This window comes from Bacillus sp. SIMBA_026 (assembly GCF_046535335.1).
GTDB lineage: Bacteria > Bacillota > Bacilli > Bacillales > Bacillaceae > Bacillus > Bacillus velezensis.
On sequence record NZ_JAWRWX010000006.1, the window covers coordinates 1 to 57,671 of the forward strand.

A 57,671-nucleotide genomic window follows, 5' to 3' on the forward strand; every position below is an offset into this window, starting at 1 on the left:
GCTCATTTGCAAGCTGGGAACGGATTTCTTTGACGGATTCAGCTGCCGGGCTCTCAAGAACAACGTACGCACAAAGATACGCCTGATGATCCTTGTCTTCCCGCGAGATGACAACAGCTTCTCTTACCATCGGCAGCTTCAGCAGCCGGTTCTCAATTTCACCGAGCTCAATGCGGTAGCCGCGAATTTTCACCTGATGGTCAATCCGGCCAAGGAACTCGATATTCCCGTCAGGAAGCAATCGTGCAAGATCGCCTGTCCGGTACATCCGTTCCCCTGGAAGAAATGGATTTGGAACGAATTTTTCTGCCGTAAGCTCCGGTCTGTTTAAGTATCCCCGCGCAAGACCAGCCCCGCTCACGCAAAGCTCTCCCGGCACTCCCACTGGCACAAGGCAGTTATTTTGATCTAAAATATATACTTTGTTATTTGAGATAGGCTTTCCAATCGGAATGTTATTAAAATGATCATTTACTATATAGCTCGTCGTAACTACGGTATTTTCCGTGGGACCGTAATTATTGATAATTTGATAGTTTTGATGATTAAATTGATTAAGTTTATCTCCGCCTGTAAGCAGCCTTCTTAAAGAAGTATTCTTTAGTCTCATAAACTGTTCACACATTTGTGTAGGCAAAAAGCTAATGGAAATATGATGATCGTTAAAATATTGATTTAGTTTACCGGCATCGAGTTTTAAATCATCACTTATGATATGAATAGAAGCACCCGAAATTATATAAGGGAAAACCTCCCAAATGAAAGCATCAAAACTCATGCTTGCATAAACTGCACTGTTATCATTTTCACTTACCGTATTGTATGAGTTATGCCAATGGCATAAGTTCACCAGGGATTGATGCTCTATCATTACCCCCTTAGGATTTCCAGTAGAGCCTGAGGTATAAATGACATACACTAAATCCTTGCCTGTGTTCTCAATAAGTAAATTTTCAGTTTGATATTCTGATAATGAGTTTGCATGCATGTCAATTGCTTCGATATCAAACATGTCTTCTAAACCCGTTTCTTCAATCAGTTTAGAGTTAGTTAAAAGCAGTTTTGTTTGACTGTCTTTGAGGATATATTTGATTCGTTCTGCCGGGTATGCAGGATCAATCGGCAAATAGGCTCCTCCTGCCTTTAAGATCCCTAACATTCCGACTATTACATCTAAAGAGCGTTCAACCATTAAACTTACTAAGCTATTTGGCTCAACTCCCTTTTCTCTTAATAAGACTGCTAATTGATTTGATTTTTCATTTAGCTCACGATATGTGAGTTTTATACCTTCAAAAACAACTGCCACATTGTCTGGAGTCTGCTTCACTTGCTCTTCAAACAAACGATGAATCGGTTTATTTTGAGGAAACTCCATTAACTGAGTATTAGAATGATGCAGCAATATCATTTTGTCTTCTTCGGAAAAGATATCGATATCATTTAATACAGTATCAATGTTTTTCGTAGTTCCTTTTAATATATTGATATAAGTTTCTGAAATTCTTTCTATTGTATTAGCTTTAAATAATCCAGTCCTATATTCAATATTAAGTATAATGTCTTCTTCAAAGTCTAATACATTAAAAGTTAAATCAAATTTTGCGTTATCCAGGTCAAAGGTAATAGGGCTAATCATTAGATTTTCGGATTCTTTTGTGAACAATTTAGCATCCTCTAATACGAACATCGTATCGAATAGAGGGTTTTTATTAGAGTCTCTTTTGTAATCTATGCTGCGGACCAGCTCATCAAACTGATATTCTGAGTTTTCAAAAGCAGCAATTGTATTCTCTTTGACCTGCTCTAAGAAGTCTTTAAAACTTTTCACACTGTCGACATTATTCCTTAATGCGATAGTATTAACAAAAACTCCAAAAACATCTTGTAAATCTTTATGGATTCTTCCTGATGAAGCTGTTCCGACAACAATATCCGATTCACCGGTATATTTGTTTAACAGAATGTAATAAGCACTTAACATAAGCATGTATAAAGTAGTTCCGGTTTCCTTAGCAATGAACCTTACTTTTTTAGCTAGGCTGTTATCAAGGCGGATATACATAGAAGCGCCCTCAGTAGTATCCACAATAGCTCTTTTGTAATCATAAGGTAATTCCAATTTGGGAGGTAAATCCCGATAAACATCCAACCAATACTCTTTTTGTTTTTTGATTTCTTTAGATTGTTTATATTTATTTTCCCACTCGACAAAGTCCTTATATTGAACGTTCAACTCAAACAGATTCTTATTATGATACAAATCCCAAATCTCATTCACGAGAATACCCTGAGATGCACCATCTGAAATAATATGATGGAAATTCACCACTACTATATGTTTATTCTTGCCAATCATAATTATTTTCGCTCTCATTAGAGGGGGTTTACTCAGGTCGAAAGGAGCAATTGATTGCTTACAATAATGACTGGTTAAATCCTTTATTGAGTCATTTTCTGTTAATGTTGGTTTTTCAAATTCCAATTTAAAATCAACATGGTTATAAACCTTTTGAATCAACTCATTGCTTTTTAATTCAAATCCTGTTCTGAGGATCTCGTGCCTATCAATAAACTGTTTAAAAGCATTCTCCAGTCTGTATAAATCAATTTCACCTTTCACTAGCAATGCCATAGGAATATGATACGCTCCTCTTTCGTCTTCCATCATAGAAAGCATATACATTCTTTTTTGCATAGGTGAAGTAGCGTAAAACTCTTTTTTTGGTGCCCTTTCAATTGTATTTTGATGAGTTAAATATTGATTGGCCGTCAAATAGTGATCTAACGCTATTACAGAATCATTTTTAAAGATTTCACCAATTGGCACCTCAATATTCATTCTCTTTTTTATTTCTGTTATTATGGCAATCGCTTTTAATGAATCTCCACCTATTTCGTAAAAGTTAGTATCTATTCCTATCTGCTTCATTCCAAAAATATCTTTCCAAATTTCGAGCAATTCTTCTTGAGTTCCACTTTCTGCCTGAAGGCTGGCAGCAGCAACTTCATTTATTTCTTGGTTTTCCAGGTATTCCTTCAAAATACTTCTATTCACTTTCCCGTTAACTGTTAAAGGGATTTTGTCTATTCGAAAGAAATTTGCTGGAATCATATAATCCGGCAGCATGTTTTGCAAATAAAGTTTTAGCTCGCTTGCATTAAAATTATTTCGTGAAATGACAAACGCATAAATATTTTTCATGCCTTGTTCATTCTTAAAATCCATCACAACCGTCTTTATTACATCCTTGTGTGTAATTAGACAGTTTTCAATTTCACCTAATTCTACTCTATACCCCCTGATCTTTACTTGACTGTCTTTTCTGCCCAAAAAGTCTATATAACCTTCCTCATTTAAGATGCCATGGTCTCCGGTTTTATAAATGTAACCAAGCTCATCATGCATAATGAATGAAGAGTTGGTTTTTTCCATATCATTAATATACCCACTTGCTACTCCTAAGCCGCCTATATATAATTCTCCCTCTACTCCAGCCGGGCATAATTGGCGATTCTGATTCAATACGTAGATTTTCTGATTTGCCAACGGTCTGCCATAAGGTATGCTTTTCCAAGTTTTCTTTACCTCTTCTATAGGGAAATAAATAGACCAGATAGAACCTTCTGTTGCTCCGCCTAAACTAATAGCTTTTGCATTCTCAAATGTTTTTTGGATTTTCTCTGGAAGATCCAACGGAATCCAGTCTCCGCTAAGCATTACTATTCTTAAATCCCGGTTTTTTTCAATGGAATCATAAAGCTCAACTGTCAGCTCCATAATGGCAGGCACTGAATTCCATACCGTAATTCGCTCTTTTTCTAAAGCATGTTTTAATTGATTAACGTCTCTTTGATCATCTATAAGAACAAGAGATGCCCCTGCACTTAGTGAACCAAAAACATCATAGACAGACAGATCAAAACAAAAAGAGGAAATTCCCAAAATTCGATCTTCTTCAGAAACTTTGAATTTTTCATTGATATCTATAATGGTATTTGCGGCAGCTCCATGTGTGATTTGAACACCTTTAGGCTTGCCTGTACTGCCAGATGTAAAAATGACATAGGCCATATCTGATTCAGTGGTATTCAAGTCTGGCTTATTAATGGAGAAATTATTAATACATTCATCTCTATAAATACTAGGTGTTAAAAAGAAACTGCATTTGCTTTTTTCTTTGATGTATTCTTTTCGATCTTCAGGATAATCCGGATCAAGCGGTATATAGGCAGCACCGGATTTTAAAACTCCCAGGAGATTGACGACAGTGTCTATGCACCGTTCTCCTAAAACACCTATATATTCTCCTTTTTGCACACCTTTATCGATCAGGTATCTTGCAATTTGATTTGATTTTTCATCTAGTTCTTTATAGGTTATGGATTCATTGTGATGAACCACAGCTATATTTTGGGGCACAAGTTTTGCCCGCTTCATAAACATTTCATGAAGCGTACAAGTGTCCAGCTTTTTGTTAGTGTCATTGTAATTTTCAATAAGGCTTAGACTGATTTGGTCGATTTCAATTTCCTTTACTCGATCATCTGATATGACTTGATGCAATATACCGATAAACTGTTCAAACATAGACTCCATTATTTTGGCATCAAATAACTGCTCTACATAATCCCAGGTTATATACAAGCCGCCGTTTAATTCATAAACTTGATTATCAATGTAGACTTGAGACGTTCTGGTACTAAAGAATTTAATGCTTTCAAAATCAACCAGCTGATCAAAAGAATCTTCAGCGTTTTCACTTAATACACTAGTAAAAACGATAGGCATAATAGCTTGTTTATTCGTTTGGTGCTTCTTACCGATTGATCTAATGAAGTCTACTCCGTCAAAGTGTCTGTGTTCAAGAGCTTCCAAGAGAGTGTCTTGTACAGCAGCAGCAAAATCCCAGAAAGAATCCATCGCACTATCAGAATTAATATCCAGCAGCATTAAGGTAGTAAAGTCACCGACCATCTTTTTAACATCTTCGTGGAACGGCAGTCTATTAAAGACCGTTAAGTTCACAGCAAAATGACTTTGGTTACTCCAATATGCTAAAACATATGCATAAGCTGCGCATAGCACAGATGTAGGTGTAAGATCTCTATTTCTTGCCTGCAATTTTAATTTGCTCCATTTTTCTTTCTCAAGAAATTCTGAGTACTTATTAAACCTTGGCTTTATAATTTCCGATGGTTTGCATTTTAAAGGCAATGCAGGGGCGCTTGGAAACTCGTCCAATTTACTCATCCAATACTTTTCATCCTTTTTATATAAAGAAGAACGCTTAAATTTATTGGATGCTAAAACATAATCTCTGAAATTGTAGGATAACTCCGATAAATCCAGAAGAGGATTATCGTAAAATTGTTTAAATTCTTTTATCAAAATTTTCATGCTGCTGTCATCACAAATTAAAGGGTCTATATTTAAACAGAAATACTTTTTCTTGTTAGGCAAAATAAATGCTTTCAGCTCAAATAACGGCCACTGAGCAGGATCAATAATTTTAGAAATCATGTGATTCCGTACAGACAATATGCTCTCTTCTATTTGTTGCTCATTGGCTTCTGACAGGTCAACAGGTTCAACAGAATAAAAAACTTCGTCTTGAAGTATTCGTTGAGTCCCATTCTCAAAAATAATGGTCCTCAAAATAGAATGTCTGTCAATCAGCTTCTGCAAAGCTAGATTGAATCTGTCTATTTCGACATCCATCTCAAATTCGACCGTTAGATTTGTTGCAGATCCTCCGATTTCAAAAGTTGCATCTCTGCCTATTAAATAGGCCAGCTGAATTCCTGTAAGAGGAAATGGCTTGTGTATATTAGTTAGATCCGTCTTATCGCTAAAGTATTTTTGTTCTATTTGAACACCTTTGTTTTCTTCTACATACTTGCTTATCTCTTTTATTGTTGAAAGTCTAAAAAGATCCTTTAAGGAAAGATTTACATTCATTTTTTCGTGGATAGCAGATAGAAATTCCATTGCATGTAATGAATGACCTCCAAGCAAAGCAAAACGATCATTTACACCAATTCTTTTTATTTTTAATATTTGCTGCCAAAACTCAACTAATTGCTTTTCTGTGTCTGTTTGCGGTGCTTCGTACTCAGCAGATGTGCTACCAGTATCAGGCTCAGGCAGTGCCTTTTTGTCTATTTTCCCATTAGCGGTTAGGGGAAAGTGATCTAAATGAGTGAAATAAGCAGGAATCATATATTCTGGTAGATTTTCTGACAAAAAAAGTCTTAAGTCGTCAACCGAAACCTCTTTATTGGTAGTGATGTAAGCAGCCAAATAACTAGGATGTCCTTCTTCTTCTTTAACAATTACAATTGAATCCTTTACACTTTCATGTTGAATCAGCTGATTTTGTATTTCCCCAAGTTCAATTCGAAAACCGCGGATCTTTACTTGATGGTCCTTCCTTCCAATAAATTCAATATTACCATCAGGTAACCATTTGGCTAAATCCCCTGTAAGATATAATGTTTCACCTTGTTCAAGAGGGTTTGAAACAAATTTTTCCAAATTTAGTTTCTCATTATTCAAATATCCTTTGCTTAAACCATCTCCAGAAATACATAGCTCCCCAACTTCACCCGCTGGAAGAAGGTTCCTCTCTTCATCTAGTATATAAACAGATGTATTTGACAAAGGTTTTCCGATCGGAATGGTTTTATCTTCATTACAAATCTCATTAATGAAGTAATATGTGGTAAACACTGTGCTTTCTGTCGGGCCATAAACGTGGATAATTTTATCTCTCCCTAAAAAATCCAAAGCCTTTTTAGCATGGGAAATTGACACTCTTTCCCCGCCGAATAATATTTTTCTAATATTCTTAAGACAGCTGATGTCTAAATCGACTAGTACGTTAAACAGAGCCGTAGTAACAAACATAATACTTATATTTTCGTGTTTTATCAGAGCGCCAAGCTTTTTTATGTTCACAACAGTATCTTTATCTACAAGTACCAGTTTTGCACCATTTAACAAAGCACCGAATATATCAAAAACTGAGCCATCAAAAGAAAAATTTGAAAGTTGGAGGATAATATCATTTTCGTTGATTGTAATATAATTTGTATTTCTTACCACCCGTATTGCATTATAATGCGAAATAACTACTCCTTTGGGAACGCCTGTTGAACCGGAAGTATAAATTATATAAGCAGTGTCGTTGGAGCCATTTATTTTTTCAACATCAGCATTGTCTTCCTCAGAATAATCATCATTTAAATTAATAATTTCTATATCATTTTGAATTGAAGCAAGGTACTTTCCCTGGGTCAATAATAGTTTGGCATTTGTATCGTTCAGCATATGATTAATCCTTTGTTGCGGTGACTCAGGATCTATTGGCAAGTATGCTCCGCCGGACTTTAAAATACCAATCATTCCGATAATCATTTCAAGTGAACGGTCAGTCATCAAACCAACAATTTCTGAACGGCTAACACCCTTACGTCTCAATATTTTTGCAATTTGGTTTGATTGTTCATTAAGCTCTTTGTATGTAATCTGCTGACTTCCGTAAACGATAGCTATATGATCTGGATTCATTCTCGCCTGCTCTTCAAACAATTGATTGATAGTCACAGTTTTGGGATAATCGGTTTTCGTATCGTTGTATCCATAGGGCAGAACTGAATCAGTTTCACTCTTACTATTTCCAATTAACATATACATTTCCCCGCCTTTTTTATTTAAAGGAATTTTAGTCATCAATCAGAACTATTGAATAGAGTTTCTACATTGGGATGATCTCATTTCATTTTTGTCAATATTGTGAATTTTTTATTCAATTTTAAATAGAAGTATACGCTCATAACATTATGCTCATAACATTATTCAGAATGATTATGTGAATAACATTTGACCTTCGTTTTCCTTTCCTAAGACCAAAGTTTGGTTAATGAGAGCAGCAATTTTCTCAGCATTGTGATGAATAAAAAAGTGATTTCCCTCAAAATGATACAATCGAAACGATTTGTCAGTGTGATTTTTCCAACTCGTAAGATTTTCAAGCGCTATTGTATCGTTTACCCCATTTAATATAGATATGTTACAAGATATTTTTTCTTTCTTTTCCTTGTATTCATAAGTTTCCACCATTTTCAAATCGCTTTTTAATACTGGAATAAATACATCAAACAATTCATCATTATTTAACAGTTCTTCCGGAGTTCCTCCCAGTTCAATAATTTTCTTTTTAAATTGTTTATTAGGTAATTTGTATATAATCTCTTTTTTCTTCATGTCAGGAGATCTGTGCCCAGATAAAAAAATATGCTTTGGCTGACGGAAACCCATTCTCTTAATTTTATAATAAAGCTCATAAGCCAATAAACTGCCCATGCTGTGTCCGAAGATGGCATATTCGTTCTCTTTCAACTTGCCCTTAATACTTTCAAAAATATCTTCGATTGCTTCTTCTAAACACTCATAAAATGGCTCGTTGAATCTCTTCCCTCTCCCTTTTAAGGCTACTGGACACAATTTAATAGATTGGTTTAAATATTGACTCCATTTATAATAAATGGCTTCCGATCCTCCAGCATAAGGCAGACAAAATAATAACATTAAGCTCCTCCTTAGATTTAGTTATTAAGAATAAAATTGTTTAACCAATATAGCGAATAACAAGCTGTCATCTGATTTATCTGTTGGGATATGGCTTTATCAATATCTCTTCAGGAAGACCGCTGTATATGATGTTTCTTACCAGGGATTTTTTAACAAGGGGTTGAAATTGTTTAACTATTAACGTTTTGCTTGGCGGTGTTATTAACTGAGCTGGCGCTGAATCTTGGCAGCACTAGCATATAAAAGAAACCAACAAGTACTAAACATCCTCCTACCAGCCAAAATAGTGACTCAACTGTTAAAACAACCGGATAAAGTGAAGCAATGAAAAGAAGTGTTAAGGACTGGGAAAACATCATTAATGGGTTAATACATCCTTGGACCCTTCCCATCATCTTTGGATCAATAATTTTTGGGATCCATCCTCCTATAGCTACATTAATCATAGGTATTGCCAATGCCACTCCGGCTGTACATATCATATAAAGCCACACACTATTTACAAAAGAACTTATAATAGTTGCTCCCCCTGCAGTCAGCAGAGCTAAAATCAGCATGGTTTGAAGCTTTAATTTATGTGAAAGACTTGACGCGAGAAAGCTTCCAGCCAGAACTCCTGATCCAAATACAATCCCCAATATGATAGATATTTCTTCATAATTTACTGGGGTAAGCTTATACTTTAAGATAAAGACCTGCATGACGGATAATCCCCCATTTAAAATTCCAAATACAATAAACCCTGAAACAAGACAAAGAAGCAATTTGTGTGTTTTTATATAAATTAAGCCTTTTTTAAAATCACTCAAAACAAGCAGGATTTTTAAGTCCTTGAATGAGTGCTTTCCATTCGGCAACCTAATGTCTTCAGATATATTGCAAAAGTGTATAAGCAATCCGCTTATAAAGAAACTGAATGCATCAATTAGAATCGCACCTTCGATACCAATTGCCCAATAACTGAATATCCCGATCCCGCTGCCAAAGAGTACAAATAAGCTGGCAACCATTTGATTCAATCCAGCTGCCGTGGGATACTCTTTTTCGTTTAATATCCCTTGTATAATTGAGGATTGGGCTGGGTAAAAAAAGCTTTTTACAGCTCCTCTTAAAAAGAGCAGCATAAAGACTATTGGCATCACATCTATAACTAAAGCAAAGAATAACAAAACGGATAACACAGCACAGATCCAATCACAATTCTTGGCGATTAGTTGTCTGTCAAGGCGGTCTGCAAATACACCTACAAGAAAAAATACAGCCAAAGCGGGCAAGGATAACATGAGTTCAGTCATAGTGGCATAAGATGGCTGTTTAGAATACTGATGAAGAAGGTAAAACATAAGGGCGGTTATACCTATGGTCCCTCCCATTTGCGAGGTGAAGGAGGCAAGGAATAGTTTTAAATAATTCCTATTTTTAAGAAGAGATATCATGATTTTCATCTACATTCCTCGTTTCATAAGATCCAAAGTATTTAAAATAAAGGAAAAAGTAACCAATAAATTTCCGCATGGTCTTGAAACAAAGTGATCAGATAGGATGTAGCTATATTATTGCAAAAATGTTATTTAATTACTAGACAGAAAAGACAATTGATAATTAAGTCTTATCAACTACAATGTACAGAGTCAAACTACCCATTTCATTTTTGGTTTTTGAACAAATAAAAACACCTGGTTCATACAGGTGTTTTTATTCTGCCTAAAAATCTTTGGACCTCTCTTTTCGAGGTAAAATATACCCTTCGCCCTTTTCATAAATAGTTAGAACTTTTTTAGTCAATGCAAGCCTTGGTACAATCCAATACGATAACACAGCTGATATAATTCCAAAAAGAGCTCCTGCAGCAACATCGAAAGGATAGTGTACACCTACCCATATGCGTGAAACAGCTACACTAAGCGCAAATATGATCCAGATCCAGCCTGTTTTTTTATATACAAGCCAAAAAGAAAATGAGATAGAAAAGAATAGGATGGTGTGATCGCTTGGAAATGAATTATCCACCGCATGATCTACCAGTTTGTTAACATTTGAAAGAACTGCAAATGGTTGATGATTGGAATAGAGTTGACCGGCAATTTTCCCGATCATCTCTGCTATAATGAATGCCACTCCCGCCTGTATGACCATCATTCTGTTTCTATCATTTCGGGTAAACCAGAAAACAAGCATAACGAGTGCTAAAATAAACACTGCATATTCAGCAAGTATGACCATTGCTGAGTTTAGAAATGGAAATTCTTTACCCAAATCGTTTACAGCACGAAAAGCGGCAATATTCTGCTCTGATAAAGACATTTATATCATCCTCCTATTTAAAAATCTCATTTATACATGTAAGTGATTTGTGCGAACCGCAAACAATCTGCTTTTCACTTGAAAGCATTTATAAAAACTAATGTATATCCACCTTGTTAAAATAGATTATTAAGGAAACAAATCCTACTATTGAGACTAAAGCAATTCCCAAATAGGAGTATTCCGGAGGATAAGTAGAGAGAAGCGTATTCATTGAAATATCTCCGGCCGCTGCCCATGGGAACAATCCTCTGTGTTCTGAGTTAGCTGTCATAATATTTATCAAAGTAATTAGGATTGTAAAAATAATGGTGGGTACGTAATTCTTTAGAACAACTGTGATCAGAACAATAGGTGTTGATAAAACAAATAGTAAAACTCCCCCAATTGCAAAGTGCAAAAATGATTTGAGTACGAGTGATTGGCTGAGACCCGGGAATTGCAAGATCACACCCAGTAATAAAGTAAGCCCCCACGCAACTAAAGTTAAAAAGAATATCCAGATAAATAGCAGCAATAGTTTACTAAGTATCAGATTGATTCTGGAAACGGGTATGGTTAAAAGGTTTTTCAGTGTATCATCCATGTATTCCCTGTTAAAAATATAAGCGGCAACAACTCCATACAACGGAACCCCCACTACCAAGACTGTATATAAGTTAGCGTTGCTGAAAAGTTCATGAAATTTTATGACAGGAGCGGGATTCTCAGTCTTTATCTGTACATAGGATGCAACGACAACCATAAATGGAACGACCGAAGCTCCTATCGTACTTATTAGAAGCATCGCAGACCTTCTGAGTTTTAGTAACTCTGCATATAACAGATTAACCAATGGTTCCACCCCCAACCAATTTTGTGAAATAATCCTCCAGACGGTCTTCACTCATCAAAATTTTAAACACCTCAATATCGTTCTGAACAAGTAATTTATTAATCGCTCCCTGTTGTCCAATATGCGAGAAAATGCGGAGAATTCCGTCACCATGTACTTCGTAGTCAAAGATCTGAAAATGTTTCTCTAAAAGCATCGCAGCTTTATTATCATTCGAAACTTGAAACTCAAGAAACTTTCGATTTCTCTTCCGGAGAGTATCAAATTCGGTTTCCTCTAACAGTTTTCCCTCGTGAATAATGCCCAAATGATCAACTAATTGTTCAATCTCAGACAGGATATGGCTCGATATCAGCAGAGTAATTTTTCTTTCTTCAGCTAATGTTTTAATGAGCCTTCTCATCTCTTTAATCCCAATCGGATCTAAACCATTCGTCGGTTCATCTAATATTAGTAATTCCGGATAATGAAGAAGAGATCGGGCGATGCCAAGTCTTTGCTTCATTCCTAAAGAGTATTTGCCTACAAGCTTTTTGGTTTCATTCTCTAATCCCACAATTTCTAATGCTTCTTCAATTGCATTTTTTTTGTGAATTCCAACGATCCTGGCATTTATTTCAAGGTTTTCTTTAGCAGTGAGGTTTCCATAGAATCCAGGTACTTCTACAATTGAACCAATTCTTTTTAGAATGTCTTTCTTATTCGTATGTAAATCCTCACCGAATATCTCAATCTTTCCATGAGTAGGCTTTATCAGCCCCAGCAGCATTCTTATAGTCGTTGTTTTACCTGCCCCGTTTCTCCCAAGAAACCCGTAAATATCTCCTTCATTAACTGTTATGTTGAGGTTATCAACTGACTTTTGTTTTCCATAAACTTTTGTTAAATTTGTCGTTTTAATTATTTCCTGCATTGATCCAGACCTACTTTCCTAATGCTTATGTACAATAGTATAGGAATGCGTTTTTAACTGGAGATTAACTATTTCTTAACTATCTCTTAATTAGAGGGGCAAAAAAAACCTGCCCCCTTTAACTGGGAGCAGGTTTCATCTCAGTGATGTTTATGGCGTAAGGGTTTTGACGCCTGCATCAAGATAAGACTATATGATGAGGCGCTTCCCGTTACAAAGACGGCAGCTTCATTTCTTTCTCAAACATCAGGTCATCAATGCTTTTAAACGTGTAGCCTTCTTTTTTCAAATCGGTAATGGCATCGTCCAGAGCTTCTGAATTGTCCTTTGAAACGGTGTGAAGAAGGTAGATCGCGCCGGGATGCGCCTGCTTTATCATGTGATCATAGGCGTATTGTTTCCCTTTTTGCTCGTTAACCTTCCAGTCGACAAATGCGACGGACCAGAAAACGGTTTGGTAGCCGAGGCGCTTCGTTTCTTTCAGGACATATTCGCTGAATACGCCGCGCGGCGGACGGAGATACAGGTTGTCCCGCTTTCCGGTAATGTTGTACACAGCTTCCGTGACGGAATCGAGTTCGTCTTGAATCTGATCGCCCGTTTTTGTCGTCAGATCAGGATGATGAAAAGAATGATTGCCGATGATATGGCCTTCCTTTGACATCCGTTTAATCAAATCAGGCTGCTCTTTCACAAAATGACCCGTGACAAAAAAAGTGCCCGTGACATGATGTTTTTTTAACACATCAAGCACTTTCGGGGTGTACCCATTTTCATATCCGTTATCAAACGTTAAATAGATGGTCTTTTCTTTCGTATTGCCCAAATAAAAGGCATCATATTTTTTGACCAGATTGTCCAGCTGTCTGCCGGCATCCGGCGGCTGATGATTGACACTGCGTTTAAAGCCCCAGTTTATCCGTTCATTCGGAACGGCCTCTGCGCTGTTGATGCCTCCCGCAAGTAAAACGGCCATGCAGCAAATTGAACAAAACCATTTCATGACCAGCACTCCTTCTGCATTTTTCCTTATTTTGCAGTAGGCCCTGTCCTTTTATACAGCCGCATTATGGAAAAAGAAAAACCCCGGCATCCGCCGGGGTTTATTCCCAATCCTTTTTAAAGCGTTCGTATTTTGCTTCCAGATCATCAAGCATGCCGATGAGCCGGTCTATATCTTCAACATCCGTTGATTCAGGGTCTAATGAATCAATGACATTCATAAACATATCGAGTCTGTTCTTTAAGTAATCGAGCTGCTGATCTTTGCTGTTTACTGCATTCCCCATACTTCCACTCCATTCATTTTTTATAATGGTAGCGTATTTTTTGGCGTTTTTCAATGGTTCCGCTACTTGCGATCTTGGCAGATCAGGTCTAAAATTAACAGTTGGCAGACGTTAGTATGCCCCATTTATAAAGGAGTTAGATAGTCATGACACAAAACACAGCACTGCGTCCGATCACACCGGAGTACGATCCTTGGGAAGCGTACATGGATGTCGACCAGTATGGAGATATGAAACTGACGAACGTTGAATTCACAACGACGACTTTGTGCAATATGAGATGCGAGCACTGCGCCGTCGGGTACACGCTCCAGCCGAAAGACCCGAATGCGCTGCCGATTGACCTTTTATTAAAGCGGCTTGATGAAATTCCACTGTTACGCTCTATCAGCATTACGGGCGGCGAACCGATGCTTTCGCTGAAATCGGTAAAGGAATACGTCGTCCCGCTTTTAAAATATGCGCATGAACGCGGCGTCCGTACACAGATCAATTCAAACCTGACGCTTGATATCGGGCGCTACGAACGGATTATTCCTTATTTGGACGTTCTTCACATTTCACACAACTGGGGAACGGTCGAGGACTTTGCCGACATCGGATTTGCGATGATGGAGAAGAAACCGACATTTGAACAGCGGGCGCGCTATTTTGACAAAATGATTGAAAACAGCCGCACGCTTGTCGAAGCAGGCGTAATGGTTTCAGCGGAAACGATGCTGAACAAACGGACGCTGCCGCATATTGAACATATTCACCGGCAGATTACGGAAGAAATGAAATGCCAGCGGCACGAAGTCCATCCGATGTATCCGAGTGATTTCGCCAGCGCGCTTGAATCACTCAGCCTGACGGACATGAGACAGGCCATTCATCATCTGCTCGACATTCGCGATGAAGAGACATGGATGCTGTTCGGTACGCTCCCGTTTTACGCATGCAGCCCTGATGAAGAAGACCAGAAGCTCCTCCGCCGCCTGCGGGAAGCGAAAAACGTTACGGTGCGAAACGACCCTGACGGCCGCTCCCGCCTGAATGTCAACATTTTTGACGGAAATATCATTGTCACGGATTTCGGCGATACACCGCCGCTCGGCAATATTAAAACAGACAGCCTTCCTGAAGCATATGACAAGTGGAGACAGACGAAGCTGAGCAAAGAGCTGAACTGCCGCTGCACAAACGTCCGGTGCCTCGGACCGAACGTCCTTGTCAAAAACAGTTATTATCAGGACACGGATTTTTCATTACGAAAAGCCAGAGGTTAACAGAAGATGGAAACAACAATTACGGACATTTTGAAAAGCAAAGTGGTTGAGATCATCATCGTCGCTCTCGTGCTTTACGCCGGTGTTTTTCTGATCAACCGCTTTGTCCAGGTGTTATTTAAACGCACGGATTTCTTAGAGGAACGGAAAGGGAAAACGATTGAAAGCCTCGTCCGGTCCATCACCCAGTATACGGCGACGATCGGTTTTATCTTTTACGTCATTTCTTTATTCGTTCATGATTTCGGCCGAATTTTAGCCGGGGCGGGTGTTGCCGGTATCGTCATCGGTTTCGGCGCCCAGTCATTAATCAAAGACATATTGGCCGGTGTCTTTTTAATATACGAACGCCAGCTTCATAAAGGCGATTACGTGACGATTAACAACCTGTTCAACGGCACAGTCGAAGAAATCGGACTCCGTTCCCTCCAGATCCGTGAGTGGACCGGCAAGCTGCTTACCATTTCAAACGGTGAGGTCAGACAGCTTCAAAACTATAACATTGATTTTATGCGGATTACCGAATCCGTCGTGATCAGTTACAAGGAAGATCCCGAGCGGGTATATGCCGTCTTAGAAAAAGCCTGCGACATGCTCAATGATGAGCTTCGCGATTCACTGAAGCGGGATGAATTTCTCAATGCGACGGAGCCGTTTCAAGTGCATGGAATCATGAGCCTGAACAAATTAACCAGAGGCATTGAATTTACCGTCAAAGGCATGGTTCAAGACACAGAATACTTCTCGGCGAGCCTTGCGGTGAGACGCGTTCTTGCCCGGGAGCTGTACAACAACAATGTGCAATTGCTTGAGGAAATGTATCACACACAAAAAAGCTGATTCCCGAACCGGAATCAGCTTTTTTTATTTATCTCGGCTGCGCTGTCATTTGAAAACCGAATGTGACGTGATCCTGCACCGGAATCCAAGCCCCGATTCCTTGCGAAGTCACATTTTTGACGACAAGTTTCCGCTTGCTGCCTTTCAGCACCAAATACACTTCACCGTATGTTACTTTTCCTTTTTCATTAACGGCCGGAGCGTAGGCGTGCAGGTAGCCGAGCCGCTGCGGAGAAATTTTGTAGGTTTGATCGCGTTTTGTGCCTGCGCCGATAACCGTTTCAAACGCGAGCGGCAGTTTTGTTTTCTTCATCGCTTTTTGCATCATCATGCTTTTTACGTCTTCTGCGTTCGGCACCTTCGCTGTGAGCCCGCCTTTGATTTTGTATTGCTGTTCTTGGGCGTATGAGATAACCGCGGTTTGCTGCCCGCCCCGGTTATCCGCTCTGTTCGTGTTGATTTTTTTATATTCCCAGTTGGCGACCGTTTCGTTCGATTGATAGCCGAGCGCCCATTTCCCGAGAAATATTGTCGCCCGGTATCCGATGGCAAGCGGTGAACCGGAAACCGAGGATTCATTCAGCATCTTTATCAGATGCGGATTTTCGATGTTGATCTCGGATGTATCTAACAATTCCTTCGCCAGTTTGCTCGGCTGAAGCATCGGCTGATCCTGTGAAGCATTCGGATACGTATTTTCCTTTGAAATGCTTACGACAGAGTTGGGAACTTTAAACGGTTTTTTTGCATCGGCAGACGGCGTTGCGAAAAAACTAAAGGATAACAGCAGAATCAGTGTGGCATGAAACAGCTTTCTCATCATATCACTCTTTCTATAGCATTTTCCTTTAGTCTTTTCCTCCGCAATCGTTGTTATCCGCATTTTTTACAGGTTAAAGCAGGAAAAAACCGATCGCCATGATGACATAAGCGGCAAGGAGCGTAGCCCCCTCAAACCAGTTCGAATCACCGTCATTTGAAATCATCGTCATCAAAAGGACGGATGATATCATCGCGACAAGCTCGGGCAATGTGAATACAAGCGGCATATTGACCGGAAAAAAGATGGAACAGATCACAAGAACCGGAGCCACAAACATGGCGATCTGCAAAGTCGAGCCTACCGCGATTTCAACGGCGACATCCATCTTGTCTTTGTACGCCATAATAATCGCCGACGCATGCTCTGCGGCATTTCCGACGATTGCGACGATAATCACTCCGATAAACAGCTCGCTCCAGCCGAACTGTTCAGCCACCGCATGAAACGTATGGACAAGGTTTTCAGATATGTAGGCGACGATAATGGTTGAAATAAATAAGACGGCTGTCGCTCTTTTCCCCGACCATTCAGGCTGCTCCTCTTCTTCCTTTGCCTCCGGCTGGTTCGGCTGATAAACACCGCGGTGGGTGACGAGCTTGAAATAAAGAGCCGCCACGTACAAAAGGATCATGATGATGCTGATGCCGACACTCAAATCAAGCTTGTTTTTTTCCCCCATATCCATGGAAAACACTTCGGGAATGACAAAAGCAACGATAATGGCAAAAATCAGCAGGCCGGAATTATGCCGGGCATCATGAATATTGAATTCCTGCCGCTTGTATTTCAAACCGCCGATAAAAAACGACAATCCCGCGACGAGCAGAAGATTGCCGAGCACCGAACCGGTCAGTGAAGCAAGCACGATGCCCGTCAGCCCTTCTTTTAAGGCAAAAAGCGATATAATCAGCTCTACCGCATTGCCGAACGTGGCATTCAGTAGACCGCCGATCCGCGGTCCCGCGATAATGGCAAGAGATTCAGTCGCTCTCCCCATATAACTTGCAAGCGCAATAATCGTCAAGCAATAAATAATAAACAAAACCGCTGACGGCCAGTGCATCAGGCCGCCGATGACTGAAAGCGGCACTCCCGCCGCAGCCGTAAAGAAAAAAATCCGATTCATATCTGCCTGGCTCCTTTTTTCGAATGAGTCTTTTATATCCTTCTCAAAAACTCCCTCAATTACACTTCCGCGGCAGCCCGAATTGGCATTTTCAGGTTGCCGGACGCGACAAATCCGTGTACGATCAAGAAAGAGACTGAAGAAGGAGATTTACGCGATGTCACGACTGTACTTCTTTATTTTGGTTCTGCTTGTTTCCATCTCCGGATTTTCCCAAGGCATGCTTCTGCCGGTGATCTCCGTCATTTTTGAAACGAACGGGGAATCAGCCGCTATAAACGGACTTCACGCAACCGGCCTTTATATCGGTGTGCTCCTGGCGTCGCCGTTTATGGAGGCCCCGCTGCGCAAGCTCGGATTCAAACCTCTGATGGTCATGGGCGGATTTCTTGTTATCATCAGCTTATTCAGTTTTATTTGGCTTCAATCCATATGGTTATGGTTTTTTCTTCGGCTCTTTATCGGAATCGGGGATCATATGCTGCATTTTTCAACCCAAACGTGGGTGACGTCAAAGTCAACGCCCCGAAACAGAGGAAGAAACATTTCGCTGTACGGACTGTCCTTCGGGCTTGGATTCGCTGTCGGCCCGTTCATGGTCCCTCTTGTGAAAACAAGTCCGTCCCTTCCGTTTATCGTATCCGGCTGTATCAGTCTTGCCGCCTGGCTGTTTGTATTTGTCTTACGTAATGAGTACCCGGCGCAAGGTCCTGATGAAACATCCGGGGACAACAGCGCAAAACGGTTTTACCGCGCCCTTCTTTTCGGCTGGGTCGCTTTTCTCCCGGCTTTCGGGTACGGTTTTTTAGAAACGGCGCTGAACGGAAGCTTTCCCGTGTACGCCCTGCGTTTAGGCATATCCGTCGATGCCGTCGCGCTGATATTGCCCGCTTTTGCCATCGGAAGTATTGTATTCCAGTTCCCTCTCGGTTTATTAAGCGATCGATTCGGGAGAAAACGTGTCCTGCTCGTCATCTTATTAACGGGTGCCCTTTGCTTTTTGACGGCCGGACTGTTTCCGTCGCCTTCTGTCATCGGCTGCTGCTTTTTCACGGCGGGAATGGCGGTCGGCAGTATGTTTTCTCTCGGCATCAGCTATATGAGCGACCTGCTGCCGTCCCATCTGCTGCCGGCGGGCAATCTGCTCTGCGGCATTTCCTTCAGCCTCGGCAGCATGATCGGCCCGGTGGCGGGCGGCTGGTATATGCAGCGGTTTGAAAGCGCCAATTTGTTTTACTTTATTACGGTGATTCTGGTCTGTATTTGGCTTGCGCTCGTCTTCGGGAAAACAAAGCACAGTCCCGCATCCGAATCTCATTCTTTTCCGGCCTCATAAAAAAGCCGCCTGATCTAAGTCAGGCGGCTTCTTTCTAGTGATATCCGTTCTGCCCGTTAGCGCTTCCGCTTGTTTTATTCTTCGGGCCGTTTTTTGAGTTTTGTTTATTATGGCTTCCGCCTTTTTTCGTATGCTTGGTCATAGCCGATTCCCTCCGTTTTTCAGCTTGAACGTCATCCGTTCCTCTATAGCTTGCTCCCGCGGTACGGATTTTCATCAGGAAGCTTTTTACGTTTATGTAAAAGCGCGTTGATTTCTCCTCCTAAAATCAGCAGTGTTCCCGTAAGATAAAACCAGATCATAAGGACGATAATTCCCCCGATGCTCCCGTATGTGGCGCTGTAGTTGGCAAAGGTGCCGACGTAAAATGAGAACAGCATACTGACGATAATCCACCCGGCTGCCGCAAATACGGCTCCCGGCAGGACAAAACGGAGGGAAAGCCTTTTATTCGGCGCGAAAATGTAAAGCGCGGTAAACACGATTAACAGGATAAGCGGACTGATACCCCAGCGGACAACCGACCACACCTGCAAAAACAGGCCGGAAGCGCCGATGAAATCTGCGGCCAGCATTCCGATTTCTCTGCCGAACACCGGCAGAAGCAGTGCGATTAAAATCGTAACCACCATCGCGATGGTTAAAAAAATTGAGGTCAGGCGAATGATGATAAATGAGCGGTTTTCCTCGACTTCGTAGGCATGGTTAAATGCTCTGACAATCGCGTTCATACCATTCGAAGCCGACCAGATGACGGCGATAATCCCGAATGACAAAAGCCCGCCGCTGCGCTTGTTCAGCGTTTGCTCCGTTATGGATTTCACCATGGACATGGCGCTGTCGGGCGCGTATTGATCGACCGCCCCGAGCACGTCTTCTGCCGATATGGGAAGATAGGCGGTGAGCGTCAGCATGAAAATCATCAACGGAAACAATGACAGCAGGAAAAAATACGCCAGCTCCGCCGATTTACTTTGTCCTTCATGCAGAGAAAACCTTGCAAACAGCTCTTTTATAAAACCCATGACATCCCACCTCAATGATCGTTTTTCGAAAAATGCTCCTTCGTTTCTTTTAACAGGTCAATGACCTGCGGCGTCGTCTGCTTCAGCTTGGTGATCTGCCCGTTTAAAAAACTCAGATCTTCCGATACGTTATTGGCGATGATTTTCACTTGAACCAGTTTTGCAGAAGCCTGCTGTTTCAGGGCTTCAGGATGTTTTCGGTAAAATGCCGCACGGCGCCTGCAGGCGTCCATGTTCCGGAAACATCCCTCTCTCGTCGGCTTATGTAATAAGGACAGTGCTCCGCCGGCGGCAGCGCCGATCAGAATCGCTTTTGCCATGATACGTGTCTGCTTCATCGGTCAATCCCCCTTATAAATGATGGTCTTTCTTTATTGTCTCCAGCAAATGACGGCACCCGGATTCGACCAAAGCGTACACCTCGCTGAAGTTCCCGGTATAATACGGATCGGGCACGTCCGCAAGGTCCGACTCCGGTACATAATCAAGCAGCCTTGCAATACGCGGCGCCGCTTTTTTATAACCGGCCATGCTGCGCAGATGTCCGATATTTTCTGCATCCATCGCGATGACGTAATCAAAATCGGTCAGATCAGACTCACGGACCTGCCTCGCCGTGATGCCGCTTGCGCTGATCCCTTTCTTCTTTAGGATCTCCTTTGTCCCTTCATGCGGCGGATTTCCCGCATGCCAGGCGCCGATTCCCGCTGAATCAATGTTAATCTGCCCGTTCAGCCCGTTTTTCTTCACCATATCAGAAAATACCGCCTCTGCCATAGGCGACCGGCAAATATTTCCCAGACAGACAAACAGCACATGTATCATATCAATAACCTCCCTATTCTTTCCCCGCATTTTGAGGATCAAAAACCTTATCATCATATTAGCAACTTTTCTGCGGCTGTGGAAATAAGCTTTTATTCTAAATGAATTCTGTTAGAATAAAGGATACGAAAACGGTCATGAAAGGATGCATGAATTTGCCGAGCCAACAAACAGAAACGTTAAACAAAATGATTGAAGACATTTCGCAAAAGCTCAACATGCTCAATGTCGGTGTCATCAGAGCGGAAGATTTCAGTGATGAAAAAATAGAAGATCTTACATACCTCCATCAAATGGTCATGAAAAAAGCATCATTCAGCCCGAGTGAAATGCAGGCCATTGCCGAGGAGCTCGCCTCTCTCAGAAAATAAACCCATGTCCGACCTGCCGAAAAACGGCGGGTCTTTTTTGATTTAAAAAAGTAAAAAATAAAAATTCATCGGTTTGACACATTTAAAAAGAAGGAGTATAGTAACTGAGAACTTGGTAGAACGATATACTAAATGAGCGGGCCGCTTATCTTTTTTTATTTAGTAGAACGATGTACTCGTTGTGATATCAGCGTTATTCAAGTTTGTCTCTGCAGCCGTTTTATCAAACCAGTTTTCAAAGAAAGGCAGTGGTTCAATAAAGGGGAATGGTGCTGCGCTTTTATCAATTTAAAAAATAATTTAATTCTTTATTAACCGCATTAGGGGATGTCATCATGAAAAACATATACACCAAAATGGCAGCGGGTCTTTATATTAACTATTTCCTGCTGGGCATGATCAATATTATTATCGCATCCAATATGGAGGCATTATCAAAACAGCTTCATACATCCGCAGCCGGGGTCAGCTATTTGGTCTCCGCCATCGGGATCGGGAAGCTGATTTCGCTTCTGTTTGCCGGGAAGCTTTCGGATACATTCGGGAGACGGCCGTTTATCGTGTCGGGCGCCTTTCTGTATCTGATTTTCCTAATCGGAATTCCGCTTTCGACAAACTATATGGCCGCGTTTATCTTCGCCATTTTCGCCGGGATCGCCAATTCCTTTTTGGATTCCGGGACATATCCGGCGCTTATTGAAGGATTTCCGAAAAACGCAAGCTCTGCAACCGTGTTAATCAAAGCGTTTGTATCCATCGGCGCGACGGTGCTTCCGTTTTTTATCGCGTTTATTGCGGACAGGCATTTGTTTTACGGCTGGACGTTTTTCGTACCGGGCATTATTTTCTTCCTGAACGGCTTTTTCCTGTTAAAAGTTCCGTTTCCGAATCATAAGCAAAAAGAAGACGGCGGCCGGACGGAAGCCTCCCCGTCTGATGACGCGTTCACATCACAGCCGTCGATATGGCGCGAAGGCCTTGCGATCATTCTGTTAGGCTTTTCATCAACGGCGCTGTTTATGCTCGTTCAAGTATGGCTTCCTAAGTTCGGGCAAACCGTTTTGGGCATGCCTGAGGTGCAGGCCGTCAAATTGTTGAGCTATTACAGCATCGGTGCGCTTGTGTCCGTATTATTGCTGGCCGTGCTGTTAAACAGAGTGATTCAGCCGATTACGGTAATGGTGCTGTACCCTGTGATCGCGGCAATTGCGCTGCTTGCTCTGATTTTCATTCATCAGCCGGCCGTATCAGTCATCAGCTCCTTTGTCATCGGACTTTCAACTGCGGGCATTCTGCAATTGGCGATGACGGTTATGGCTGTTTTATTCCCTAAAAATAAAGGTACGATCACATCTTTTGTTAATATAGCATCAAGCTTATCTTTTATTGTCATTCCGCTTGTAACGGGAGCGATATCCAAAGCGGCCGGCCTGACGCCTGTTTTTCTGCTTGATATCGGAATTGCGGCCGTCAGCGCCCTTCTCGCATTGTTTATCGGAATCCGCTTTAAGCAAGTGATGAAAGCCTGACTATTTTTTAAGGGAGAGGATTTATCATGCAATCTATCACGATCAGAAACACGGTCATCGGCGAAGGGCTTCCGAAGATCATTGTGCCGCTGATGGCGGCCGGAGAGAAAGAACTGCTCGAAGAAATTGAAGCCGTCAACACGCTTCGCCCGGATATCATTGAGTGGCGGGCGGATGTGTACGAGCATGTTGACAGCCTGGACGCCGTAAAAGGCATGCTTGAAAAGCTGCGGAAGGCCGCAGGCGCAACACCGCTGCTTTTCACATTCAGAACTCATAAAGAAGGCGGAAATAAAGTTATTGATGACCGCTTTTACATTGAATTGCTTAAAGCCGCCATCGAAACAAAACAAATTGACCTTGTGGACGTTGAGTTGTTTACGGGAGAAGCGGAAGTCAAATCAATTGTGAAAACCGCTGAAGACAACGGCGTATATGTCGTCATGTCCAATCATGATTTTCATCAGACACCGAAAAAAGAAGAAATCATTTCCCGGCTGCGGAACATGCAGGCGTACGGCGCGCACATTCCGAAAATCGCGGTGATGCCGCAAAGCACTGAAGATGTTTTCGTCTTATTGGATGCCACTCACACGATGAAAACACAATACGCAGACCGGCCGATCATCACAATGTCAATGGCGGGGACAGGCCTGATCAGCCGCCTGGCCGGCGAAGTCTTCGGCTCAGCGTGCACGTTCGGAGCGGGCAAAGAAGCATCAGCGCCCGGACAGATTCCCGTTGAGGAATTGCGCAGCGTACTCAGCATTTTAAATAAACATATGTAATCAGCGTTTTTCTGCCCTCAAAGCGGGATGAAAAACAATTGAATGGACTAACGGAGGAATACATCATGAAGAAAGAATTAGGACGGATTAACGGAAAAACTCAGCTTATCGGATTATTCGCGACACCGATCGGACACTCTTTATCTCCGGCGATGCACAACCTGGCGTTTAAAAAATTAGGATTGAACTACGCTTACCTCGCGTTTGAAGTCGGCAATGAACAGCTGGAAGATGTGGTAACGGGAATGCGCGCCTTAAACGTCAGAGGATTCAATGTCTCGATGCCGAACAAGATGAACATTCTCCCTTACCTCGATGAACTCGCGGATTCAGCGAAATTCACCGGCGCGGTGAATACAGTCGTTAATGAAAATGGCAAACTGATCGGACACTCCACTGACGGTATGGGATACGTCCGCAACTTAAAAGAACACGGCATCAATATCACAGGCAAAAAAATGACGCTGGTCGGTTCCGGCGGGGCCGCCACTCCGATAGCGATTCAATCCGCATTGGAAGGCCTCGGAGAAATCTCTATTTTCGCCCGCAATGACGCGTTTTTCGAAAAAGCGGAAGAAAACGTCCGCATCATCAATGAAGAAATGAAGGGATCTTCTTGCAAAGCGAAAGTCTTCCCGCTCGAAGATCAAGATGCGCTGCGTGCTGAAATCGCTTCAAGCGATATTTTCACAAACGGAACGGGTGTCGGTATGAAACCGCTTGAAGGCTTGAGCGTCATTGAAGATACATCCATGCTCCGTCCTGATTTGATTGTGACAGACGTCGTTTACAACCCCGTGACGTCGAAATTGCTTGAACAAGCTCAAGCGGCCGGCTGCAACACCATTAACGGCCTCGGCATGATGCTTTGGCAGGGCGCCATGGCCTTTGAATATTGGACAGGCCGTGAAATGCCGGTTCAGTATATTAAAGAGCAAATGTTTGAATAACCTATTGTGACAGAAGCGCCGAAGGACAATCCGTCTTCCGGCGCTTTATCATTTTCTCCCCCTCTCTCTTTCTTCTCAGCCGCCAAAACGCTTATAATGGATGTAACGAATAAAAACCAAGTGAGGAATGCGACGTATGAAACAGCAAAAAAAACGCCGGGTGACATTGCAGCAGGTCGCTGAGCATGCCGGCGTCTCAACATCCACCGCTTCATTAATCGTTCGCAATAATCCGCGAATTTCCGAAGCGACCCGTGAGAAAGTGCTGCAATCCATGCGGGAGCTGGGGTACGTATATGATCGGGTTGCCGCGAATTTACGATCACAGACGTCTACAACGGTAGGTTTGATTATTACTGACATTTCCAATACGTTTTTCTCAGAGTTTCTGATCGGCGTTCAGAATACGCTTGAGGAAGTCGGATTAACGGTGCTGTTAGGCACGACATTTGATTCCGTCGCGAAGCAGGAGCAGCTGATCTCGACCATGCTGGAGCACAGGGTCGGCGGATTGATTTTGTGTCCGGTTTCAGGTACGGCTGAGGAAACCCTTTCCCGCCTTGAGCAGCTTGACATTCCGGTCGTGCTCGCCGTCAGGGAGATTGCCGATGCCGACTGTGATTTTGTCGGAGCCGATTATGAGGAAGGCACCTATAAGGCAGTGCGTCATTTCATTGAGAAAGGCCATCAGGAGATTGCGTTTCTGGGCGGCGTGAAGCACTCATCAACATGGACGAAACGTATGAAAGGGTTTAAAAAAGCGCTCCGTGAAGCGGATCTGGAAGTAAGAAATGACTATGTCATTGACAGCGCGCCGACCCGCGAAGCAGGCTGTGAAGCCGTGACGGAGCTCCTCCGCCGGTCTGAGCGCCCGACCGCGATTTTCTGCTTCAGTGATTTGGTCGCGTTCGGCGTCATGCAAGGGATCAGAAAAGCCGGGCTCATTCCGGGCGAAGATATTGACATTGTCGGCTTTGATAACGTGCCGGAAGCTGAAATTTCTTATCCCCCGCTTACAACCGTTTCTTCCTTTCCGCGGCAGTCGGGAAAAGAAGCGGCTCAATTGCTGCATCATAAAATCACCAATTCCCAGCACAAAAAACAACGCATTATTCTGGCGCCTGAGCTGGTCATCCGGGAATCTTCACAAAAAAAGCGGAACGCCTGATACGGCGCTCCGCTTTTATATTACGCAAGCAGTTTTAATGATTCGCGGTTGAATGCCGGAATGTCATCCGGTGTGCGGCTTGTGACCAGCTGGTTCTGACAGACGACAACTTCTTCATCCACAACATTCGCGCCCGCGTTTTCCATGTCGATTCGGATTGAAGTAAACCCTGTCGCTTTGCGCCCGTCCAATGCTTTCGCGTTGATGAGAAGCTGAGGTCCGTGGCAGATGGCGAACACCGGTTTTTTATCATCCATAAACGCTTTGGCAAATTGGACGAAACGGTCATCCGCACGCAGCATGTCAGGAGAGAATCCGCCCGGGATCAGCAATGCGTCAAAGTCTTTCGGATTCACATCATCGATGGACGCGTCCACTTTCACTTCCGCTTCCCCTTGTTTGCCTTTGACTGTTTTTCCTTTTTCCTGTTCAATTACGGTTAATTCATGACCTGCATCTTTAAAAGCTTTCGCAGGTTCAGTATACTCGACATCCTCAAAATAATCCGTTAATACAACTGCAATTTTTTTACCCATAGTTACTACCTCCTGCTTGATGAAGTCTACATAAATCTATGTACCCCAGCCACACTAACATCAAACATAGGTAACGCGTTTGCGGCTCATCCGTTTTACATAGGTCATTATCCTCATTTTTCATCTTTTTACAAGAATCATCATGAAATCTATATGAACTTTCACAAAATATTCTTACAATGGTACTGCATGACAAAATTTGTTGAAAGGTGGAGAACAGGTGAGAATACAGAAAAGACGATGCAGCGTCAATATGACACTCCGTATTCTGCTGCCCCTAGTTATGATACTTAGTCTAATCCTCCCAACATCACCCATTAAAGCAGAAGAAAACAAATCCTCCAGTGTGAATCTCAGCATTTTAGCCACAACTGACGTTCACGCTAACATGATGGACTACGATTACTACAGCGACAAACCGACAACGGAATTCGGGCTGGCCAGAACGGCTCAGCTTATTGAGAAGCACAGGCGCGAAAACCCGAATACACTGCTTGTCGATAACGGAGACCTGATTCAGGGGAATCCCCTCGGAGAATACGCCGTAAAATATGAGAAAAATGATATCATTTCAGGCGCAAAGACCCATCCGATCATTGAAGTGATGAACAGTCTGCATTATGACGCAGGAACACTCGGCAATCATGAATTTAATTACGGGCTTGAATTTCTGGACGGGACAATCAAAGGCGCTGATTATCCGATCGTTAATGCCAATGTGAAAACATTAAGCGGCGAAAACCGTTATACGCCTTATGTCATAAAAGACAAAACCGTCATGGATGAAAACGGCAGCAAGCATCAGATAAAAGTCGGCTACATCGGCTTTGTTCCTCCCCAAATCATGACGTGGGATAAGAAAAATCTCGAAGGCCGCGTTCAGGTCGAAGACATTGTGGAATCCGCAAAGAAAACCGTTCCGAAAATGAAAGCTGAAGGAGCCGATATCGTCATCGCCCTCGCCCACAGCGGCATCGAAAAAAAAGCGCAGTCTTCCGGAGCGGAAAATGCCGTTTTTGACCTGGCAACGAAAGTCAGCGGAATTGACGCGATCGTATCCGGCCATCAGCACGGGCTTTTCCCTGATGCCGAATACAAAGGCGCTGATCAATTCGACGTCGATAAAGGCACGATTAACGGCATCCCCGTTGTCATGTCAGGCAGCTGGGGCAAATATGCGGGCGTCATCGACCTCCGGCTTGAAAAAACAGACAGCGCGTGGCATGTGGAAGATGCAAAAGGCAGCATCGAGCCGATTGCCGGCAATGTGACGTCGGAAAACGAAACCGTCGTCAATACCGTCAAAAAAGCGCACGAAGGCACTTTGAAATACATCAGAGAACCCGTCGGCCAGACAAAAGCCGATATCAACAGTTTCTTCGCCCAAGTCAAAGATGATCCGTCCATTCAAATCGTAACGGATGCGCAAAAATGGTACGCCGAAAATAAGATGAAGGATACGGAATACAAAGATCTGCCTATCCTCTCGGCGGGCGCCCCGTTTAAAGCCGGCGGGCGGAACGGCTCAAATTACTATACAAACATTTCCGCTGGCGACCTCGCCATCAAAAACATCGGCGATTTGTACCTGTATGACAACACGGTTCAGATTGTCAAGCTGAACGGAAGCGAAGTGAAGGACTGGCTCGAAATGTCCGCGGGGCAATTTAATCAGATCGATCAGGCTAAAGGCGGCAGCCAAGCGCTTTTAAATGACGCCTACCGCTCATACAATTTTGATGTCATTGACGGTGTCACCTATCAGGTCGATGTCACAAAACCGGCGAAATACAACGCAAACGGAACAGTCATTCATCCCGATGCAAGCCGGATCGTCAACCTTTCTTATCAAGGAAAGCCCGTCAGCGCCAAGCAGGAATTTCTGATCGTCACAAATAATTACCGCGCTTCAGGCGGCGGAGGATTCCCTCACTTAAGCAATGATAAAATCGTATACTCTTCTGCCGATGAGAACAGGCAGGTCTTAATGGATTACATCATCCAGCAGAAAACGATTAATCCGCAGGCTGATCATAACTGGTCCATCCTTCCGGTCAAAGGGACAAACCTGACATTTGAATCTTCCTTGGCCGCAAAGCCGTTTGCCGACCGCGCAGATGACGTCGCCTATATCGGTGAATCACAAAACGCGGGCTACGGACAGTACAAGCTCCAATTCAAAGATGATGAACCGGGCACAGATCCGCCGAAAGATGATGCATGGAAACTCACCGTTATGCATACAAACGACACGCACGCCCATCTTGATAACGCGGCGAGGCGGATGACGAAAATCAAAGAAATCAGAAGCGAAACCGACCGCAGCATTTTACTGGATGCGGGAGACGTTTTCTCAGGCGATCTCTATTTCACAAAGTGGCAGGGGCTGGCTGATTTAAAATTGATGAACAGCATGGGCTACGACGCAATGACCTTCGGAAATCATGAGTTTGATAAAGGTCCGGGTGCTCTCGCCAGCTTCTTGAGCGGTAACGGGAGCGCGTCTGACCCGTCCGGGAAATACAATTTTCAAGCACCTGACTTTCCGCTCGTCAGCTCAAATGTCGATGTTTCCAAAGAGTCAAAACTCAGACCATTCATGAAAAAAGCAGACACATTTACGGCAGGGAAAAAGAAAAAAGCAGGCATCTATCCATACATTCTGCTTGATGTAAACGGAGAAAAAGTCGCCGTATTCGGCTTAACGACAGAAGATACGTCCGTCACATCAAGCCCGGGAAAAAGCATTGTCTTTCATGATGCCTTCCAATCCGCACAAGATACGGTAAAAGAAATACAGAACAAGGAACATGTCAATAAAATTATCGCCCTGACCCATATCGGGCATCAGCGTGATCTCGATCTTGCCAAAAAAGTAAAAGGCATCGACTTAATCGTCGGCGGACATACGCATACGCTTGTAGATAAAATGGAAATTGTTAAAGACGAAGAGCCGACCATCGTCGCCCAAGCGAAAGAATACGGCGAATATTTAGGCCGTGTCGATGTCGCATTTGACAAGAACGGCGTCGTTCTGCCGGAACAATCCTCTCTTCAAGCGCTGCCGGTGAACGAGCAGACGAAAGAAGACCCGGATCTGAAAAAAGAGCTTGATCCGTTTAAAAAAGAGCTCGTCTCAGTCAAAAATGAAAAAGTCGGCTCAACGAAGGTCGCACTTGACGGCCAGCGCGAGCATGTCCGCTCCAAAGAAACCAATCTCGGAAACTTCATCGCGGACGGCATGCTGCAAAAAGCGAAGGAAGCAGCCGGCGCCCAAATCGCGATCACAAACGGGGGCGGCATCCGCGCGGGCATTGATAAAGGAGATATCACACTCGGCGATGTGCTGAATGTGATGCCGTTCGGCAACACGCTTTACGTCGCGGATTTAACCGGCAAACAGATCAAACAAGCCTTGGAACAAGGGTTAAGCGGAATTGAGGCTCAAGGCGGCGCCTTCCCTCAAGTTGCCGGTTTAACATACACGTTTACACTGAATAAAAAGCCGGGACACCGCGTTCTTCAAGCTGCGGCCGTACAGGATGACGGCAGCGTAAAGCCGATTTCTGATAAGAAGACATACAGAGTCGCCACCAGTAACTTTGTCGGTGAAGGCGGAGACGGATATTCCGTCTTTAACAAAGCGTCCCATAAAGAAGACCTTGGCTTTGTCGACTATGAGGTCTTCACCGAGCAGCTTGAAAAAGCGGGAAAAGCGGTGGAACCGAAAGTTGACGGCCGCGCGCAGGAAGTGTACCTGCCGACGAAACAAAAAAACGGTTCGTGGACGCTTGAAGATGACAGCGCATTTGCCGTCTATGCCAAAAACGCCAACACGCCGATCGTGTATTACGATAAGAATGACGGCGCCAAAAAGCCGATTGATCTCAGCGTGACCAAAAAACAAATCGGCCTGTTAAAGGACAGAACATCGGATTCTTCCCTTACGATCCTGCATGACAAGTTCAGCATGAAAATGCCGATGGCAAACGCTGCTTCAGCTGATACACGATTCGGCGTGACGCCGAAAGGAAAAGTAAGCGGGGCGCTTTCAAATGTATACGACTTTACAATGAAGCAGAAAAACAAAGACATCAAAACATTCAAAGCGCCGGTAAAGCTCACCCTGCGCATTGAGAATACGAAAAAGGCGAAACAGCCGGGCATTTACCATGTAGACCGGAAAAAGAACGCCTATACAAAAACAGACAACGGTTCGGTTTCACACGATCTCGTCACGGGTTATACAAATCATTTCAGTGAATACACCATATTAAACGCAAACACGAAGAGCGCGCCGCCGACAAGCGGAGACCACGGCTCCGGAAAGCAGCCAAGCGGACAAAAACCGTCATCCGGCCCTGCACAGGACGGAGTATCGCCGGGCGGCCTGCTTCCTGATACGGCCACGACGATGTATTCCATCCTTCTTGCCGGGTTTCTCATCAGCGCGCTCGGAACGGCACTGTATCTGCATCAAAGAAGAAAAGCAAAAAAAGTGAACGAAGCATAAAAAGACCGCTTTTATCGGGCGGTTCATCCCAAGAGCTCTCCTGATCTGATTTCAGGGGAGCTTTTTCTCTCGGTCCCCCTCTGAGTCGACAGCCGTACGGCCGAGTGATAAAATATGACCGTTATTCGCGAAAGACTGCATCCGCATCGTTTAACACTTCACGGCAGGGCCTCTCTTTCATACGGCGCCGCCTGTTTGGAGGACTTTTTTTGAAGATTACAGGAAACAAACGAAACCGCATGTCTTACAAGAAAAAGCTGTTTTACGTGATAACAGCGCTCTGTTTTATCAGCTCGCTCATTTTCGTCACTCACAACGCTTCTTTTTATGAGCGGCCGATTGCCAAAGTGACGAAAACAACATTGGAACATCAGTCTGACGTACAGGACATGCATAAAAACAAAGATAAGATTTTCAATCAGACGATCACTGCCAGACTTGAAAACGGCAGTCAGAAAGGACAGCTCATTCATTTGTCCAATCAGTATTCATCATCCGGAGCGAATGATCAGAAATATTCGATTGGCGATGAAGTATTCGTTTCTATTGATAAAGGGAAATCATCAAACAAGGATATATCGGGAAGCATTATAGATAAAAAACGGGATAAACAGCTTTTGCTGATCGCTTGGGTTTTCATCTTCACCTTGCTTATCGTCGGCAAAAAACAAGGCTTCTTTTCGATCGTCAGCCTGGTGTTTAACGCCGTTTTACTGTCGTTTGCATTAGATTTGTACAGGAAGCATCCTAATATAGGGTTAATTTTCATCTGCGGTATCTGTATTCTCATTTTTACTGTCATCTCATTGCTGCTTGTCAGCGGTTTTCACGCGAAAACATACGCCGCCATTGCCGCGACGCTCGCAGGCACTTTCGTTTCCCTGCTGATTACGTATCTGGTGATGCTGGCAACCGGAGAGAAAGGCCTCAGATATGAGGAAATGCAGTATTTAACCCGCCCTTATCACACGGTGTTTATGGCCGGGGTATTTATCGGCTCACTGGGAGCGGTCATGGATGTAGCCATTACCATGACGTCATCTGTCTTCGGATTATATGAAGAAAACAAGGGTATCTCATTACAAGCTCTCAGACGTTCCGGGATGGAGATCGGAAAAGACATCATGGGGGCGATGACCAATATTCTGTTTTTTGCTTATATAAGCGGCTCTATTCCGATGATGCTTTTGTATTTGAAAAATGATTCCCCGATAGGATTCACTCTTTCTATGAACATTTCCTTGGAAATAGCCAGAGCATTGGCCGGAGGGATCGGAATCGTATTAGCCATACCCGCCAGTCTGTATGCTTCTATCTTTTTTATTAAACGAAAGAAGGCAAGCTCATGAATGTCATCGTAATTCTCGCGGCGATTTTATTTCTATTGATGGTCATCATCGGCGGAAAAAAAGGAGCGAGGTCTTTTATTGCGTTATTCTTAAATTTCGGCGTTCTCTTTCTCACCATCATTTTCATGACAGACCCGCATATCAATCCGATTGTTTTAACATTGCTCTCTTCCGCCGTGATCTGCAGCATTACTCTTTTTTATATTAATGGAGGAAACGTCAAAACCGTAACGGCCTTTATTTCTGCAATGCTGACGATTGCATTGCTGCTGTTTTTTATTATGTCTGTAACAAAACATACTTCGATTCAGGGATTCGGTGAAGAAGAATTGGGTGATATCGGCATATTCACACTGTTTGTCGGGGTGGATTTTGTGAAGGTTACCGCAGCCATGATCATCATGGGTACGATAGGGGCGATTACAGATGTCGCGATTTCCATTACTTCACCCATGCGGGAAATTTACAGTCATAATCCGTCCATGAGCAGAAAAGATCTGTACACATTCGGATTAAGCATCGGGAGAGATATTTTAGGAACGAATACGAATACGTTATTCTTTGCTTTTTTCGGCAGCTATTTGGCTTTAATTATCTGGTTTAAAGACTTATCATACTCAGCTGAAAAAATAGTGAACTCAAAAGTATTCAGTGCGGAAGCCGTCACCATTCTTTGTGCCGGAATCGGGATCGGCATCATCATTCCCGTTACGTCCTGGATCACCGCCTGTTTTTTAGCAAAACCAAATAAACGTTAAAAGCTGCCGGGACACGCCCGGCAGCTTTTTTTATCTTATACCCACTTTACAACGTCTTTTGAGGCAGATCTTGTTTTGGGGCGCGGATCTCTGACACGGTAGCCGAATGCGGCCATGACAGAGATGTCGAAACTTCCGTTTTCCAGAAGCCCTTCTTCTTCAAGAATCCGGTGAATTTCTTTGTAGTTGAAGCCTTCTACAGGGCAGGAATCGATTCCGATCTGCGCAGCGGCTGTCATCATATTGCCGAGGGCGATGTAAGTCTGTTTGGATGCCCAGTCAAACAGTGCGCGATCTGATTCAAGCAGATTGAAATCATTTTTCTGGAAGTCTTCCGTTTTGCTGATATAGCCTTCATACATATCTTCCGGCATTTTTTTGACTTCCCGCAGGTGGTTTTTGACATAGTCGGCGTCAAAACGGATATCCTTTGCCGTCCGGGCAAGCAGAAGTACGAAATGGCTTGCGGTCGGCAGCTGCTTTTGCGCGCCCCATGTGAACTCGCGGAGTTTTTCACGAAGCTCCGGATTTTGAACGACGACAAATTTCCAAGGCTCCAAACCGAGTGAGCTTGGCGATAATCTTCCCGTTTCTAAAATGAATTCAAAATCGCTTTCTGAAATTTTTTTCTCAGGATCAAATTCCTTTGTGGCGTGTCTGAATTGATACGCTTCGATGATCTGCTGTTTTTTATCTGACATTCATGATCTCTCCTTTTCAATCGTTATGTACTATTGTAGCCATTATTTTTGAAAGTACCAGTACGCACATTTTTGTTGGATAGTATTCATTTTGATACTGACAAAAAAAACGGGCTGCCGCGGCAGTCCGTTTTTATTTTTCTCTTCTCGCAAAGTCGACGAAACGGAATTTATCGAGCCTGTGCCGGCTTTCCGTGTACTGAAAGAGGCTGGTATCCTCCAAAAAGACGCGGTTTTTCACGACCGCCATATGGCTGAATCCGCCGAGATCCAAATACTTCCGGTCCTCTTCCCCCGCCGGCTCCACGACAATTTCCTTTTGCGCGTAGCTGATGGACAAGCCGAGCTCTCCTTCGAGATACTCATAGATCGAATCTTCACAAATCGCCTTCGTCAATAGAGGCACGTGTTTTTTCACAAAGTAATCCTTGTCCAAAATAATATGTTCTCCGTCAATCCGTCTTGATCTGATGACTTCCCACACCTTTTCATCCGCTTCTGTACCAAGCTCTTTTGCAGCTTCTGAGGGAGGCAGGATCAGCCCGAGACGGTGAACCGTCGTTCTCGTCTCTTTTCCAAGCGTTTCCGAAAGCTCTTTGAAGCTGATCAGGCCTGAGACGGGAAAACGCATTTTTTCTCTGTCTAATATGACGGAGCCTTTGCCTTTGATTTTCTGGATGTAGCCGTTTTGCGCCAGCATATTGAGCGCTTTGCGGACGGTTTCTCGTGATGTGCCGTATTGATCGCACAAATCATTTTCAGACGGAAGAACGTCTTCAGCCTTCCGCTGGCCGCTTTCGATCTGCCGCACCATATCTTTATAGATTGTGATGTATTTATTCACTTTCATTTGACCACCCAGATTAGTGTATCACGCTTTTGTCAGATGATAAACGATCGATTCATACGGACGGAGCGTCAATCGTTCCGGCCGCCCTTCCCTCGGTTCATCATTCGTCAGCAGCACCGTAAACCGCCAGCCGTCCGTGTCTTTAAGCGGAACCGTAAAGTCCGCTTCTTTCCCGTAGAAATTGTTGATGCACAGCAGTTTTTCATCCTTGCCGTGTCTGACGTACGCCAGAACTGCCGGATCGTCTTCAGCGAGCAGCTCAAACGTTCCTTCAGTCACGATGTCATATTCCTTTCTGAGCTTGATGAGCTTCTGATAATGGTAGAAAATTGAATCCGGGTCCCGCAAAGCCGCTTCCGCGTTAATGTCCCGATAATCATCCGCCGACGGAATCCAAGGCGTGCCCGTCGTGAAACCGCCGTGCGGCCCGCTGTTCCACTGAATGGGGGTTCTTGCATTGTCTCTTGATTTCTCTTTTAAAATGGCAATAATATCTTTTTCGGGCACGCCCTCTTCCTTCATCTTTTTGTACATGTTCAATGATTCGACATCGCGGTATGAGCCGATGTCATCGAACTTCGGATTGCCCATGCCGATCTCCTCACCTTGATAAATGTAAGGCGTGCCCTGCATCATATGAATGGCCGCCGCCAGCATTTTGGCTGATTTCATCCGGTACACGCCGTCGTCTCCGTATCTGGATACGGCCCGCGGCTGGTCATGGTTGCACCAGAATAATGCGTTCCAGCCTCCGCCTTTTTGCATCTCCGTCTGCCAAAACGCTAAAATCCGTTTCAGCTTCAGAAAATCAAACGGAGCGAGCGCCCATTTTTCACCATTCGGATAATCCACTTTTAAATGATGAAAGTTAAAAGTCATATCGAGTTCTTTATTCTCAGGGTTTGTGTACCGGATGCAGTGGTCAGCCGTTGTCGAGGACATTTCCCCGACCGTCATGCTGTCATATTTCGAAAACACTTCCCGGTTCATCTCATGAAGAAATTCGTGCACGCGCGGCCCGTCCGTATAATAAGGGCGCCCGTCACGCCCATCCTCGGCATCAGGAAACGATTGGTCTTTAGAAATGAGATTGATCACATCCAGCCGGAAGCCGTCGATCCCTTTCCGGAACCAAAAATGCATCATGTCGTAGACCTTTTTTCTCATCTCTTCATTTTCCCAGTTCAAATCGGCCTGCGACACATCAAATAAATGCAGATAGTGCTGGCCTGACGCCGGGTCGAGCTCCCAAGCGGAACCGCCGAATTTTGATTCCCAGTTGTTCGGCGCCCGGCCGTCTTCCTTTCCGTCTTTCCAAATGTAAAAATCCCGATACGGACTGTCGGGTGACGAGACCGCTTCTTTGAACCACCGATGCTCGACTGATGTATGGTTTACGACAAGATCCATGACGACCTTGATTCCTCTTTTGTGCGCTTCATCGAGAAGGCGTTCAAAATCCTCCATCGTTCCGTATTCTTCATAAATGGTGCAGTAATCGCGAATGTCATAACCGTTGTCATTCTGCGGCGAATCGTAAATCGGCGTAAGCCAAATGACATCAATCAAAAGCTTCTGCAAATAATCAAGCTTCTCGATAATGCCGTTCAGATCACCGATCCCGTTTCCCGTCGTATCATTAAAGCTCTTCGGATAAATTTGATATACCGCTGCCTTTTTCCACCATGGTGTGCTGTCTGTTTTCATTTTTCTTCACCGCCTGTAATGTTTTGAATTGAAAGGGAAAAGGGACAGCCTGATAGAAGGCGCCCCGCAGGTTTTCTATTTTTGCCGTTTCAGCCGCGCATACCCGTATGTTCCCGCAAACGGGAGAATCAGCACGATCAGCATTCCGATCGCAAACGGACCCCAGTGCTGACTCATAATGGAGAAGATCCCCGGCACGCCGCCGACTCCGACCGAGCTTGCGAGAACGCCTTTGACGGAGATGAACATCCCCGCGATTCCCGAGCTGATCATGGCGATCACAAACGGAAATTTGTAACGCAGATTCACGCCGAAAATCGCCGGTTCGGTAATGCCCAAATATGCGGAAATGCCGGCCGTCAGTGAAAGCCCCCGCTGTTTTTTATCTTTTGTAATCAGCATCATGGCCAAAGCCGCCGATCCTTGAGCGATATTTGACAATGCGAGCATCGGCCATAAAAATGTGCCGCCGAGCTTTGAGCCGATTAATTGAAGATCGACTGCAAGAAACGTATGGTGCATCCCCGTAATCACAAGCGCCGAATACAGCCCTCCGTACAGCAGGCCTCCGATGGCGGAGAATTGGCCGAAAACGGCAATCAATCCCGCCGTCAGCGCGTTACCGATCGCAAAGGTGATCGGACCGATGATGACAAAGGATAGAAAACCGATGACCAAAAGCGTCACCGGCGCGACGACCAACAGCTGAATGCCCTCCGGCGTCCGTTTCGTCAAAAAGAGCTCAAGCCTGGCAAGTAAATAAGACGCCAGCAGAATCGGGAGCACCTGACCTTGATACCCGACTTTCTGCACCTCAAGGCCGAACAGGTTCCACACCGGAATATCGCCGCTCTGCTCGGCAGCCCCGTAGCCCCATGCGTTTAACAGATCAGGATGCACCAGCATCAGCCCGAGCACGATGCCTAAAAGCGGGCTTCCTCCGAACCGCTTCACTGCCGACCAGCCGATTAAAGCCGGCAGAAAAGCGAAAGCCGTCCCCGCGATCAGATTAATCATATTGGCGAGATCCGCCCATTGCGGATACACTTGGACAATCGATTTGGCGCTGTAGAAAATGCCTTCCGCCGTTAAGATATTGTTCAGACCCATTAAAAGTCCGGCCGTGACGATCGCCGGCAAGATCGGAATAAAGATGTCTGCAAGCGTTTTCACAGCAAGCTGTAAAGGATTCATGTTTTGCGCCGCCGCCTTCTTCACGTCATCCTTGGACGCTTCACCCATCCCCGTTTCCTTCACTAATTCAGCATATACTTTGTTGACCGTCCCCTGCCCGATCACGACTTGAAACTGCCCGTTTACCGCAAAAGATCCTTTGACAATGTCTATTGCATCAAGCATTTTTTGGTTTACTTTGGTTTCATCTATTAATGCAAACCGCAAACGCGTCACACAATGAGTCGCCGCCTCAATATTTTCGATTCCGCCGACAGCTTCAGCGATCTGCCGCGCAGCCCGGTTAAACTCACCCATGCCAACCCCTCCGTAACCGTTTTCATTTTGTCTCACAAACTTGTATATACATGTTTATGACTCTATTGTAATGATGTATAAACATGTCGTCAATCTATTTTTATAGCGCTTTCATCACAAATATACTGCGAAAGACCCTGAAACAAAAAAAGCCCCGCCGGAACCGGGCCTTGACTTCTTGTTTTATCGGGAACATGTCCGGGCGGAATTCACAACAGGAGCACAAAAAGCATACAGTACTGTACAACTAAGTTAAAGAGGTGTGAAGAGATGCCATCCACTGTTATCAACCTGTACTATTTGAAGATTAACAGTATTTCTGGCAACGGATCTATTACGATTGGGGAAGCGGCATACAACAGTCCCACCACAAATAACAAATCACAAGGACTGAACTCTTCATTCGGCGATACGTCACCTATAGAATCGATGATGGAGAACTTGTTAAATGATCCTGATGTCAACGACCAGACAGCCATCGGAACCGCAGATACCGCAAATATTACGCCGGTGCCGCCCATTATAGATTAAAGGGGTTTTTATGAATGCCTTACCAAATTAACGTCGTCAATATAAAAGTAAACGGAGCAACGCAAAACGGAAACGTCGATATCGGTCAGACCGTACAAAACAGCCACACCGCCAACAGCAAATTTGTCGGCGCGAACTTTTCTTTAGGGGATTTTTCGCCGGCCGCCGGATGTTTGAATTCGGGCCATCTTGACCCTGACGTGAGCGATCAGGATCAGATCGCCAACCCGTCAATGCCGATCGCAAATCAAATATAGGGAGGTTCTGCCGAAGTGGATATCGAAAAAATGAGAAAGTGGCTTGAGATTACGAACGAGCACAAGCCCAGCGACTTTTGGACCAATGTCCTGAAACGGAAATCTCCCGAAGATTTTTTCTCCTTACAAAAAAACACCCTGACTTATGATATTTATCAGGATGAACAGCACACATTTGTCATTGTGGAAATGCCCGGCGTTTACGAAGAAGAATTGACATTGAGGCTGCTGTCAAGAACACGGCTGCATATAAGAGGAAACATCACACCCCTTTTTCCAAAGAACATGGGCGTCTGCCAAAACCGGTATTACGGGGAAATCGATGAGACGATTGAGCTTCCTGAACCGGCTGAGCCCCACCTGTTACAGGCGCAGTGCGTAAACGGCCTGCTCCACATTTCCTACCCGCGCCTTATGGAGCACATTCCTTTTCAGAAAAAAATCTAAAGAGCCGGCTTACGGGCGGCCCAGCCGTCTGTACACTTTCTCCTTATAATGAGAAGATGCGGGTTTTGAGAACATGGCTTTCTCCTCCGTCAGTTTGTCGAGTCTGACTTGTTTTTCCGTTCGTTTGTTCCGCAGGTGATCCCGCTCCTGTTCATTGCGGCACTTGGCGATCAAATAATCGAGCGTCATCAGCTCTTTCTTCAGCGCGCCTTCATCCTCGGCGATCCCGGCGTTTTTTAATATGCGGTAGCCCATTCTGAGTGATTCCGGAAGATGTGCGGCATCGTCTTTCGGCAGGGGCTTTCCCATTCCTTTGATGCCGGCGAACTCTCCATCCTTAATGGCGCGCTTGATTTTATCTTCAGCCACGATATGGGCAATATCCATTACTGTTCACCTCTTTTTTCAATAGAAACCGGGTGTGATCATACGGAAACACAGGTCCCAGTTTGTTCCATTTATATGTTTTAAAGCTGTCATTCAACAGATCAACCGCCGTTGCGACAGCGTTTTTCGCCCTTTTTCCGATGAGCCTTTTCCACCTTTTCTATTTGCTGGTTTCATGGTATATTGATTACGTTCGTTTTTTCTATCGTTCCGTGTAAACCGTGATCGGAAAAAAGGAGTGTAACAATGAAAACATTTATAAAAGAAAGAGGACTTGCCTTCTTCTTGATAGCGGTCGTGTTATTGTGGGTGAAAACATATGTCGCTTATATTTTAAACTTTAACCTCGGCATAGACAACACGATCCAGAAAATATTGCTTTTTGTGAATCCGCTGAGCTCCAGCTTGTTCTTTCTTGGATTTGGGCTTCTTTTCAAGAAAAAATTACAGCAGACAGCCATTATTGTGATTCATTTTTTATTGTCTTTTTTGCTTTTTGCAAACATCGTCTATTATAGATTCTTTAATGATTTCATTACCATCCCGGTCATGATGCAGGCAAAGACAAACGGCGGCCAGCTCGGAGACAGCGCGTTCTCGTTAATGAGATGGACAGACGCCTTCTACTTCCTGGATACCGTCATTTTGATTATTTTGGCCCTGAAGATGAAAAAACCGGCTGAAAAACCGGCGAAGAAATCATTCAGAATCGTTTTGGCTTCCGCCGTGCTTATGTTCCTGATCAACCTCGCCGTCGCGGAATCCGACCGTCCTGAGCTTTTGACACGCTCATTTGACCGAAACTATCTGGTGAAATACTTGGGCACGTACAACTTTACGATTTACGATGCCGTGCAGAATGTGAAATCAAACAGCCAGCGCGCGCTTGCCGATTCAAGCGATGTAACGGATGTGGAAAACTATATGAAGGCCAACTATGACGTGCCGAACAACGTCTACTTCGGAAAAGCCGAAGGAAAAAACGTCATCTACGTCTCATTAGAGTCTCTGCAATCCTTTATCATTGATTATAAAATTAACGGCAAGGAAGTGACGCCGTTTTTAAACAAACTGGCGCACGATAATCAAACATTCTACTTTGATAACTTTTTCCACCAAACGGGACAAGGTAAAACATCTGATGCGGAATTTATGATGGAGAACTCTCTGTACCCGCTTTCGCAAGGTTCGGTTTTCGTCAATAAAGCGCAAAACACGCTGCAGTCCGTTCCTGCGATCCTAAAAGGCAAAAAGTACACGTCTGCCGCTTTCCACGGAAATACGCAGACTTTCTGGAACCGTAACGAAATGTACAAAGCGGAAGGCATCGATAAGTTTTTCGATTCCGCTTATTATGACATGAGCGAAGAAAACACGAAAAACTACGGCATGAAAGACAAACCGTATTTCAAAGAATCCATGCCGCTCTTAAAGAGCCTGCCGCAGCCGTTCTATACGAAGTTCATTACGCTGTCAAACCACTTCCCGTTCGGGATGGATAAAGAAGACACGGACTTCCCGGCGGGAGACTTTGGCGATTCAGTCGTCAATAATTACTTCCAGTCCGCGAACTATCTGGATGAATCAATCGAACAGTTCTTTCATGACCTGAAAAAAGACGGCCTGTACGATAAGTCGATTATCGTGATGTACGGAGACCACTACGGCATCTCCGAAAACCATAATAAAGCGATGGCGAAAGTGCTCGGCAAAGATGAGATCAATGAATACGACAATGCCCAGCTTCAGCGGGTGCCGCTCTTTATCCACGCTCCCGGCGTGAAAGGCGGCCGCAATCATAAATTTGCCGGTGAAGTCGATGTCGCGCCGACCGTTCTTCATCTGCTCGGCGTCGATACGAAAGATTATCTCATGTCAGGTTCAGATATCTTATCGAAAGAGCACAGAGAAGTCATTCCGTTCCGTAACGGAGACTTCATCTCGCCGAACTATACGAAAGTGTCCGGCAAGTATTACGATACGAAAACCGGAAGACTTTTAGATGATTCAGAAGTCGACAAAAAAGAAGACTCTCTCGTCAAGACTGAGCTTGAAATGTCTGATAAGATCATCAACGGCGATCTGCTTCGTTTCTATCAGCCGAAAGGCTTTAAGAAAGTGGACCCTTCACAATTCGATTATACGAAGCGTGAAGATTCCTCAGCAGATGATCAAAAAGAATAAACAAAAGCCAGATCATATCAATGATCTGGCTTTTTTATGTTCAGCTCCCGGCGGCCATAGTGCGCTTTTGCAGGCTGTCGGAAAGAACTGAATAAGCGACGACTTTCTTTTTCTGCTGTTTGACGACATCTACATGGTCTTCGTAGCTGTATACAAACATCGTCACATCTTTTTTTCCTTTTCTCGTCTTAATGACAAGCGGATCGGCTCCGTTTTGCGGATGAAGATAACGCTCTTCATCCCCTGGGTATATATAATGCCGTTCGATAAACACGGCTTCGTTAAAATCATCAATCACCCGGCGTTTGTCTTCGCCTTCCAGACGTTTTCCGCCGAGGGAAACGGCAGCGGACGCGTCACTGAGCTTCGAATGGGTTTCAAACTTGCGGAGAATCCATTCCACCGCTCCGGTAGGAAGGCATGTCAGCACAATCTTAATCAGGCTTATGACAACAATTGAAACAACTGCAATCCATGTCACCTTACATCATCTCCATACTTGTTCTACATGAATCTTAACATAGAAGAAAACGTTGTTTTTTGTACATTATGTGAAACTTGATATATGTTCAAAAAAATCCGGATCACCTAGGTGATCCGGATTTTTCAAGTCTGCTTCTGGTCGTCACGGCGGACGGCCTCCCTCAGCTCTTCCGCGACAAATTCGACGTTCGGCCCGATAATGACCTGCGCCGTTTTATTCCCCGTTTTGATAACCCCTTTTGCTCCCGCTTTTTTAAGCGCCGCCTCATTAATGAGAGACGTATCCTGCACGGTCAGCCTGAGGCGGGTCGCACAGTGATCAATCGTTTCGAGGTTTTGCCTGCCGCCGAGCCCCTTGAGCATGGCATGTTCTTCGACGGAACCGGCCGTATCTTCACTAAGCACTTCTTCCTCTTCCTCATCATCTTCCCGTCCCGGCGTTTTCAAGTTTAACGTTTTGATGAGCATATAGAAGACGACAAAATAGATCACCGCATAACAAAGCCCGACAACGAGCAGCAAAAGCGGTTTTTCGGCAATGCCGTAGCTGAGGAGATAATCGATCGCCCCCGCCGAGAATGAAAAACCTGACCTGATTCCGAGAACATTCACGATAAATAAAGAGAACCCGGTTAATATAGCATGAACCCCGTACAAAAGCGGTGATAAAAACATAAATGCAAATTCAATCGGCTCTGTAATTCCGGTAATAAATGCCGTCAGCGCGAGACCGATCATCATTCCGGCCGTCGCTTTGCGCTTACTTGGCTTAGCCGCGGCAATCATTGCCAGACATGCGGCCGGAAGCCCGAACATCATAATCGGGAAGAATCCCGTCATATAAGTTCCCGCCGTCGGATCCTTCGCAAAGAAGCGGGCCAGATCTCCCGTTTTTCCGTGAAAATCGCCAAATTGGAACCAAAAAATATTATTCAGCACATGATGAAGACCGAACGGAATCAAAAGCCGGTTAAAAATCCCGTAAATCCCGGCGCCGATTCCGCCAAGCCCGATCATCCATTCCCCGAAAGACGTAATCACCGACTGAATCGGCGGCCACACAAATCCGAAGATCCCCGCCAAAATAATGGTAATCAGCGCCGTTACAATCGGAACGAGCCTGCGCCCGCTGAAAAACCCGAGATATTCGGGCAGCTTCGTATCCTTAAAGCGATTATACGTGTATCCCGCAATTAACCCCGCGATAATCCCTCCGAAAACGGCCATATTATTTGTCGAATTGATTGATTTTACAGCCGCGTCCAGCATGATATAAGAAATTGCTCCCGACAGAGCGGCGGCCCCGTTGCTGTCTTTGGAAATCCCGATCGCGATTCCGATCGCGAAAATCAGCGGCAGATGATCAAATACCGCGGTCCCCGCCGCGTAAATGAACGGAATATTTAATAAGTCCTCTCTGCCGATGGCCAAAATAATACCAACGGCGGGCAGAACGGCAATCGGAAGCATAAATGATTTTCCGAGTTTTTGCAAAAATTGAAGCATTTTACCCATCCCCCTTCTTTTTTCTTAAATATACCACATAAGTTATCTAGTGATCTATACCAATTTTCCTTCATTTATTCACATAAGGCTTGTTGGTTTTCTATTTATAAACCAGTTGTGGTAAGCTTGAATCAGATGATTAAAAATAGAAAGCGGGAATGACAATGATTGTAACGAACGATCAAGAATTAGAAGGCCTTAAAAAAATCGGCAGAATTGTCGCGCTGGCGCGTGAAGAAATGAAGAAAACAGCCGAGCCCGGCATGAGCACGAAAGATCTTGACCTGATCGGAAAGGCGGTGCTTGACGAGCACGGAGCCGCTTCCGCTCCGGAGAAGGAATACGATTTCCCGGGCGTGACATGTATCAGCGTAAATGACGAAGTCGCTCACGGCATTCCGAGCGCCTCTAAAATCTTAAAAGCCGGAGATCTTGTAAATATCGATATTTCGGCGGAGTTCGGCGGTTTTTATTCCGATACGGGAATTTCATTTGTACTCGGAGAAGGCGATGAACGTCTGCAAAAGCTTTGTAACTGCGCAGCATCCGCATTTCAGAAAGGATTGGATCAGGCAAAAGCCGGCAAACGCCAAAACCAGATCGGCAGAGCCGTCTACCATGAAGCCCGCTCCAACGGATTTACCGTCATTAAAACGCTGACGGGCCACGGAATCGGCAGAAACCTCCATGAAGCGCCGAACCACATCATGAATTACTACGATCCGTTTGATAACGCGCTTCTTAAAAACGGAACCGTGATCGCGCTTGAGCCGTTTATTTCCACGAAAGCGGAAACGATTGTTGAAACGGGAGACGGCTGGACGTATAAAACGCCGGATAAAAGCCTTGTCGCCCAAGTGGAACACACCATCGTGATCACAAAAGACAAACCGATTATTTTAACTGCATTGTAATGTTTCATCTCCCTTCCAAACAGGTATACAACAACTAACCCGAAGGAGGGAGACGCATGAAAAAAGATAAAGAAAAAATCAAAATCGAAAACGAAATACACGCCATGCACGGCGTAACGAAACAGCAGATTTTAGAGGATTTCGAGGAATTTAAGGCGTACCTTCATCAGAAAATTTCCGCCGGAAAAAAACTGGGTCTGGATGACAGCAAAATCATTAAAAGCGCCGCCATCCTCGGGGACTATCTCGCCAAACACGAGGAGCCCCGCAATGCGGAAGAAAAACTCTTACAAGAACTGTGGGACATTGCGGATGACAATGAAAAACAGCATTTGGCCCAGCTTCTCGTCAAACTTGCCGGACACTGATACAGTGCCCGGCTTTTTTATGCTCCGTTATAAGAGTTGTGCTACACTGGACATATGTCTGTGAAAGGAGCCATTTTTCAACATGTGGTTTATTATCTTCGGGTTTATTTTCTTTATTGAAAGCATCATTCTCACCGTTTACGGAGTGAAGAAAAAGAAGGGGATGCTGGTTTATTTCGGCGTCGTTTTCGGAATCATGACACTCGGAACGGTGCTGTTAAAATTAACCGGCCATTAAGCATGAAAAGACCGCCCTTTACATATATATGTAAGAAAGCTTTACATCTCTGAATCGAAAGTCTCAGTTTTTGCGTTATCCCTTTTCAGCGTCTTTTTATAGATGTTACAATGCCAAAAGTTTGGCAAAAACTGAAGAAACCTCCCCAGCGGGAGAACGGAGAAAGGAGTTTTCTGACATGCATTATGGCAGTAAAGGCTGGTATGTAGAAGAGTTAAAGAAAAAAGGAATTACCCACTATGAAGGAAGAAAGCTTCAAAGCTTCAAAAAGTACTTCCTTGCCAATCTGCTGGAAACAAAAAAACAAGCATAACGTAAATCAGCCGTGCTGTCAGTGCAGCACGGCTTTTTTTCTATACATTAGTGAGCCTGTCTCTTTTTTTAAGGAAGGACTCCCTCCAGCTTTCTGACAGCGCTTCTTCCCGCAGTATTTCTTCAATCGCTGACAGATTGCCGGAATCACGATATTTCACTTCATTCGCATACCAGACGGAAATGCTTTCTTTGCCTCTCGATAGACGCTTGAGGACGGGACGCGGATCGACATATCCTTCTTCAAGCACCCTGAAATAAAAGCCGGTAAATCCCGTCTGCTGTACACGGAGCACCATATCTTTGATGCCATATTTGAGCGCGAGTTTGACGCAGGGCTGGCGCGGCTGGCTTACTTGAACGACGGCTTCCCCCAGCTGAAAGACGTCTCCGATCCACACGTCTTGTTCGGCCAGTCCTTTGACCGTTACATTCTCCCCGAACGCGGCGGCGGGAAGTTTTCTCGCGAGCGTTGTTTCCCAATATGAATAATGCTCGGCGGGATACACGCACACCGCTTTATCGGGACCTCCGTGATGCTTCAAGTCGGCTTGCCCGTCCCCGTCAAAATGGGTTTTATACAACATGACGGGAGAATCTGCGGGCCGCTTTATGATGCCGGAATTGATTTGTCTGCCGGCAAATTCATGAATTGCGGGCTTTCCGAGATTGATAGATAAGACAGAATAGTCTTGCGTCACCTCGTTCACATCCTTTGCGAAATCTCATATCTTTCCTTTATCATAGTAAGAAAAAGGTGGTTTTTCCATGCTTCAATATCATATGATTGCAGACGGCCGGGTTCAGGGCGTAGGTTTTCGCTACTTCGTCCAGATGGAAGCCGACAGACATAAGATAGCCGGCTGGGTAAAAAACCGTGATGACGGCCGGGTGGAAATCCTTGCCGAAGGTCCTGAAGAGTCGTTAAAACAATTTGCCGAAGCAGTCAGAAAAGGCAGCCCCTTCTCAAATGTCACAGGCGTAACCATCGAAGAATCACACCGTCTGAAAGGGTACCGCACCTTTTCCATCAGTTACTGATAAGGCTTGTCCTGATAATAATAATTCGGCTTCACAATCGTATTGTCATATGATTTATGGAAAATGTGGGTGGAAGCCGGCGAGATCGGCGGAATCAGCCAGGTCCAGTCGCCCGTCAGCTTTCTGCCCGCGTCTTGTTCCTGTTCTTCGAAGCGTTTAAATTGATTCGCCGCCGTATGGTGATCGACAATGCTGACACCGTGTTTTTTGTATGAATAGAGCACTGCCTTATTCAGTTCCACCAACACCTGATCTTTCCATAGGTCGGTATTCAGGCTGGCGGAAATCCCCATGACTGCAGCGGCTTTTTTGAGCATATCATACCGTTTTTCGTCAGCAAGGTTCCTTGCGCCGATTTCGGTTCCCATATACCATCCGTTAAAAGGCGCCGCGTTGTACGACAGCCCGCCGATTTCAAGCCTCATATCGGCGATAATCGGAACCCCGTACCATCTGAGATTTAAATCGGCAAACTCTTCAATATCCGGATGGGTGATCGGCACTTCTTTCACGAGCGTCTGAGGCAGGTCATACCAGACCGGCTGCCCGTCCCCTTTCATCCGGAAAAGCAGCGGCAGAATATCAAAATCGGTCCGCTTCCCGCGCCAGCCGAGTTTTTCGCAGACAGCCGTCAGTTCATATGATGCCGGATCACCGACTCTTCCTTTTTCAGTCTCATATCCCGCATAGCGGATGAGCTGGTGATTCCAGATTTCCACTTGTTTCTCGCCATTCTGCTCAGGAGGGAAAATCGTAATCGTCGGTTTAATTTTTCCGCCGTTCGTGGCGATTTCAATATGTTCAAATAATGCGTCGCGCACCTCTTCTTTCGTGTTTACACCGCGCCGGTCAATGACGTTCAGCGATTGCCAGAACAGACGCCCGATACAGCGGTTGCTGTTGCGCCACGCCATTTTCGCCCCGTGTTCAAGCTCTTCCGCCGTATGGACGTAACTTCCCGTCCGATCTATCTCATCTTTTATCGCGTGAAGACGCGCGTTGATTTGCGATTCCATTCCGAGTTCCTGATAGCAGACATCAATAAAATCCTTCGCCTCATCCCAAAGTATTTCCGTATGTTTCAAAAAACTCTCTCCTTCAATTTACATCTGTTTCCCATTGTATCGTTTTTAGGAGTGAACACAATGGTTTTTTTGTATCATACTGGAAACTGCATAGAAAAAACACCTGTGATTTTCGCAGGTGTTTTACAAAACGGAATGCAATTTTTCAGCCAGTTTAAGCAAATCCTCACGGTAGTTTTTTCCCGTCATCGGAATTCCGTGACCCGTCAAAAGCGCTTCCGGCTCCAGTTCGGCCAGTTTCTGAACGGACGCGGCCGCCGTCTGCGTATCCGCTGTAAAATAGGCGGGCGGCCCGTGAAGCTCTTGCTTTTGAATGACAACGTCCGCAAGCGATTCCTGTTCAACAGTGATCACGGCATCACCGGCAAGCAGAACGCGGTCTTTATCCCGGAATAATGAAATATGGCCGGGGGTGTGACCGGGCGTATGCACCCATTTCCATTCTTCAAGAAACGGAACGGTACCGTCTGAAGGCAGTGCCTGAACGGACGGAATGCGGATCGTATGGCGCGGAAACAGCGGTGACAGCTTTGCGACAAGCCCTTTTTTCGCATCGGGCCTGGCAGGCGGATAATCCGCTTTCCCCGTGACGTACGGGAGCTCCTTTTCATGAATGTAAACCGGCACATTCCAAAGCTCAAGCAGTTCTTCAATCGCACCGACATGATCAAAATGGCCGTGTGTCAAAATGACCGCCTTCAGCTGATACCCCTCTTTGAACCGGCGTTTCATTTCTTCTGTTATCATCTCCGCCGATTGAGGCATTCCCGCGTCAACCAGAATGATTTCCCGCGGAGCTGAGGGATTTTCGATAAAGTAAACATTCGCAATCTGCACGGTCAATCCGTAAACGCCGTCCGCCGCTTTAAAACCGGCGCCGCTTCTCACTGAAAAAAGCGGCATAAACGGATCACTCATCATGGCACCTCCTCTGATGCCTTTAGTGTGCGACGAACCGGGTGTTTTATGTTAAAAAATCGTGATTGCGCCGATGATGAGCGCAAAGGCCGTCATGACGATAACGGCAAGAACCGCCCATTTCATCGCAAACTTCTGGTGCTCATCAATGGTGACCCCGGCAAGCCCGACTAATAAATGCGTCGACGGCACGAGCGGGCTTAACATATGAATCGGCTGGCCGATGATCGAAGCGCGGGCGATTTCCACCTTATCTACACCGTACGCCACGGCGGTCTCGGATAAAATGGGCAGCACGCCGTAAAAATAGGCGTCATTGGGCATCAGAAACGTAAAGATACCGCTCGTTAAGGCAACAATCGCCGGAATAAAACCCCCCATCTGTTCCGGAATAAGCGATACGAGGGAAATGGCCATCTCATCAACCATCTTCGTCCCCGTTAAAATTCCGGTAAACACGCCTGCGGCAAAAATCATCGAACCGATCGCAAGCACATTGCTCGAATGGGCTGAAATACGCTCCCTTTGATCGTTAAGCTTCGGATAGTTGACAATAAGCGCGATACAAAACGCAATGATGAACAGCACGGTTAAATTCACTTTTCCTGACACTAAAAATCCCACTAAAGAAAGCGTTAACAGTAAATTGAACCACCACAGTTTCGGCCGCTTCCATTCATCTTCCGCAGCCGCAGCCGTTTCATTTGTATGGGACGGCTGCTTTAATTCGATCACCCCGAGCCGTTTCCTTTCCATCCTTCCGAGTACATAAGCGACCACAATCATACACACCATTCCGCTGGAAATGACAGGCAGCATCGGCCCCGTCAGCTCTGCCGGGTCAACGCCGAGCGCACTCGCCGCACGCGGCGTCGCGCCGCCCCATGGTATCGTGTTCATGATACCCATGCCGACACCGGCGATTCCCGCTAAAATAATCGGACGGATTCCGAGCATAATATACAAAGGCAGCATTGCGCTTGTCGTAATCATATACGTCGTCGAGCCGTCTCCGTCCAGTGCGACAAGCATGGTCAAAACGGCTGTTCCGACTACAATTTTGAGCGGGTCGCCTTTAACCAGCTTTAAAATACGCGACACCATCGGATCAAATAAACCGGTATCAATCATAATGCCGAAATAAAGAATCGCAAACATAATCATAACTGCGATCGGCGCCACCTGTTCAATACCGGAGATCATCATCTCGCCGACCCGGTTAAAAGAAAACCCGGCAATCAGCGCAAACACGATCGGCGTTAATACGAGCGCCGTTAACACGGAAAGCCGTTTTGTCATAATCAGCACCATAAAAACAAGCATCATAAGAAAGCCTAAGATTGCTAACACAGTATGTCCCCCTTATTATGAATACGCTTACATTTTAAAGGCCCGATCCCCTTTATCCGCCTTTTTGCTATCTTATGAGAATTGGATATTGAAGTAAATATTTTGGATTTTAAAGATTTTTAATTTTTTATAACCTTTTCGTTCATTTTGTTCATTTATAAATAAAAAGCCTCCCGCAAATATGCGGAAGGCTTATTTTTCGCTGCTCATCATCTCTTTATAGAACTCGGTCTGCTCTTCTAAAAAGCGTTTTGCGCCGCTGCTGTTTTTATAAAAGCTCTCCCAATCCCGTTTTTTCAACATTTGCTTCCACTCCGCGGATGAGGTAATCTGTTTCAAAGCCTGATCCCAATAGGCGATCTCGCCTTCGGTCATGTCTTTCGGCCCCATGATGCCTCTCCAGTGCGCAAAGACAAACGGCACCCCCTGCTCTTTCCATGTCGGCACATCGCTGAAGCCGGAGAGCCTTTTGTCCGACGTAACGGCCGCCAATGTGATTTTCCCTTTCCGATAGGCGTCTTTCGCTTCTGAAATGGTCATTGAGGCGGCGTCTATCTCGTGGCTGATAAGAGCTTCAATGACTTCATTGCTGCTCCCGTATTGAAAAAAGCGGATATCAAACGGAGAAATTCCGGCCATTTCCGCCGCTCTCGCAAAGGAGAGCTGGTCATCATTTCCGAGGCCGGGCGCAAATCCGATTTTTATGCCGCCCGGATGTGCTTTAATATCGCCGAGCAGCCGCTTTCCGCTTTTTATCTTTGAATCCTTCGGAAGAGCGACGGTCTGCCACTCTTTTGCGATAATGGCCAAAGGCGTAAAATCAGCTGCCTTCAGCCGGCTTTGTCCCAAAATTTCATTGCTTAACAGCAGGCTTGAATTCATACTGATGACATCCGTTTTTCGTTCGTTTACATATTTCCAGCCGCTGTCTCCGCCTCCGCCGGGTTTATAGACGATCTTTACGGGCCGGCCTAATATTTGCTTCCGCTCTATTACCGATTGCAAAGCTTTTGCCGTTACGTCCCAGCCCCCTTGAGGCGCCGCCGGGACGACAATTTCAACCGGCCCTTCAGCTGAACGGATGCCCGCCATCTGCCGTCCGTCAAAAGAAACCAGCGCCGCCAGCATGACAAGAAGCACTCCCAACCGCTTCATTTCTCCCATCCCTTATTCATGTGCTAAATAATATTTCCGTTCCGGCCTGCCGATAATGCCGTACTCTAATTCAGCGAGCGCTTCTTCCCGAGAAACGAGAAACTCGGCGTAGCGCCGCGCCGTTGTTCTGGAGGCGCCCATTTTTTCGCCCAGTTCTTCAGCCGTCATCCCTTTTTGGGCTGCCCTGAGCGCGTTTTTGATTTTTTGAAGTGTAATCGAATTAATCCCGGTCGGCAGATCATTGAGCTGTTTTTGTTCTTTCTGACCGCTTCCGAAAAACATGTCGATAACGGACTGGCTCAGCTCTGGCTGTGAGTGCAGCCATTCTCTTTTTTCCCGGTACTGCAAAAGCACTTCTGTAAATTTATGTGCCGACACCGGCTTTATGACATAGTGGGAAACGCCTGATCTGAGCGCTTCCTGCAGCAGTCTTGTTTCAGCAGAAGCCGTAATAATGATGATATCAACGGAAGGAAAACGGCCGCGGATAAGGGGAAGCAGATCTGTCCCCAGCTCATCCGGCATATAAATATCCAAAAGCAGCAGATCAGGCTGCCATTTCTCAAGCAGCGATATGGTGTCTTTGGCATTGATTGCTTTGCCGATGACATTGAATCCATCAAGATGTTCGATAAATTTTTCGTGAATTTGCGCTATTCGAAAGTCGTCCTCTGCAATCGCGATGTTAATCACACCGATTCCCCCTTTGGCCTTTCTTTCGGTATAAACACCGTAAATACGGCACCGCCGCTCTTTTGCTGCGAAATCTCTATCGATCCCTGCAATTCACTGACGGCTTCTTTCAGATTGGCTAAGCCGTATCCTCTCCTCGTCCCCTTTGAAGAGTAGCCCTTTTCAAATATCGTTTCTGTTTTTTCCTGAGGCACGCCGTCTCCTGAATCCGCCACTTCGATGACGATATCCCTGCCGATATCGGTCATAAAAAAGGCGACCTCTTTTTTCTCTTTTTCGGCGACGGCTTCGAAAGCGTTATCAATGAGATTTCCGATGATCGTAATGAGCTGGGATGAACCCACATGCTCCGGCAGCGATTCTAAAAAGCTGTTTTCATCTATTGAAAGCTTTACTTTCTTCTCAGACGCCTTTCCCATTTTTCCTAATAGTATGGCCTGAACCCGCTGTGAATGAATATTTTGAAAGAGGATTTCGTGCTGTTCATTCTGGATGGCGTACTCTTCTTTTATCAGTTCAATGGCTTCATTATATTCTCCCAGCTCTAACAGACCGAGGATCGCGTAAAGCTTATTCGAGAATTCATGCGTTTGCGCCCGAAGATCCTCCGAGTATTTTTTCATTTCAGTCAGCTTGTTAATCAGTTTCTTGAGCTCCGTTTTTTCGCGGAAGCTGATCACCGCTCCGTATACTTGCCCGGTCTGCTTCATTTCTTTCACGTTTAAGATAAATACTTTATCTCCGGCACGCACCTCCACGTTCGGCGGTAATTCTCCCCCAGCCAACACCGGCATGAGATTTGCGCCCGGCATGATTTCTTTTATATGCCTTCCGATCATCGGTTCCGGAAGATTCAGCATATCAGCCGCAGATAAATTCATCATGGTTACCGCGCCTTCTTTGTTTACGGCGATAATCCCTTCTTTCATCGCAAGGAGCATCGCATTGCGCTCCCGGTACAGCGCTGCAATTTCATGCGGTTCAAGGCCGAGTGTATCTTTACGGATGCTTTTTGCGAGCGCCGCCGCTCCCCCGATGCCGATAAGAAACACCAAACATGCAAAATAGCCTAAATGCCGCAGATGCGCTTTCATATCTTTTTCTATCTCATCTTGTAAAAACTCGACTGTCACCGTTCCGACGACTTCGTTATGATTTTTTTCCTCCAGAATAACCGGGGCGCTTCCCCGGACGGCCTTCATTCCGTCGGAAACCGGAGACCCGCCGAACATGACGGTTTTGTTTTGCAGATTTTGATTTTCTTTCGGAATGCTGCTGCGGGCCGAATGAAATGCAACATGCCCTTTTTGATCAGTAATATAGACAGCGTGCGCGCCTGCCTGTTCTTTCATTTGTTCAATAACGTCTAACTTTGTAAAAGCTTCTTGATCCGCAAGCCGGAACGCCTCTTTTACAGGAGGCATGTATGAAATGGTTTTTGCCGTTTGCACCGCCAGCTGTTCAGCCTGCTTCTGGCCTTCCTTTAATTGCTGAAAGGCAAATATAACTGTGAGCGTTCCGATGACAAGTATTAATAAAGCCGCAATTAATCCGGCGATTTTCATTTGCAGAGAGACATAAAACCGCTTCGCTTCCAACACAGCACCAGCCGTCCTTTCCTCCTAAAATCATACCACTTTTTAAATCTTTGTTTCTCATTTTTGAGAATTTTCGTGATCTTTTTCTCTTGTCATTTCTTTCAAAAAGTGCAGTCTGGTATAATTTCCCTCAAGGGAGATAAGAAGGATGAACTTTTTATAATCGCTGCGCAAAAAAAAGACTGACAGAAGCCAGTCTCGGGATGTTTAACAACGGACATATATTCAGTTGACAGAATGATTCTTTATGATGGCTGAGATATATTTGAATGACCCGAAATATCAATCAATTTTCCTTTGACGGCCAGGCGTCCTTCGGTTCTTACCGCTTTGTCGCATGTGATTAATGTAATCTCTTTATCTTTTGTCTCCTGAATTGCGTTTGCTTCTATTTCTGAAATCATGGTTTTTGATGTTACAGAATAAATATAGTCTTTTCTAAAGTCGGTCATCACGATTTGCGCGCCTTTTTTTATGTGTAAAAGAGGGCCGAACAAGAGGTTCTCCTGCTTCAGATGGTGGCCTGCCAACGGGTAGTTTCCCTCGCCCATTTTCTGATCCGGACGCATAGTTGCCGCGCCGATCAGCAGGTTTTCATTGGTTGTGCCTTTTAAAATCGGAAGGTCTAAATCGATGCTGCTGATGGTTATCCGTCCGATTATCGGTTTTGGTTTGCGATTAAAACTTGACTGAACTGTTTCCCTGAAACCGGGCGGATGAATGGATTCAAAATTATAGTCCGCTTTTTTCATGTTATTTTTCCGCGCTTGTTCTGCGGTCAATTCCGATTCAATTTGGCTTTTACTGAGGTACGCGATCAAACAGCCTTTCATGAGAGGAGAGGAAATGAGAAGCAGCCCGGATAAAATAAGAACGGCAATGATCATTTTTTTAACCATGAAGAAAATTCCTTTCTTGTACGTCATGCGGTGAGTATTTGGTGAGTAATGATTCTCTTTTTAAAAAAGCACCTGATCGATTCTTACATGATCAGGTGCGATAACGTCTATCTATTCCTTGCTTTCTTCTTTCTTGATACAACAGCCGCGGCTCCGCCGGCTAATAGCAGCAGAATACCGGCCGTGACCGGTATCATACCATCCGTATCACCGGTTTTCGGCAGGTTTTTGCCTGTATCCGAGTGATTGGTTTTACCATTGGTATCAGGGTGATGCCCGCCTTGATTCGTTTGATGATTCGGTGTGTCTTTCCCAGGTGCGGGATTTTTTAATTTCTTATTAGAAACGACGACCTCAACAGCTTTTGACTGTCCTTTTTCAATTGTGAATTCAATTGGTTTTTCGTTCAGCTGATAGCCGTCAGGCGCTTTTGTTTCGATAAATTGATACTGCCCGGGGGCCAATCCTTCCACCGTAAACCGGCCCTTTTGATCCGTCTTCCATACCGCCGGCCGTTCTTTGCTGCCGCCGGTGTTTACCGGACGTCCGGCAGAATCCGTGATCTTGAATTCAGCACCTTCCAGCACCTTATTTTTATCGTCATGATCCACTTTTGTCAGTGTGACATCACCAGGCGTCAGTGTATTCTCCGCACTGATTTCGACTGGTTTTATGTCGGTATTTGTGATCTTGAATGATATTGGCGTTTGATCCAAACTGTAAAGTTCAGGCGCTTTTGTTTCGATAAATTGATATTCGCCTGCTTTCAGTCCCCGTACAATAATTTGTCCGTGCTCATCTGTCGTCAGACCCTCAGTCAGTACTTTGCCGTTTGCATCTGTCAGATTAAACTTCGCACCTTGCAGGACTTTCCGTTTGTCACCTTGATCCAATTTTGTGAGAACAACGCTGTTCTTGATGTTAACCGCAGTCAGGGCAGCCTGATTCGGTTTTCCGCTGTTCTCAGCCTTAATCGTAAACGGCGCAGGGGTTGTTGACAGCAGATAACCATCCGGCGCTTTTGTTTCAACAAATTGATAGTTTCCGGGCGCCAAACCGCCGGCGTCAATTTTGCCGCCTTCTTTTGTCATCAGATCGTCTCTTACAGTTTTTCCATCACTGTCAATGATTTTAAATACTGCACCGTCTAAAACGTTTCCGTCTTGATCCTTCTTGATCAGCTGGACAGAGCCTTGATAGTTGACAAAGGTGCCGGCGTCAGACGGCTTCGGCTTTCCTTCCGCTGTTTCTGAGATGGTAAACTCTACTTTCTCCGTATTTAACACATAGCCGTCAGGCGCTTTCGTTTCGATGAAGGCGTAATGCCCCGGTGCAAGACCGGACGTTTCTACTTTTCCGTCCTTATCTGAAACCAGATCTTCTTTAACCGTGTTTCCATCACTGCCGACGATTTTGAAGACTGCGCCTTCAAGGTTTCGGCCTTCCGCATCTTCCTTCGTCATCCGGACAGAGCCTTTATAGTTGACGGCCGTTCCTGCGTCAGTTGACTCCGGCTTTCCTTCCGCTGTTTCTGAGATGGTAAACTCTACTTTCTCCGTATTTAACACATAGCCGGCTGGCGCTTTCGTTTCGATGAAGGCGTAATGACCGGGTGCAAGGCCGGATGTTTTTACTTTTCCGTCCTTATCTGAAACCAGATCTTCCTGAACCGTTTTTCCATCACGGTCGACGATTTTGAAGACTGCACCTTCAAGGTTTCGGCCTTCCGCATCTTCCTTCGTCAGCCGGACAGAGCCTTTATAGTTGACGGTCGTTCCTGCGTCAGTTGATTCCGGCTTTCCTTCCGCTGTTTCTGAGATGGTAAACTCCACTTTCTCCGTATTTAACACATAGCCGTCGGGCGCTTTCGTTTCAATGAAGGCGTAATGACCGGGTGAAAGGCCGGATGTTTCTATTTTTCCGTCCTTATCTGAAACCAGATCTTCCTGAACCGTTTTACCATCACTGTCGATGATTTTGAAAACTGCTCCTTCAAGATTCCCGCCGTCTGCATCTTTCTTCGTTAATGCGGCTTTTCCTTTATAATTCACCATTGATCCCAATTCAACATCAGGTACTTGATTCTTTTCGTTCTTTGCGATTGAGAAGTGAATGGCTTTTGTGTTGACGATAAACCCTGATGGGGCTTTCGTCTCCATCAGCCGATAGTATCCGGCGGGCAAACCGTTTATCTCAACTTTCCCATTTTTATCGCTTTCAATATTATTTTTTATCAGAGTATAGGTACCGTCGCTTGATTTTTTCTCAAGCTTAAATACAGCACCGGCCAAAGGCTTGTTGTTTTCGTCTTTTTTGATAAGCGTCACCTTATTTTTTTGATTTATGACTTTATAGAGTGCTCCTGCAGCGGAGGATTTGCCGTCAATCGTAACGGAGACTCCGTTTACATAAGCATCGCTGATGGTGTAGCCGTCCGGAGCTTTTATTTCTTTCAGTACATAGGTTCCATAACGGATATTCCCAAACGTAAGTTTACCGGCATCGTCTGTTGTGCCCGTACGCAGCAGCTGCTTGCCGTCTTTAGACCGTAATTGAAAGTCTGCTCCTGAAAGAGGTGTTCCGTCTGATCCTGTTTTAAATATCGTCAGGCTTCCCTTCTCTCCTGATCCTGAGCCGCCGCCGCTTGAAATGGCGACAAACACTGAGCTGTTGTTCTCTTGGGTCTGCTCCTCAACATTCGTCCCTGATATCGAGACTTTGTTGCTGACCTGACCGCTGCTGCCGGAAATATTAATGAGAGAACGATATTGTATGACATACGCGCGGTCGATTTGTTTATAGCCGCCTATAAAGGTAAGGACAAATGATTGTTCACCGGTGGCATTGTCAGTTTTCATATCTACTTTATAGTCCTTATCTTTCTCAAGGTGCACATCACCCGGAACAAGATTTCCGCTGCTGTCTTTCATAACGCCGTTCTCATTATATTTTGCTTGATATACTTTAAATGAATCTTCATCTATTATTTGGTTCTCATCCGGTGTGTCTTTGACTTTTACGTCATCCAGCGTCGATTGGCTGGCATTGACATTGATGCTCCAATCGATATTGTTTCCGTTCTGTTTGCCGCCTTTAGAAATCAGGTTTCCTCCGTTTGCGATGGAAACTGAACCCGTCAGCGTTCGGTCTGCGTGGTCATTATTAAAGTACTCTGCTTTGTTTGTGTATTGATTCTGTTTGATGACCTGGCCTTTTAATGACGTTTTAAATTCAATCAAGTATGGTACAGCGTCATCTGTTTTGAGGCGTACGATTAACGTATTTTTGTTGCCGTCTGACGGCTCTTCTATTTCATATTTTGAAGGATCCAGCGCCTCTCCTTCAGTGATGGAGCCGTTTTTGCTGATGGTATACGTTTTAACAGCAACCGATCCATGCAAAAATTGCTGACCA

The 57,671-nt window shown here is 44.7% G+C and carries 50 protein-coding genes (1 of these 50 running past the window's edge); 20 read left to right on the forward strand and 30 right to left on the reverse strand.

What is annotated here, in order from left to right:
- The 8 genes from SB847_RS19300 to SB847_RS19335 form a co-directional block, all read right to left on the reverse strand.
- Nucleotides 1-7,693, reverse strand: a 7,693-nt coding sequence (locus SB847_RS19300; protein ID WP_410564823.1) for an amino acid adenylation domain-containing protein, incomplete at its 3' end; no start/stop codon positions are given.
- A 177-nt stretch (nucleotides 7,694-7,870) separates the two neighbouring features.
- Nucleotides 7,871-8,593 carry a thioesterase II family protein gene (locus SB847_RS19305; RefSeq protein ID WP_045206985.1) on the reverse strand — a complete coding sequence of 241 codons (723 nt, stop codon included), beginning with the start codon at nucleotides 8,591-8,593 and terminating at the stop codon, nucleotides 7,871-7,873.
- A 173-nt stretch (nucleotides 8,594-8,766) separates the two neighbouring features.
- Nucleotides 8,767-10,041 (reverse strand): MFS transporter, encoded by a 1,275-nt coding sequence (locus SB847_RS19310; RefSeq protein WP_045206984.1) that lies wholly within the window; start codon nucleotides 10,039-10,041, stop codon nucleotides 8,767-8,769.
- Between the two features lie 259 nt (nucleotides 10,042-10,300).
- Complete coding sequence (locus SB847_RS19315; RefSeq protein WP_045206983.1) at nucleotides 10,301-10,900, reverse strand: undecaprenyl-diphosphatase; 600 nt, start codon at nucleotides 10,898-10,900, stop codon at nucleotides 10,301-10,303.
- A gap of 97 nt (nucleotides 10,901-10,997) precedes the next feature.
- A complete protein-coding gene (locus tag SB847_RS19320) occupies nucleotides 10,998-11,735 on the reverse strand; it encodes an ABC transporter permease (protein WP_045206982.1) in 738 nt (245 codons plus the stop codon).
- Nucleotides 11,728-12,648 (reverse strand): ABC transporter ATP-binding protein, encoded by a 921-nt coding sequence (locus SB847_RS19325; protein ID WP_045206981.1) that lies wholly within the window; start codon nucleotides 12,646-12,648, stop codon nucleotides 11,728-11,730. Before SB847_RS19325 ends, SB847_RS19320 begins: the two co-directional genes overlap by 8 nt.
- A 211-nt stretch (nucleotides 12,649-12,859) precedes the next feature.
- Nucleotides 12,860-13,651 (reverse strand): delta-lactam-biosynthetic de-N-acetylase, encoded by a 792-nt coding sequence (pdaA, locus tag SB847_RS19330; RefSeq protein ID WP_014417202.1) that lies wholly within the window; start codon nucleotides 13,649-13,651, stop codon nucleotides 12,860-12,862.
- A gap of 100 nt (nucleotides 13,652-13,751) precedes the next feature.
- Nucleotides 13,752-13,937 (reverse strand): SE1561 family protein, encoded by a 186-nt coding sequence (locus SB847_RS19335; protein WP_003155558.1) that lies wholly within the window; start codon nucleotides 13,935-13,937, stop codon nucleotides 13,752-13,754.
- A gap of 146 nt (nucleotides 13,938-14,083) precedes the next feature.
- Between SB847_RS19335 and yfkAB the strand changes: the two genes are divergently transcribed.
- Nucleotides 14,084-15,205, forward strand: coding sequence for a radical SAM/CxCxxxxC motif protein YfkAB (yfkAB, locus tag SB847_RS19340; RefSeq protein WP_007610076.1), 1,122 nt, complete (start codon nucleotides 14,084-14,086; stop codon nucleotides 15,203-15,205).
- Between the two features lie 6 nt (nucleotides 15,206-15,211).
- The gene (locus SB847_RS19345; RefSeq protein WP_007408513.1) at nucleotides 15,212-16,045 is read left to right on the forward strand and encodes a mechanosensitive ion channel family protein; all 834 of its coding nucleotides are present in this window, start codon (nucleotides 15,212-15,214) and stop codon (nucleotides 16,043-16,045) included.
- Between the two features lie 28 nt (nucleotides 16,046-16,073).
- Here the strand turns inward: SB847_RS19345 and SB847_RS19350 are convergent, their stop codons facing one another.
- Nucleotides 16,074-16,868 (reverse strand): YfkD famly protein, encoded by a 795-nt coding sequence (locus tag SB847_RS19350; protein WP_087920754.1) that lies wholly within the window; start codon nucleotides 16,866-16,868, stop codon nucleotides 16,074-16,076.
- A gap of 70 nt (nucleotides 16,869-16,938) precedes the next feature.
- Nucleotides 16,939-17,994 (reverse strand): calcium/proton exchanger, encoded by a 1,056-nt coding sequence (gene cax, locus SB847_RS19355; protein ID WP_007408511.1) that lies wholly within the window; start codon nucleotides 17,992-17,994, stop codon nucleotides 16,939-16,941.
- Between the two features lie 148 nt (nucleotides 17,995-18,142).
- Between cax and SB847_RS19360 the strand changes: the two genes are divergently transcribed.
- Entirely contained in the window at nucleotides 18,143-19,330 is a 1,188-nt protein-coding gene (locus SB847_RS19360) for an MFS transporter (protein ID WP_486304250.1), read from the forward strand.
- A gap of 185 nt (nucleotides 19,331-19,515) precedes the next feature.
- Here SB847_RS19360 and SB847_RS19365 read toward each other — a convergent pair whose 3' ends face one another.
- From SB847_RS19365 to SB847_RS19375, 3 genes are read right to left on the reverse strand one after another with little or no spacing between them, the layout of a single operon-like run.
- Nucleotides 19,516-20,355 (reverse strand): YihY family inner membrane protein, encoded by an 840-nt coding sequence (locus tag SB847_RS19365; RefSeq protein WP_032872320.1) that lies wholly within the window; start codon nucleotides 20,353-20,355, stop codon nucleotides 19,516-19,518.
- 11 nt (nucleotides 20,356-20,366) lie between these two features.
- Complete coding sequence (locus tag SB847_RS19370; RefSeq protein WP_410564830.1) at nucleotides 20,367-20,693, reverse strand: hypothetical protein; 327 nt, start codon at nucleotides 20,691-20,693, stop codon at nucleotides 20,367-20,369.
- Nucleotides 20,694-20,706: 13 nt separating this feature from the next.
- Entirely contained in the window at nucleotides 20,707-21,180 is a 474-nt protein-coding gene (locus SB847_RS19375) for a low molecular weight protein-tyrosine-phosphatase (protein WP_012117078.1), read from the reverse strand.
- 155 nt (nucleotides 21,181-21,335) lie between these two features.
- Here SB847_RS19375 and SB847_RS19380 point away from each other — a divergent pair, with 155 nt between their 5' ends.
- From SB847_RS19380 to SB847_RS19400, 5 genes are all read left to right on the forward strand, one after another.
- Nucleotides 21,336-21,551, forward strand: a complete 216-nt coding sequence (locus SB847_RS19380) for a DUF1128 domain-containing protein (RefSeq protein WP_003155571.1) — start codon at nucleotides 21,336-21,338, stop codon at nucleotides 21,549-21,551.
- A gap of 335 nt (nucleotides 21,552-21,886) precedes the next feature.
- The gene (locus tag SB847_RS19385) at nucleotides 21,887-23,080 is read left to right on the forward strand and encodes an MFS transporter (protein ID WP_326151105.1); all 1,194 of its coding nucleotides are present in this window, start codon (nucleotides 21,887-21,889) and stop codon (nucleotides 23,078-23,080) included.
- A gap of 26 nt (nucleotides 23,081-23,106) precedes the next feature.
- Complete coding sequence (gene aroD / locus SB847_RS19390) at nucleotides 23,107-23,868, forward strand: type I 3-dehydroquinate dehydratase (protein WP_410564833.1); 762 nt, start codon at nucleotides 23,107-23,109, stop codon at nucleotides 23,866-23,868.
- A 65-nt stretch (nucleotides 23,869-23,933) separates the two neighbouring features.
- The gene (locus tag SB847_RS19395) at nucleotides 23,934-24,818 is read left to right on the forward strand and encodes a shikimate dehydrogenase (protein WP_032872314.1); all 885 of its coding nucleotides are present in this window, start codon (nucleotides 23,934-23,936) and stop codon (nucleotides 24,816-24,818) included.
- Between the two features lie 136 nt (nucleotides 24,819-24,954).
- Nucleotides 24,955-25,986 carry a LacI family DNA-binding transcriptional regulator gene (locus SB847_RS19400; protein WP_326151107.1) on the forward strand — a complete coding sequence of 344 codons (1,032 nt, stop codon included), beginning with the start codon at nucleotides 24,955-24,957 and terminating at the stop codon, nucleotides 25,984-25,986.
- A 20-nt stretch (nucleotides 25,987-26,006) separates the two neighbouring features.
- Here SB847_RS19400 and SB847_RS19405 read toward each other — a convergent pair whose 3' ends face one another.
- Entirely contained in the window at nucleotides 26,007-26,522 is a 516-nt protein-coding gene (locus SB847_RS19405) for a type 1 glutamine amidotransferase domain-containing protein (RefSeq protein WP_003155578.1), read from the reverse strand.
- Nucleotides 26,523-26,742: 220 nt separating this feature from the next.
- On the opposite strand from SB847_RS19405, the gene SB847_RS19410 reads away from it, so the two are divergent.
- The 3 genes from SB847_RS19410 to SB847_RS19420 all read left to right on the forward strand — a co-directional run bounded on the left by SB847_RS19410 (nucleotide 26,743) and on the right by SB847_RS19420 (nucleotide 33,142).
- Nucleotides 26,743-31,035, forward strand: coding sequence for a multifunctional 2',3'-cyclic-nucleotide 2'-phosphodiesterase/3'-nucleotidase/5'-nucleotidase (locus tag SB847_RS19410; RefSeq protein WP_410564837.1), 4,293 nt, complete (start codon nucleotides 26,743-26,745; stop codon nucleotides 31,033-31,035).
- A 209-nt stretch (nucleotides 31,036-31,244) separates the two neighbouring features.
- Nucleotides 31,245-32,384: a YibE/F family protein gene (locus tag SB847_RS19415; RefSeq protein WP_410564839.1), complete on the forward strand. Its 1,140-nt coding sequence runs from the start codon at nucleotides 31,245-31,247 to the stop codon at nucleotides 32,382-32,384.
- Nucleotides 32,381-33,142 (forward strand): YibE/F family protein, encoded by a 762-nt coding sequence (locus SB847_RS19420; RefSeq protein ID WP_021493875.1) that lies wholly within the window; start codon nucleotides 32,381-32,383, stop codon nucleotides 33,140-33,142. The genes SB847_RS19415 and SB847_RS19420 overlap by 4 nt, the downstream gene beginning before the upstream one ends.
- A 35-nt stretch (nucleotides 33,143-33,177) precedes the next feature.
- Here SB847_RS19420 and SB847_RS19425 read toward each other — a convergent pair whose 3' ends face one another.
- The 4 genes from SB847_RS19425 to treP form a co-directional block, all read right to left on the reverse strand.
- Nucleotides 33,178-33,843 (reverse strand): NAD(P)H-dependent oxidoreductase, encoded by a 666-nt coding sequence (locus tag SB847_RS19425; RefSeq protein ID WP_029974056.1) that lies wholly within the window; start codon nucleotides 33,841-33,843, stop codon nucleotides 33,178-33,180.
- Between the two features lie 133 nt (nucleotides 33,844-33,976).
- Nucleotides 33,977-34,693 (reverse strand): trehalose operon repressor, encoded by a 717-nt coding sequence (gene treR, locus SB847_RS19430; RefSeq protein WP_410564841.1) that lies wholly within the window; start codon nucleotides 34,691-34,693, stop codon nucleotides 33,977-33,979.
- A gap of 21 nt (nucleotides 34,694-34,714) precedes the next feature.
- Nucleotides 34,715-36,400: an alpha,alpha-phosphotrehalase gene (treC, locus tag SB847_RS19435; protein WP_410564843.1), complete on the reverse strand. Its 1,686-nt coding sequence runs from the start codon at nucleotides 36,398-36,400 to the stop codon at nucleotides 34,715-34,717.
- Nucleotides 36,401-36,475: 75 nt separating this feature from the next.
- Complete coding sequence (gene treP / locus SB847_RS19440) at nucleotides 36,476-37,891, reverse strand: PTS system trehalose-specific EIIBC component (protein ID WP_410564845.1); 1,416 nt, start codon at nucleotides 37,889-37,891, stop codon at nucleotides 36,476-36,478.
- 270 nt (nucleotides 37,892-38,161) lie between these two features.
- On the opposite strand from treP, the gene SB847_RS19445 reads away from it, so the two are divergent.
- From SB847_RS19445 to SB847_RS19455, 3 genes are read left to right on the forward strand one after another with little or no spacing between them, the layout of a single operon-like run.
- Entirely contained in the window at nucleotides 38,162-38,422 is a 261-nt protein-coding gene (locus SB847_RS19445; protein WP_007408496.1) for a spore germination protein, read from the forward strand.
- A gap of 14 nt (nucleotides 38,423-38,436) precedes the next feature.
- Nucleotides 38,437-38,679: a spore germination protein gene (locus tag SB847_RS19450; RefSeq protein ID WP_003155595.1), complete on the forward strand. Its 243-nt coding sequence runs from the start codon at nucleotides 38,437-38,439 to the stop codon at nucleotides 38,677-38,679.
- Nucleotides 38,680-38,694: 15 nt separating this feature from the next.
- Nucleotides 38,695-39,126: an Hsp20/alpha crystallin family protein gene (locus SB847_RS19455; RefSeq protein ID WP_003155596.1), complete on the forward strand. Its 432-nt coding sequence runs from the start codon at nucleotides 38,695-38,697 to the stop codon at nucleotides 39,124-39,126.
- Between the two features lie 9 nt (nucleotides 39,127-39,135).
- Here the strand turns inward: SB847_RS19455 and SB847_RS19460 are convergent, their stop codons facing one another.
- On the reverse strand, nucleotides 39,136-39,513 hold the full coding sequence (locus SB847_RS19460; RefSeq protein WP_007610033.1) for a DnaJ family domain-containing protein: 378 nt from the start codon (nucleotides 39,511-39,513) through the stop codon (nucleotides 39,136-39,138).
- A gap of 246 nt (nucleotides 39,514-39,759) precedes the next feature.
- Here SB847_RS19460 and ltaS point away from each other — a divergent pair, with 246 nt between their 5' ends.
- On the forward strand, nucleotides 39,760-41,697 hold the full coding sequence (ltaS, locus tag SB847_RS19465; protein ID WP_038457278.1) for a lipoteichoic acid synthase: 1,938 nt from the start codon (nucleotides 39,760-39,762) through the stop codon (nucleotides 41,695-41,697).
- A 40-nt stretch (nucleotides 41,698-41,737) separates the two neighbouring features.
- Here ltaS and SB847_RS19470 read toward each other — a convergent pair whose 3' ends face one another.
- Nucleotides 41,738-42,178, reverse strand: a complete 441-nt coding sequence (locus SB847_RS19470; protein WP_410564849.1) for a YfmQ family protein — start codon at nucleotides 42,176-42,178, stop codon at nucleotides 41,738-41,740.
- A gap of 125 nt (nucleotides 42,179-42,303) precedes the next feature.
- On the reverse strand, nucleotides 42,304-43,686 hold the full coding sequence (gene nagE / locus SB847_RS19475) for an N-acetylglucosamine-specific PTS transporter subunit IIBC (RefSeq protein WP_015239387.1): 1,383 nt from the start codon (nucleotides 43,684-43,686) through the stop codon (nucleotides 42,304-42,306).
- 164 nt (nucleotides 43,687-43,850) lie between these two features.
- Here nagE and map point away from each other — a divergent pair, with 164 nt between their 5' ends.
- The 4 genes from map (at nucleotide 43,851) to SB847_RS19495 (ending at nucleotide 45,519) form a co-directional block, all read left to right on the forward strand.
- The gene (map, locus tag SB847_RS19480; protein WP_410564851.1) at nucleotides 43,851-44,600 is read left to right on the forward strand and encodes a type I methionyl aminopeptidase; all 750 of its coding nucleotides are present in this window, start codon (nucleotides 43,851-43,853) and stop codon (nucleotides 44,598-44,600) included.
- A 56-nt stretch (nucleotides 44,601-44,656) separates the two neighbouring features.
- On the forward strand, nucleotides 44,657-44,968 hold the full coding sequence (locus SB847_RS19485) for a DUF3243 domain-containing protein (RefSeq protein WP_003155607.1): 312 nt from the start codon (nucleotides 44,657-44,659) through the stop codon (nucleotides 44,966-44,968).
- Between the two features lie 82 nt (nucleotides 44,969-45,050).
- Nucleotides 45,051-45,206, forward strand: a complete 156-nt coding sequence (locus SB847_RS19490; RefSeq protein ID WP_007610027.1) for a hypothetical protein — start codon at nucleotides 45,051-45,053, stop codon at nucleotides 45,204-45,206.
- A gap of 178 nt (nucleotides 45,207-45,384) precedes the next feature.
- A complete protein-coding gene (locus SB847_RS19495; protein ID WP_003155609.1) occupies nucleotides 45,385-45,519 on the forward strand; it encodes a YflJ family protein in 135 nt (44 codons plus the stop codon).
- A gap of 40 nt (nucleotides 45,520-45,559) precedes the next feature.
- Here the strand turns inward: SB847_RS19495 and SB847_RS19500 are convergent, their stop codons facing one another.
- Complete coding sequence (locus tag SB847_RS19500) at nucleotides 45,560-46,219, reverse strand: MOSC domain-containing protein (RefSeq protein WP_015239385.1); 660 nt, start codon at nucleotides 46,217-46,219, stop codon at nucleotides 45,560-45,562.
- Nucleotides 46,220-46,286: 67 nt separating this feature from the next.
- On the opposite strand from SB847_RS19500, the gene SB847_RS19505 reads away from it, so the two are divergent.
- Nucleotides 46,287-46,559, forward strand: a complete 273-nt coding sequence (locus SB847_RS19505) for an acylphosphatase (RefSeq protein WP_032872286.1) — start codon at nucleotides 46,287-46,289, stop codon at nucleotides 46,557-46,559.
- On the opposite strand, the gene nosA is transcribed toward SB847_RS19505, so the two are convergent.
- From nosA to SB847_RS19545, 8 genes are all read right to left on the reverse strand, one after another.
- On the reverse strand, nucleotides 46,553-47,644 hold the full coding sequence (gene nosA, locus SB847_RS19510; RefSeq protein ID WP_038457266.1) for a nitric oxide synthase: 1,092 nt from the start codon (nucleotides 47,642-47,644) through the stop codon (nucleotides 46,553-46,555). The two genes, SB847_RS19505 and nosA, sit on opposite strands and share 7 nt — an antisense overlap.
- Nucleotides 47,645-47,767: 123 nt before the next feature.
- A complete protein-coding gene (locus SB847_RS19515) occupies nucleotides 47,768-48,562 on the reverse strand; it encodes an MBL fold metallo-hydrolase (protein ID WP_038457264.1) in 795 nt (264 codons plus the stop codon).
- A 51-nt stretch (nucleotides 48,563-48,613) separates the two neighbouring features.
- Nucleotides 48,614-49,912: an Mg(2+)/citrate complex secondary transporter CitM gene (gene citM / locus SB847_RS19520; protein WP_406529545.1), complete on the reverse strand. Its 1,299-nt coding sequence runs from the start codon at nucleotides 49,910-49,912 to the stop codon at nucleotides 48,614-48,616.
- Nucleotides 49,913-50,104: 192 nt separating this feature from the next.
- Nucleotides 50,105-51,067 (reverse strand): tripartite tricarboxylate transporter substrate binding protein, encoded by a 963-nt coding sequence (locus SB847_RS19525; RefSeq protein ID WP_410578345.1) that lies wholly within the window; start codon nucleotides 51,065-51,067, stop codon nucleotides 50,105-50,107.
- Nucleotides 51,068-51,079: 12 nt separating this feature from the next.
- Complete coding sequence (locus SB847_RS19530) at nucleotides 51,080-51,760, reverse strand: response regulator (protein WP_326155956.1); 681 nt, start codon at nucleotides 51,758-51,760, stop codon at nucleotides 51,080-51,082.
- On the reverse strand, nucleotides 51,757-53,361 hold the full coding sequence (locus SB847_RS19535; RefSeq protein ID WP_410564859.1) for a sensor histidine kinase: 1,605 nt from the start codon (nucleotides 53,359-53,361) through the stop codon (nucleotides 51,757-51,759). Before SB847_RS19535 ends, SB847_RS19530 begins: the two co-directional genes overlap by 4 nt.
- Before the next feature lie 242 nt (nucleotides 53,362-53,603).
- Nucleotides 53,604-54,257: a class A sortase gene (locus tag SB847_RS19540; protein ID WP_410564861.1), complete on the reverse strand. Its 654-nt coding sequence runs from the start codon at nucleotides 54,255-54,257 to the stop codon at nucleotides 53,604-53,606.
- Nucleotides 54,258-54,364: 107 nt separating this feature from the next.
- Nucleotides 54,365-57,671, reverse strand: partial view of a SpaA isopeptide-forming pilin-related protein gene (locus tag SB847_RS19545; protein WP_410564864.1) — the 3' portion only. 2,600 nt of this gene lie beyond the right edge of the window; only the last 3,307 of its 5,907 coding nucleotides appear in the window; its start codon lies beyond the right edge, outside the window; it ends in the stop codon at nucleotides 54,365-54,367.

Bases quoted from the DNA above. Each gene is read 5' to 3' on its own strand.
- SB847_RS19315 (WP_045206983.1), bottom strand. From the start codon at position 10,900: ATGTCTTTATCAGAGCAGAATATTGCCGCTTTTCGTGCTGTAAACGAT.
- ltaS (WP_038457278.1), top strand. From the start codon at position 39,760: ATGAAAACATTTATAAAAGAAAGAGGACTTGCCTTCTTCTTGATAGCG.
- SB847_RS19385 (WP_326151105.1), top strand. From the start codon at position 21,887: ATGAAAAACATATACACCAAAATGGCAGCGGGTCTTTATATTAACTAT.
- treR (WP_410564841.1), bottom strand. From the start codon at position 34,693: ATGAAAGTGAATAAATACATCACAATCTATAAAGATATGGTGCGGCAG.
- SB847_RS19335 (WP_003155558.1), bottom strand. From the start codon at position 13,937: ATGGGGAATGCAGTAAACAGCAAAGATCAGCAGCTCGATTACTTAAAG.
- SB847_RS19305 (WP_045206985.1), bottom strand. From the start codon at position 8,593: ATGTTATTATTTTGTCTGCCTTATGCTGGAGGATCGGAAGCCATTTAT.
- SB847_RS19485 (WP_003155607.1), top strand. From the start codon at position 44,657: ATGAAAAAAGATAAAGAAAAAATCAAAATCGAAAACGAAATACACGCC.
- SB847_RS19345 (WP_007408513.1), top strand. From the start codon at position 15,212: ATGGAAACAACAATTACGGACATTTTGAAAAGCAAAGTGGTTGAGATC.
- SB847_RS19365 (WP_032872320.1), bottom strand. From the start codon at position 20,355: ATGGGTTTTATAAAAGAGCTGTTTGCAAGGTTTTCTCTGCATGAAGGA.
- cax (WP_007408511.1), bottom strand. From the start codon at position 17,994: ATGAATCGGATTTTTTTCTTTACGGCTGCGGCGGGAGTGCCGCTTTCA.
- SB847_RS19505 (WP_032872286.1), top strand. From the start codon at position 46,287: ATGCTTCAATATCATATGATTGCAGACGGCCGGGTTCAGGGCGTAGGT.
- SB847_RS19370 (WP_410564830.1), bottom strand. From the start codon at position 20,693: ATGAAGCAGACACGTATCATGGCAAAAGCGATTCTGATCGGCGCTGCC.
- SB847_RS19375 (WP_012117078.1), bottom strand. From the start codon at position 21,180: ATGATACATGTGCTGTTTGTCTGTCTGGGAAATATTTGCCGGTCGCCT.
- SB847_RS19495 (WP_003155609.1), top strand. From the start codon at position 45,385: ATGCATTATGGCAGTAAAGGCTGGTATGTAGAAGAGTTAAAGAAAAAA.
- SB847_RS19490 (WP_007610027.1), top strand. From the start codon at position 45,051: ATGTGGTTTATTATCTTCGGGTTTATTTTCTTTATTGAAAGCATCATT.
- SB847_RS19400 (WP_326151107.1), top strand. From the start codon at position 24,955: ATGAAACAGCAAAAAAAACGCCGGGTGACATTGCAGCAGGTCGCTGAG.
- SB847_RS19395 (WP_032872314.1), top strand. From the start codon at position 23,934: ATGAAGAAAGAATTAGGACGGATTAACGGAAAAACTCAGCTTATCGGA.
- yfkAB (WP_007610076.1), top strand. From the start codon at position 14,084: ATGACACAAAACACAGCACTGCGTCCGATCACACCGGAGTACGATCCT.
- SB847_RS19525 (WP_410578345.1), bottom strand. From the start codon at position 51,067: ATGAAGCGGTTGGGAGTGCTTCTTGTCATGCTGGCGGCGCTGGTTTCT.
- SB847_RS19460 (WP_007610033.1), bottom strand. From the start codon at position 39,513: ATGGATATTGCCCATATCGTGGCTGAAGATAAAATCAAGCGCGCCATT.
- SB847_RS19325 (WP_045206981.1), bottom strand. From the start codon at position 12,648: ATGCAGGAAATAATTAAAACGACAAATTTAACAAAAGTTTATGGAAAA.
- SB847_RS19350 (WP_087920754.1), bottom strand. From the start codon at position 16,868: ATGATGAGAAAGCTGTTTCATGCCACACTGATTCTGCTGTTATCCTTT.
- map (WP_410564851.1), top strand. From the start codon at position 43,851: ATGATTGTAACGAACGATCAAGAATTAGAAGGCCTTAAAAAAATCGGC.
- SB847_RS19425 (WP_029974056.1), bottom strand. From the start codon at position 33,843: ATGTCAGATAAAAAACAGCAGATCATCGAAGCGTATCAATTCAGACAC.
- treP (WP_410564845.1), bottom strand. From the start codon at position 37,891: ATGGGTGAGTTTAACCGGGCTGCGCGGCAGATCGCTGAAGCTGTCGGC.
- SB847_RS19540 (WP_410564861.1), bottom strand. From the start codon at position 54,257: ATGGTTAAAAAAATGATCATTGCCGTTCTTATTTTATCCGGGCTGCTT.
- SB847_RS19405 (WP_003155578.1), bottom strand. From the start codon at position 26,522: ATGGGTAAAAAAATTGCAGTTGTATTAACGGATTATTTTGAGGATGTC.
- nagE (WP_015239387.1), bottom strand. From the start codon at position 43,686: ATGCTTCAATTTTTGCAAAAACTCGGAAAATCATTTATGCTTCCGATT.
- SB847_RS19450 (WP_003155595.1), top strand. From the start codon at position 38,437: ATGCCTTACCAAATTAACGTCGTCAATATAAAAGTAAACGGAGCAACG.
- treC (WP_410564843.1), bottom strand. From the start codon at position 36,400: ATGAAAACAGACAGCACACCATGGTGGAAAAAGGCAGCGGTATATCAA.
- aroD (WP_410564833.1), top strand. From the start codon at position 23,107: ATGCAATCTATCACGATCAGAAACACGGTCATCGGCGAAGGGCTTCCG.
- SB847_RS19445 (WP_007408496.1), top strand. From the start codon at position 38,162: ATGCCATCCACTGTTATCAACCTGTACTATTTGAAGATTAACAGTATT.
- SB847_RS19420 (WP_021493875.1), top strand. From the start codon at position 32,381: ATGAATGTCATCGTAATTCTCGCGGCGATTTTATTTCTATTGATGGTC.
- SB847_RS19515 (WP_038457264.1), bottom strand. From the start codon at position 48,562: ATGAGTGATCCGTTTATGCCGCTTTTTTCAGTGAGAAGCGGCGCCGGT.
- pdaA (WP_014417202.1), bottom strand. From the start codon at position 13,651: ATGAAATGGTTTTGTTCAATTTGCTGCATGGCCGTTTTACTTGCGGGA.
- SB847_RS19310 (WP_045206984.1), bottom strand. From the start codon at position 10,041: ATGAAAATCATGATATCTCTTCTTAAAAATAGGAATTATTTAAAACTA.